The 57,671-nt window shown below is 65.2% G+C and carries 45 protein-coding genes and 1 pseudogene (1 of these 46 running past the window's edge); 15 read left to right on the top strand and 31 right to left on the bottom strand.

What is annotated here, in order from left to right; all coding sequences use genetic code 11:
• The 3 genes from Q9293_RS04980 to Q9293_RS04990 all read left to right on the top strand — a co-directional run.
• Positions 1–278, top strand: the 3' portion of a protein-coding gene (locus Q9293_RS04980) for a nitroreductase (RefSeq protein ID WP_306250660.1). The gene continues 436 nt to the left of window position 1, outside the view; only the last 278 of its 714 coding nucleotides appear in the window; the start codon falls outside the window, past its left edge; the stop codon is at positions 276–278.
• Between the two features lie 86 nt (positions 279–364).
• A complete protein-coding gene (gene glgC, locus Q9293_RS04985) occupies positions 365–1,585 on the top strand; it encodes a glucose-1-phosphate adenylyltransferase (protein ID WP_306250662.1) in 1,221 nt (406 codons plus the stop codon).
• A 250-nt stretch (positions 1,586–1,835) separates the two neighbouring features.
• Complete coding sequence (locus Q9293_RS04990; RefSeq protein ID WP_306250664.1) at positions 1,836–3,896, top strand: TonB-dependent siderophore receptor; 2,061 nt, start codon at positions 1,836–1,838, stop codon at positions 3,894–3,896.
• Between the two features lie 33 nt (positions 3,897–3,929).
• Here the strand turns inward: Q9293_RS04990 and Q9293_RS04995 are convergent, their stop codons facing one another.
• The 7 genes from Q9293_RS04995 to Q9293_RS05025 all read right to left on the bottom strand — a co-directional run bounded on the left by Q9293_RS04995 (position 3,930) and on the right by Q9293_RS05025 (position 9,373).
• Complete coding sequence (locus tag Q9293_RS04995; protein WP_306250666.1) at positions 3,930–5,351, bottom strand: NAD(P)(+) transhydrogenase (Re/Si-specific) subunit beta; 1,422 nt, start codon at positions 5,349–5,351, stop codon at positions 3,930–3,932.
• Positions 5,348–5,632, bottom strand: coding sequence for an NAD(P) transhydrogenase subunit alpha (locus tag Q9293_RS05000; protein WP_372342195.1), 285 nt, complete (start codon positions 5,630–5,632; stop codon positions 5,348–5,350). The genes Q9293_RS04995 and Q9293_RS05000 overlap by 4 nt, the downstream gene beginning before the upstream one ends.
• A gap of 68 nt (positions 5,633–5,700) precedes the next feature.
• A complete protein-coding gene (locus tag Q9293_RS05005) occupies positions 5,701–6,870 on the bottom strand; it encodes a Re/Si-specific NAD(P)(+) transhydrogenase subunit alpha (protein ID WP_306250670.1) in 1,170 nt (389 codons plus the stop codon).
• Positions 6,871–6,955: 85 nt separating this feature from the next.
• Positions 6,956–7,498 carry a hypothetical protein gene (locus Q9293_RS05010; protein WP_306250671.1) on the bottom strand — a complete coding sequence of 181 codons (543 nt, stop codon included), beginning with the start codon at positions 7,496–7,498 and terminating at the stop codon, positions 6,956–6,958.
• Positions 7,488–8,027, bottom strand: a complete 540-nt coding sequence (locus Q9293_RS05015) for a glycoside hydrolase family 108 protein (RefSeq protein ID WP_306250672.1) — start codon at positions 8,025–8,027, stop codon at positions 7,488–7,490. The genes Q9293_RS05010 and Q9293_RS05015 overlap by 11 nt, the downstream gene beginning before the upstream one ends.
• Positions 8,024–8,311: a hypothetical protein gene (locus Q9293_RS05020; RefSeq protein ID WP_306250673.1), complete on the bottom strand. Its 288-nt coding sequence runs from the start codon at positions 8,309–8,311 to the stop codon at positions 8,024–8,026. The genes Q9293_RS05015 and Q9293_RS05020 overlap by 4 nt, the downstream gene beginning before the upstream one ends.
• A 171-nt stretch (positions 8,312–8,482) precedes the next feature.
• A complete protein-coding gene (locus Q9293_RS05025) occupies positions 8,483–9,373 on the bottom strand; it encodes an IS481 family transposase (RefSeq protein ID WP_306248254.1) in 891 nt (296 codons plus the stop codon).
• A gap of 360 nt (positions 9,374–9,733) precedes the next feature.
• Between Q9293_RS05025 and Q9293_RS05030 the strand changes: the two genes are divergently transcribed.
• The 4 genes from Q9293_RS05030 to Q9293_RS05045 all read left to right on the top strand — a co-directional run bounded on the left by Q9293_RS05030 (position 9,734) and on the right by Q9293_RS05045 (position 15,250).
• Positions 9,734–10,723 (top strand): sigma-54-dependent Fis family transcriptional regulator, encoded by a 990-nt coding sequence (locus tag Q9293_RS05030; protein WP_306250675.1) that lies wholly within the window; start codon positions 9,734–9,736, stop codon positions 10,721–10,723.
• 164 nt (positions 10,724–10,887) lie between these two features.
• The gene (locus Q9293_RS05035; RefSeq protein WP_306250677.1) at positions 10,888–11,595 is read left to right on the top strand and encodes a hypothetical protein; all 708 of its coding nucleotides are present in this window, start codon (positions 10,888–10,890) and stop codon (positions 11,593–11,595) included.
• 18 nt (positions 11,596–11,613) lie between these two features.
• Positions 11,614–14,793, top strand: a complete 3,180-nt coding sequence (locus Q9293_RS05040; protein WP_306250679.1) for a hypothetical protein — start codon at positions 11,614–11,616, stop codon at positions 14,791–14,793.
• Positions 14,794–14,854: 61 nt separating this feature from the next.
• Positions 14,855–15,250 (top strand): nuclear transport factor 2 family protein, encoded by a 396-nt coding sequence (locus tag Q9293_RS05045; protein ID WP_306250681.1) that lies wholly within the window; start codon positions 14,855–14,857, stop codon positions 15,248–15,250.
• Positions 15,251–15,256: 6 nt separating this feature from the next.
• Here the strand turns inward: Q9293_RS05045 and Q9293_RS05050 are convergent, their stop codons facing one another.
• Positions 15,257–16,129 carry a radical SAM protein gene (locus Q9293_RS05050; protein WP_306250683.1) on the bottom strand — a complete coding sequence of 291 codons (873 nt, stop codon included), beginning with the start codon at positions 16,127–16,129 and terminating at the stop codon, positions 15,257–15,259.
• 96 nt (positions 16,130–16,225) lie between these two features.
• On the opposite strand from Q9293_RS05050, the gene Q9293_RS05055 reads away from it, so the two are divergent.
• Positions 16,226–17,380, top strand: a complete 1,155-nt coding sequence (locus Q9293_RS05055; protein ID WP_306250685.1) for a pyridoxal phosphate-dependent aminotransferase — start codon at positions 16,226–16,228, stop codon at positions 17,378–17,380.
• Positions 17,381–17,386: 6 nt separating this feature from the next.
• Here Q9293_RS05055 and Q9293_RS05060 read toward each other — a convergent pair whose 3' ends face one another.
• The 9 genes from Q9293_RS05060 to Q9293_RS05100 form a co-directional block, all read right to left on the bottom strand.
• Entirely contained in the window at positions 17,387–18,364 is a 978-nt protein-coding gene (locus Q9293_RS05060) for a serine O-acetyltransferase (RefSeq protein ID WP_306250687.1), read from the bottom strand.
• Positions 18,365–18,426: 62 nt separating this feature from the next.
• Positions 18,427–19,716: an O-acetylhomoserine aminocarboxypropyltransferase/cysteine synthase family protein gene (locus Q9293_RS05065; protein ID WP_306250689.1), complete on the bottom strand. Its 1,290-nt coding sequence runs from the start codon at positions 19,714–19,716 to the stop codon at positions 18,427–18,429.
• A 132-nt stretch (positions 19,717–19,848) separates the two neighbouring features.
• A complete protein-coding gene (locus Q9293_RS05070; RefSeq protein WP_306250691.1) occupies positions 19,849–20,349 on the bottom strand; it encodes a DUF4395 domain-containing protein in 501 nt (166 codons plus the stop codon).
• The gene (gene dapA / locus Q9293_RS05075; protein WP_306250693.1) at positions 20,349–21,251 is read right to left on the bottom strand and encodes a 4-hydroxy-tetrahydrodipicolinate synthase; all 903 of its coding nucleotides are present in this window, start codon (positions 21,249–21,251) and stop codon (positions 20,349–20,351) included. The genes Q9293_RS05070 and dapA overlap by 1 nt, the downstream gene beginning before the upstream one ends.
• 520 nt (positions 21,252–21,771) lie before the next feature.
• Complete coding sequence (locus Q9293_RS05080) at positions 21,772–23,466, bottom strand: fused response regulator/phosphatase (RefSeq protein ID WP_306250695.1); 1,695 nt, start codon at positions 23,464–23,466, stop codon at positions 21,772–21,774.
• 101 nt (positions 23,467–23,567) lie between these two features.
• A complete protein-coding gene (locus tag Q9293_RS05085; RefSeq protein WP_306250696.1) occupies positions 23,568–24,362 on the bottom strand; it encodes a cytochrome c oxidase assembly factor Coa1 family protein in 795 nt (264 codons plus the stop codon).
• A 119-nt stretch (positions 24,363–24,481) separates the two neighbouring features.
• Positions 24,482–25,069 (bottom strand): hypothetical protein, encoded by a 588-nt coding sequence (locus Q9293_RS05090; protein ID WP_306250698.1) that lies wholly within the window; start codon positions 25,067–25,069, stop codon positions 24,482–24,484.
• Between the two features lie 104 nt (positions 25,070–25,173).
• Entirely contained in the window at positions 25,174–25,860 is a 687-nt protein-coding gene (locus Q9293_RS05095) for a zf-HC2 domain-containing protein (protein WP_306250700.1), read from the bottom strand.
• Position 25,861: 1 nt separating this feature from the next.
• The gene (locus Q9293_RS05100) at positions 25,862–26,416 is read right to left on the bottom strand and encodes an RNA polymerase sigma factor (RefSeq protein WP_306250702.1); all 555 of its coding nucleotides are present in this window, start codon (positions 26,414–26,416) and stop codon (positions 25,862–25,864) included.
• Positions 26,417–26,526: 110 nt separating this feature from the next.
• Here Q9293_RS05100 and Q9293_RS05105 point away from each other — a divergent pair, with 110 nt between their 5' ends.
• Together Q9293_RS05105 and Q9293_RS05110 are read left to right on the top strand one after the other, a co-directional pair.
• On the top strand, positions 26,527–31,464 hold the full coding sequence (locus Q9293_RS05105) for an ATP-binding cassette domain-containing protein (protein ID WP_306250704.1): 4,938 nt from the start codon (positions 26,527–26,529) through the stop codon (positions 31,462–31,464).
• 52 nt (positions 31,465–31,516) lie between these two features.
• Positions 31,517–33,292 (top strand): amidohydrolase family protein, encoded by a 1,776-nt coding sequence (locus tag Q9293_RS05110; protein ID WP_306250706.1) that lies wholly within the window; start codon positions 31,517–31,519, stop codon positions 33,290–33,292.
• 122 nt (positions 33,293–33,414) lie between these two features.
• Here Q9293_RS05110 and Q9293_RS05115 read toward each other — a convergent pair whose 3' ends face one another.
• The 5 genes from Q9293_RS05115 to Q9293_RS05135 form a co-directional block, all read right to left on the bottom strand.
• The gene (locus Q9293_RS05115; RefSeq protein WP_306250708.1) at positions 33,415–35,130 is read right to left on the bottom strand and encodes a sodium:solute symporter; all 1,716 of its coding nucleotides are present in this window, start codon (positions 35,128–35,130) and stop codon (positions 33,415–33,417) included.
• Positions 35,127–35,264 carry a hypothetical protein gene (locus Q9293_RS05120; RefSeq protein ID WP_306250710.1) on the bottom strand — a complete coding sequence of 46 codons (138 nt, stop codon included), beginning with the start codon at positions 35,262–35,264 and terminating at the stop codon, positions 35,127–35,129. The genes Q9293_RS05115 and Q9293_RS05120 overlap by 4 nt, the downstream gene beginning before the upstream one ends.
• On the bottom strand, positions 35,257–37,800 hold the full coding sequence (locus Q9293_RS05125) for a PIG-L family deacetylase (protein WP_306250711.1): 2,544 nt from the start codon (positions 37,798–37,800) through the stop codon (positions 35,257–35,259). The genes Q9293_RS05120 and Q9293_RS05125 overlap by 8 nt, the downstream gene beginning before the upstream one ends.
• A 4-nt stretch (positions 37,801–37,804) precedes the next feature.
• The gene (locus tag Q9293_RS05130) at positions 37,805–38,380 is read right to left on the bottom strand and encodes a DinB family protein (RefSeq protein ID WP_306250713.1); all 576 of its coding nucleotides are present in this window, start codon (positions 38,378–38,380) and stop codon (positions 37,805–37,807) included.
• Positions 38,381–38,475: 95 nt separating this feature from the next.
• Complete coding sequence (locus tag Q9293_RS05135) at positions 38,476–40,122, bottom strand: M28 family peptidase (protein ID WP_306250715.1); 1,647 nt, start codon at positions 40,120–40,122, stop codon at positions 38,476–38,478.
• 137 nt (positions 40,123–40,259) lie between these two features.
• Between Q9293_RS05135 and Q9293_RS05140 the strand changes: the two genes are divergently transcribed.
• Positions 40,260–43,145, top strand: coding sequence for a pitrilysin family protein (locus Q9293_RS05140; protein WP_306250717.1), 2,886 nt, complete (start codon positions 40,260–40,262; stop codon positions 43,143–43,145).
• Positions 43,146–43,204: 59 nt separating this feature from the next.
• On the opposite strand, the gene Q9293_RS05145 is transcribed toward Q9293_RS05140, so the two are convergent.
• Positions 43,205–46,246: an efflux RND transporter permease subunit gene (locus tag Q9293_RS05145; protein ID WP_306250720.1), complete on the bottom strand. Its 3,042-nt coding sequence runs from the start codon at positions 46,244–46,246 to the stop codon at positions 43,205–43,207.
• 7 nt (positions 46,247–46,253) lie between these two features.
• Positions 46,254–47,420, bottom strand: a complete 1,167-nt coding sequence (locus tag Q9293_RS05150) for an efflux RND transporter periplasmic adaptor subunit (protein WP_306250722.1) — start codon at positions 47,418–47,420, stop codon at positions 46,254–46,256.
• Positions 47,421–47,533: 113 nt separating this feature from the next.
• Here Q9293_RS05150 and Q9293_RS05155 point away from each other — a divergent pair, with 113 nt between their 5' ends.
• Positions 47,534–49,387, top strand: coding sequence for a U32 family peptidase (locus Q9293_RS05155; protein WP_306250724.1), 1,854 nt, complete (start codon positions 47,534–47,536; stop codon positions 49,385–49,387).
• Positions 49,384–50,688: an NAD(P)/FAD-dependent oxidoreductase gene (locus Q9293_RS05160; protein WP_306250726.1), complete on the top strand. Its 1,305-nt coding sequence runs from the start codon at positions 49,384–49,386 to the stop codon at positions 50,686–50,688. Before Q9293_RS05155 ends, Q9293_RS05160 begins: the two co-directional genes overlap by 4 nt.
• A gap of 10 nt (positions 50,689–50,698) precedes the next feature.
• Here the strand turns inward: Q9293_RS05160 and Q9293_RS05165 are convergent, their stop codons facing one another.
• From Q9293_RS05165 to Q9293_RS05175, 3 genes are all read right to left on the bottom strand, one after another.
• Positions 50,699–50,968: a chorismate mutase gene (locus Q9293_RS05165; RefSeq protein WP_306250728.1), complete on the bottom strand. Its 270-nt coding sequence runs from the start codon at positions 50,966–50,968 to the stop codon at positions 50,699–50,701.
• Between the two features lie 32 nt (positions 50,969–51,000).
• A complete protein-coding gene (locus Q9293_RS05170) occupies positions 51,001–51,699 on the bottom strand; it encodes a methyltransferase (protein WP_306250730.1) in 699 nt (232 codons plus the stop codon).
• A gap of 98 nt (positions 51,700–51,797) precedes the next feature.
• Positions 51,798–53,702, bottom strand: a complete 1,905-nt coding sequence (locus tag Q9293_RS05175; RefSeq protein ID WP_372342196.1) for a transglycosylase domain-containing protein — start codon at positions 53,700–53,702, stop codon at positions 51,798–51,800.
• A gap of 725 nt (positions 53,703–54,427) precedes the next feature.
• Between Q9293_RS05175 and Q9293_RS18635 the strand changes: the two are divergent.
• Both Q9293_RS18635 and Q9293_RS05180 read left to right on the top strand, forming a co-directional pair.
• Positions 54,428–54,706, top strand: a pseudogene (locus Q9293_RS18635) (helix-turn-helix domain-containing protein); the annotation flags it as partial.
• A gap of 177 nt (positions 54,707–54,883) precedes the next feature.
• Positions 54,884–55,459, top strand: coding sequence for a hypothetical protein (locus Q9293_RS05180; protein ID WP_306250732.1), 576 nt, complete (start codon positions 54,884–54,886; stop codon positions 55,457–55,459).
• A 278-nt stretch (positions 55,460–55,737) separates the two neighbouring features.
• Here the strand turns inward: Q9293_RS05180 and Q9293_RS05185 are convergent, their stop codons facing one another.
• The 4 genes from Q9293_RS05185 to Q9293_RS05200 form a co-directional block, all read right to left on the bottom strand.
• Positions 55,738–56,160 (bottom strand): hypothetical protein, encoded by a 423-nt coding sequence (locus Q9293_RS05185; RefSeq protein ID WP_306250734.1) that lies wholly within the window; start codon positions 56,158–56,160, stop codon positions 55,738–55,740.
• A 133-nt stretch (positions 56,161–56,293) separates the two neighbouring features.
• Entirely contained in the window at positions 56,294–56,710 is a 417-nt protein-coding gene (locus tag Q9293_RS05190) for a hypothetical protein (protein WP_306250736.1), read from the bottom strand.
• Positions 56,711–56,901: 191 nt separating this feature from the next.
• Positions 56,902–57,186, bottom strand: a complete 285-nt coding sequence (locus Q9293_RS05195; RefSeq protein ID WP_306250739.1) for an addiction module antidote protein — start codon at positions 57,184–57,186, stop codon at positions 56,902–56,904.
• A gap of 3 nt (positions 57,187–57,189) precedes the next feature.
• Positions 57,190–57,489 (bottom strand): type II toxin-antitoxin system RelE/ParE family toxin, encoded by a 300-nt coding sequence (locus Q9293_RS05200; RefSeq protein ID WP_306250741.1) that lies wholly within the window; start codon positions 57,487–57,489, stop codon positions 57,190–57,192.
• Positions 57,490–57,671 lie beyond the last annotated feature (182 nt).

The raw sequence follows: 57,671 nt of genomic DNA on the forward strand, positions 1-57,671 counted from the left end.
TCAGCATCGACCGCATTCTGGAACAGGGCAGCTGGCTGGACTACGGCATGTTCCTGCAGACCCTCATGATCGCGGCGCGGGCGCGAGGCCTGCACACCTGCCCCCAGGCGGCCTTCACCCAGTTCCACCGCGTCATTGCGGAAGAGCTGTCCCTGCGCCCCGACCAGGCCATCGTCTGCGGCATGGCTCTGGGCTATGCCGATCCCGAAGCGGCGGAGAACCAGCTGCTGACGGAACGCGCCGATCTGGGCGAGTTCGTCACATTCCACGGAGGCTGACGGGTTCTGATTGATCTGGCGCCCATTCGGGCTCATGGTGGGTCCCAAACCGATCCGTCCGTGAACCCCCCATCAAAGGCGCCCCCATGGCCGAACACACGTTGACCATCCTCCTTGCCGGCGGAAGTGGGACGCGACTGCTGCCCCTTACGGCGGACCGCGCGAAACCGGCGGTGCCCTTCGGCGGCAAGTACCGCGTCATCGATTTCACCCTGTCCAACTGCCTACACTCCGGCCTGCGCCGCGTGCTGGTGCTGACTCAATACAAATCGCATTCCCTGCACAAGCACTTGCGGGACGGCTGGTCCATCTTCAACCCCGAATGTGGCGAGTACATTACGGTGGTGCCGCCCCAAATGCGGACCGGTGCCTCCTGGTACTCTGGCACGGCGGACGCCATCCACCAGAACCTCTTCCTCCTGGAGCGCAGCTCCGCGAAAAAAGTGCTGATCCTCGCCGCGGATCACATTTACCGCATGGACTACGCGGCCCTTATCAAGGCCCATGACGAGGCGTGCGCCGATCTGACCATCGCCTGCATGAAGGTTCCCCTGGAAGAGGCCAGCGCCTTCGGAGTCATGGCCATCGACTCAGACAACCGCATCGTGGAATTCCAGGAAAAGCCGGAGCGGCCCAAGCCCCTGCCCAGTGACCCGGAGACAGCCCTGGTGTCCATGGGCATCTACGTCTTCCCGAAAGATCAGTTGATCGAGGCGCTTCGCAGCGACAGCCTCCGAGACGATTCCAGCCATGATTTCGGCAAGGATCTGATCCCCCGCATGATTCGCACCCACAAGGTCTGCGCCTATGAATTCGGCGGCACGCGGGGCCGGGTCACACCGGACCGCTACTGGCGCGACGTGGGCAGCCTCGATGCCTACTACGAAGCGAACATGGACCTGCTCAAGCCCGTGCCGCCCCTGGATCTGTACCAGCGGGACTGGGCCATCCGCACCTACCATGGCCAGAATCCTCCGGCCCGCATGGTGCCTGGCGCCAGCGGCAAGGACGGCATGATGACCAACTCCATCATGGGCGCGGGCACCGTGATCATCGGTGGCGTTGTGCGCCATTCCATCCTGGCCTCGCGGGTGTATGTCCACGAGGAGGCACTGGTGGAGGATTCGATCCTGTTCGATCACGTCGTGGTCGGGGCAGGGGCCCGGTTGCGCCGCTGCATCGTGGACAAGCACGTGACCATCCCGCCTGGCGAAAGCATCGGCTATGACTTGGAGAAGGACCTTCAGCGCTTCACTGTCTCTGACAAGGGCATCATCGTGGTGCCGGAGGATTACCGGTTCACGTGATACGCCGCCGCCCTGGAGCTGGTCCGGGTCGCCAAAAATGGCCAAACCCCTGCCATGACAATTAGGCGGGAAACTTGTGATTTCCGGCCATCGGTCCGAATAAGCTCATTGTCAATCCGGATATCCAAGGGGGGGTCTCATGGTCCGTTCTCTCCAGCAGCGCGGCAGACCGGGGTCCCCCTTCGCAGCCCAGGGGCGGGTTTTTCTCTGGCGGGAACCCGAGGTGGTGCGAGGCAGGCCCGGATCATGTTTGCCGGTTCGCCTGGGGGCCCTTGGCCTGGCCTCCCTGCTGGGGTCCCCCCTGGTGGCCCAGGAAACCGAACCGTTGGGGGTTCTCGAAGACCTTCTGAGAACGCGGGTCGTCGTGGCGACCAAGCGGCCCCAGGCGGAGGAATCCGCCCCGAGCATTGTGTCCGTGGTGACTCGCGCGGACATCGAACGGTACGGCTGGCGCGACCTGGCGGACATCCTGCGCGCCCTGCCGGGTTTCGATTTCGCCCTGGACGGCACTGGGCTCATCGGCCTTTCAGAGCGCGGCATCTGGGCCCACGAGGGCAAGGCCCTGGTGATGGTCGATGGCCTGGCCGTCAGTCCCATCCACAACGGAAACGTGAACTACTACGGGTTCATCCCTTCGGAGATGGTGGAGCGGGTGGAGGTCATCCGCGGGCCCGGCAGCGCTGTCTATGGCCAGTTCGCAGGGGTGGCTGTCATCAATGTCATCACCCACAACGCCCAGATGGGCGATCAAGGCCGGTTCGCCTTGAGGGGCAGCACCCTTGGCGCCGGCAATCAGGGAGGCGGCGCCTTTCTCTCGGTCAGCGACCACCTGTCGGACGCGGCCTATTTCTCCCTCCGCGCCGGTTACCAGGCGGACCCCTTCAGCAATCAGCCCTACGTGGACACCTTCTTCACCCAGCAGGCGTTCCCGCAGGACAAGGGGAATGCGCGGCGGGAGAACACCTTCGTGGCGGGCGAGGTCCAGGCCCTCGGAATGGAGGTGCGCTTCCTCCGAACAGCCTTTCAGATCGCCCAGGTGGATGGTGCGGGGAGCGGGCCCCTGGATCCGGTCATTCCAGGGCTTCCACCTGGGGTTCCAGGCGCGGGCCAGCGCGTCGTCCAAGGGTTTCGCTTGCAGCGCACGTTCCAGGTGAGGAAGGACCTCTCGCTTGAGGCAGCCGCAGAACAGCTCACCAATGACATGGGGGTGCTCTACGCCCAGAGCCGGGTGGGCAGCGGCGTTTTCACCTCAGGCAGCACCCGTGGCCGTTTCACGGGCGATGCCACCTTGAAGTGGGCGCCATCGTCAAAGGCCACGCTGTTGCTGGGTGGAGGCGGCATCCAGGATTGGGAACGCAGCGTGAACCTCCAGAATCAAGGGGGACTGCGGGATCCCTCCAATCCCGCCCAGTTGACGCCCCAGATCACGCTCAACACCCAGTTTGCCTACGCCCAATATGATCAGGAGGTGAGCGCCTTCGGCATCACCGTGGGCGGCCGGTACGAGAGCAATTCCGTGGGCCACGCCTTTGCACCGCGCTTGGGCCTCACCTACGCGGACGGCCCCTTCAATGCCAAGCTGCTGTATGGTGAGGCCTTCCGGGAGCCCTCGATCTTTCAGGAATACAGCACCCTGTTCGCCTATACAGGGCTCCGCCTGCAGCCTGAGTTGATCCGCAGCAATGAATTGCAGGTGGGCTGGCGATTCTCCCACCACGCGATGATGCGGCTCAACCTCTACCGGACGGCCGTCAGCCGCGTCATCGAGGGTTTTCTCACCAGCAACAGCCTCTACTCCATCCAGAATGCCGGCTCTGTGCATGCCAAGGGCCTCGAAGCCCAATTCGAGACGCAGTACGGCGCCTGGGGCGCCTTTGGGAACCTGAGCATCACCCGTCCTGATGGAGAGGTGGTGCCCTTCTACCTGGCCTCCAATGGCAAGAGCTTCTTGGGGGTTTCCCCGGTGAAGATCAACGTGGGCATCCACTTCGAGGTGGGGGCCTGTCTGGTGGCTCCGAGCCTCCTGTATGTTTCCTCGCGAGAGGCCCAGACCCCGGCCTCCGCCAGGTCGGGGTACCAGCCGGGCACGGTGCTTCCGACCCTTCTGCAAAGCGCGCCCTTTCCGGCCCGCCTGATCGCGAACCTGGCCCTCACCTGGGACCACATTCTGGGGCCTGATACCAAACTCCGATTCACCTTCAAGAACCTCGGCAACGCGGCCTATCCGATCCTGCAACCCTATTACGGCGGCCATGCCCCGTTGGCGGCCAATGACCGCAGCTTCACAGCGGATCTGGTCTGGACTTTCTAGGGGATGGTTCCAAACCCGCTGTGACGGACGGGTTCAGTGTCCGCCTTCCCCCGCCAGTTTCCGGGCCAGTTCCCCCACCACCGCCTTGGCATCCCCGAAGAGCATGAAGGTCTTGTCGAGGAAGTAGAGCTCGTTGTCGATGCCCGCGAAGCCCGGCGCCTTGGAGCGCTTGATGGCATACACCGTCTTCGCCTTGTCGGCATCAATGATGGGCATGCCGTAGATGGGGCTGTTCTTGTCCGAGCGCGCGGCAGGATTCACCACGTCGTTGGCGCCGATGACCAGCACCACATCTGCCTGGGGCATGTCGCCGTTGATCTCATCCATCTCCACCAAGTCGTCGTAGGGGATCTCAGCTTCGGCCAGCAGCACGTTCATGTGGCCCGGCATGCGGCCCGCCACGGGATGGATGGCGAACTTCACGGTGACGCCCTTCTTCTTCAGCAGGTCGTAGACCTCGCGCACCTTGTGCTGGGCCTGGGCCACGGCCATGCCGTAGCCGGGCACGATGACCACGAGATCCGCCTGTTCCATGACCTGGGCGGCGCTTTCCACGGTGTCGGACTTGTAGGCCTTTTGTTCGCCCTCGGCGCTGGCGCTGGTGGTCTGGCCGAAGGCGCCGAACAGCACGTTGAAGAAGGAGCGGTTCATGGCTTTGCACATGATCACGGAGAGGATGAGGCCCGAACTGCCATCCAGGGCACCCGCCGTGATGAGCAGCTTGTTGTTCAGCACGAAGCCCATGGCCACCGCCGACAAGCCTGCGTACGCATTGAGGATGGAGATCACGGTGGGCATGTCGGCGCCGCCGATGGGGATGATCAGCAGCACACCGAAGGCCAGCGAGAGCAGGATGATGCCGCCGAAGGCCCAGGGCGCCCAGGGGGCCAGCGGATGCAGTACCAGCGCCACGCCCAGGCCCAGGGCCAGGGCGAAGAGGGCGAGGTTGCTGACGTTCTGCAGCGGGTAGGTGACCGGCCGCTGGGGGATCCACTTCACTTCCTGCAGCTTGCCCGCCGCCAGAATCGATCCAGTAAAGGTGAGGAAGCCCAGGAGGATTTCCGCCACCAGGGCGATGACGATGAAGGGCGCCAGGGCCGCCTCGTTCTTCTGGCCGTAGTAGAGGAAGAACTTGGCCGTGCCCACCAGGCCCGCGGCCAGGCCGCCGAAGGCATGGGAAAGCGCCGTCCGTTGCGGCACCGCCGTGAGGGGCACCTGGGCCAGAGGGTAGCCGATGGCGGCGCCCGCAGCGAAGGCGCCGAGGATCCACCAGTAGTGGGTGCCGCCGGTGGCCATGACGCCGGTCAGGGTGCCCAGCACGGCCAGGGTCATGGCCGCCACGCCCGAGAACACGCCTTTGCGGGCCGTTTCGGGATCGGCCATCCACCGGAGGGAGAGGATGAACAGGGCCGTGGAGACGAGATACAGAAGCTGGACGAGGGTCTCGGCGCTCACTTGGCCCCCTTTTCGTGCTTCTTGAACATCTTCAGCATGCGGTCCGTGATGAGGAAGCCACTGACGATGTTGGTGGTGGAGCAGAAGATGGCCACCAGGCCCAAGAGGGTGATGTACCCCGGCGAATCCTTGCCGGCGGACACGATGAGGGCGCCCACCACGGCGATGGCGGAAATGGCGTTGGTGAGGCTCATGAGCGGCGTGTGCAGCAGGCGCGACACCCGCTGGATGACCATGAGGCCGATGAAGGTGGCCAGCATGAAGACGAAGAGGGCGCCCATGAAATCGAGCTGCCCGTGGCCGCCGCCTGCCGCGTGGCCCGGCGTTTCGGTGCGTGCGAGGAGCATCATCACGCCTTCCCTCCCTCGTTTTGGCCCAGTGCCTTGAGCGTGGGCCCGTGGACCACCTTCCCCTCATGGGTGACGGCGCAGCCCTTGAGGATGTCGTCCGCCCAGTCCAGGTTGAAGCGCTTGGCCTCCTTGTCCCAGAAGGCGGTCATGAAGTTCAGCAGGTTCCGCGAGAAGAGCATGCTGGCGTGGGTCGCCACGGTGGCAGGCAGGTTGAGCGGGGCGATGATCTTCACGCCGTTCACGTCGGTGGTGCCGCCCAGCTTCGACAGGGTGCAGTTCCCGCCGCCGTCGGCGCCCAGATCCACGATGACGGAGCCGGGCTTCATGGAGCGGACGATGGTTTCATCGATGAGCTTGGGCGCGAACACGCCGCCGATGAGGGCCGTGGTGATGACCACATCCACCGTGGCGCAGTGATCCGCCAGCAGCTTCGCCTGCAGGGCCTTGTCCTCGGCGGAGAGCTCGGTGGCGTAGCCGCCTCCAGCGGACGCACCCTGCTTCAGATCGATGCCCACGTACTTGCCGCCCACGGATTCGATCTGCTCTTTCACCTCGGGCCGGACATCCGTGGCGGTGACGCTGGCGCCCAGGCGCTTGGCCGTGGCGATGGCCTGCAGGCCCGCCACCCCCGCGCCGATGACGAAGACCTTGGCGGGCAGGGTGGTGCCCGCGGCGGTCATGAACATGGGGTAGTACTTGGGCAGCTCCATGGCGCCGATGAGCACGCCCTTGTAGCCGACGATGTTGGCCTGGCTCGACAGCGTGTCCATGGCCTGGGCGCGGGTGGTGCGGGGGATGCAGTCCGTGGAGAAGGCGGTGATGTTCCGCTCCGCCAGCCGCTGGACAGCCTCGAGATTCCGCGTGGGGAAGAGTGAAGCCAACAGCATGGCCCCGGGCTTCAGAAGGTCTGCTTCATGGCCGCCCTCGGGGCGGGCCTGGGGGGCGTTCACCTTCAGCAGGAAGTCGGCGTTTCCCCACAGCGACGCCGCATCTGCCATCATCGTGGCCCCCGCCGATTCGTAGGCGGAATCGGGGTAGTGGGCGGCGGCCCCGGCCCCGGCCTGCACAGCCACCTCGATGCCGAGCTGGATGAGTTTCTTGCAGGATTCGGGGTCCAACGCGACGCGGGTCTCGTCCGCCCTGATCTCTCTGGGTACGGCAATTCTCATGGGGGGCCTCGGCGTGATCATCCGCAGTAATGCGGACACCTTACCATTGGTTGGCCCCAAAGGTTCAATGCGGATTATTTATGACTCATCCCTGCGACTTGGCTGACATCAGTTCGGTCTTGCGGGCCGACCCGGCGCTGGAGCCGAAGTAGTAGCTCACCACGCCGATCCAGGCGGAGCCGAGGCTGCCTAGCATCACGTTGAGCACCTGGCTGTTGTTCAGGGCCGCGTTCGCGCTGTTGTGGATCAGGTAGCCCAGCAGGGAGAAGAAGCCGATGGTGATGAGGAAGGCCAGGACTTTGGGGGTCCAGTCCTGGGTTTTGATCTCCCGCTCCCGGGCGTTGGCGCGGTCCCCGGCCGCGATGGCCTCCAGGGCCTCGATGTTCTCGAAGCCCAGTTTCTGCATCTGCACGGCGAAATCCTGATCGGCCTTTTTGAGGGCGAGCAGTTGATCTGGATTGGCACCTTGGATGGCGGCCGAAAGGCTGTTGTCATCCTTCGCGGCGTCATCGGGCATGCCCAGGGCCTTGGTGAGCGCCAGGCCCGCGATGCCGCCCAGGGGGCCGCCCAACGCGGTGCCGATGGTGGGGGCGATGCTCTTGACGAGCGCTTTCCAATCAAACGACATGGGGGGCCTCCGGAATGCGATCCGCCCGCCTCAGCCAGCCCTTCAGGAACACGGACTGACTGGGATTGCGATCGACGATGGACTGGTAGTAGTTCTTCTGCGCCTGACAAAGGGCCTGCATGAGCGCCGAGGGGGATTGGGCGTTGGCGGCGCCGAGGGTCGCGGGCCCGGGTTGCCCATCCACGGAAATGGGTGCGGTGATCAGGGTGTTGAGGGCCTTCTGGAGCAGTTTGACGGCGACTTCCAGGCTGCAGTTCACCCCGATGTCGAACAGCTTGATGGCGATGGCGGCATCGGAAAGGCCATCCCAGCGCCAGTAATCGGTCCGGTAGATGGTGCTGGCCTGATCCTTGGTCAGATCCTTCACATCGCCAGGAAAGCCCAGCTCCGGGTGGGCGCCGTTCCACTTGTCGAGGTTGCGCTGGATGATGCCGAAGTTGGTGGCGCCGCCGGGATCGGCCGGATGGTTCACATAGCCGCCTTCATTGCCGAGGGTGAAGGCGAGGGCGTTATCAAGGGGACTGTTCAATGGGAGCTCCTGGGGGTGGGGGGACGCCAAGCTGGGTGGGAGCCTGAAACCTTCTCAACGCTCTGGTACAAGATCCGACCGTCTGCCAGGTCGAGGCGGGCGATGCGCTGATCGGCCACCAGGAGGGCCAAGGCCTCTTGCACGGCCTCGACCGTGACCGAGTAGGCAGGGGCGGGAAGCCACCAGTTGGCGATGCCCTCCAGGCTGTCGGCGGCCTCGGGATGATCGTGAAGGTACGCCAGGATGCCCTGACACAGGCTGTTGGAATGAGAGGCGGAGGGCATGGAGCACCCGGGGTGGTGCGGAACCCGTGCAAGTGGTGGGCCAAAGGGGTAAATGTGGTTTTGGTGCCAATTAGGAATTGAACCTTCCGATCGCAAACCCACCGGGCTGGCGGGTTGGCCGGTGCTGGCATACCTAAGTTGAAGGATTTCGACAGGCTTACCGTAGTGGCACTAGGTGTCGGTGCCAACGAGGTTGACCAGCCGGGTAACCGGGGGCTGACCACCTAAGGCCTTGTGGGGCCTGTGGTGATTGTAGAAGTGGAGCCAGGCGCCGAGCGCCTGGTTTCTTTCGTCTGAGCTCTGCCAGGTGGGACCGTAGGCCCACTCTCGCAGGGCCGTCTGGATGAGGCGCTCGGCCTTGCCGTTGGTCCGTGGGCGGTAGGGGCGGGTGCGGCTGTGCGTGAGGCCGAAGGCTTCGCGCATGGCCTTGAACGCCTTGGACCGGTAGGGCGAGCCGTTGTCGGTCAGCAGCTTGCGGGCGGTGACGCCCCGGGCCTGGAAGTGCAACAGCGCCCTCTGGAGGAATGAGGCAGTGGTCTCCTTCTTCTCGTCCGGGAGCACTTCCATGTAGCAGGCCCGCGAGTGGTCGTCCGAGCAGACATGGAGCACCTGGTAGCCCGCATCGCGGTTCTTGTGGTGGCGGATGCCTGTGGCGCGGTGGCCCACTTCGTGGAAGTTGGCGAGCTTCTTGGTGTCCAGGTGGAGGAGGTCGCCGGGGGCCGCGTGTTCGTAGCGGTTGTCGGGTTCCTTGGGCTGGAGGTCCGAAGCCTTGGAGATGCGCGCCTTGCGGAGCCAGAAGCCCACGGTGGAACGGGGCACGCCCAGTTCCGAGGCAATCCGGATCGCCGCCTGGCCCCGCCGCCTTCGACCTACGGCCTCGACGACGAGGCCAAGCTCGTGGCTTCGCGCCAGGCGATGCGGCTGGCTGGAGCGATCCAGGAGTCCGGCCGGACCCTCTGTTTTGAACCGAGCGAGCCATCGGTAGGCCCTGCGCGTGCTGATTCCTATGGATTCAGCCGCATCCCGGACCGTCCAGTCCTCCTCCAGAACGCGCTTCACCATTAATGCTCGACTGGCGGGGCAAGACTTTGCTGAACTGTGGAGGTTCACCCGAGGCTCCGAGAAAGCTGTTTGTTGGCGCTTTCAGCTTCCCAGATCTCGGGTGAACAACCTGATTGGCACTTACAACTAGGGTGGGTTGATCTTGACCCAGGCCTTTCGGCAGGGGGCTGCGGGAAGGGTGCCGAGGTCGATTTCCTAATGAATGTCCGCAATGCATATGCAAAACATGACATTGGACTTCTTAGGTGTAATGGTTAAAAAAAGGCATTGAATGTTTATTGTGATTCTATGTGTTGGGCCTATAGTGCCTCATCGATCCATTTGTGGCCAACGACCTTCCCGCCGATCCAAGGAGGCCCCTTGATTGGGCAATCGCCAGCCTTTCAAGCCACCGTTCGCCTCATGGCCCGCATGGCGGCCTGCGATGCGCCGGTGTTGATCGAAGGCGAAACGGGCACCGGCAAAGAACTGGCCGCCCGCGCCATCCACTACCAGAGCGCCCGTCGGGATGGGCCCTTCATCCCGGTGAACTGCGGCGCCATCCCGGATTCCCTCATCGAAAGCGAACTGTTCGGCCACCGCAAGGGCGCCTTCACGGATGCCAAGGATCATCAGCCGGGCCTGGTGGTCCTCGCAGAGGGAGGCACGCTCTTTCTGGATGAAGTGGATGCCCTCTCCGCGAAGGGGCAGGTGACCCTGCTGCGTTTCCTGCAGGATCAGGAGTTCAGGCCGCTGGGGGCGCGCCGGGTGGAGCACGGGAATGTCCGCATCCTGGCCGCCAGCAATGCCAGCTTGCCCCTGCTGGCGGAGAAGGGCGCCTTCCGCTCCGACCTGCTCTACCGTCTGCGGATCCTCTGCCTGGAACTGGCGCCACTGAGGCATCGGCGGGGGGATGTGGAACTGCTGGCCGGTTGGTTTCTGGAGGCCTGCGATAAGCGCTTCGGCCTCGGGCTGAAAACCATCCATCCCGATTCCCTGCGATGGATGAACGAGTATCACTGGCCCGGAAACATCCGTGAACTCGAGAACCTCCTCTACCGGGAGTATCTGCTTTCCGAAGGTGTCCTGATGCGCATCGACGCGCCCAAGAGCCTGCATGCACCTAAGCCTGGAGCGCGCAGCAGGACGGGAGGGGATCTCCTGTTCCATCGTGCCAAGGCCCAGGCTGTGGAGGCCTTCGAGCGCGACTACCTGGTGGGCTTGCTGGGCCGGGCCGGGGGCAACGTGAGTCTGGCGGCCAAGCTGGCTGGCAAGGAGCGGCGCAGCCTGGGCAAGCTGCTGAAGAAGTACGGGCTGGGCCAAGCTCCCAGGGGGAATGCCCGCTTCCTGGACGACCCCCTTTCCGCCTGAACAGTGGGTGTGTTTCGACCCAGGGCGGGGCGCATGGTGACCCTGGGCTTGGGCATCCATACCATCCAAATCACGTTTTGAGACAGCTTCGAGTGCCCATCCCAACTGGTGCGCAGGTTGCACACGAGAAAACATCCGACCCAATCCATCCCCGGAGGTTCAACATGGCGAATCAACCGCATCCTCAGCGCATCGGACTCATCCCCGAGCACGACTCGAAACACGGCGGGCGCCTGGGGCGGCACCTCCATTTTGACGACCGCAGTTGGAACTTCCCGGTGCGTCTTCTCAAAGGGGCCGCCATCCAGACCCACACCTGGGATCGGCCGACCAAGCCCTTCAATCAAGGCGAACTGGGCTCCTGCACCGGCAATGGCGCCGTGGGCGTGGCCTGCACCAAGCCCTATCGGCAGGCCGGTGTCCGCTACACCGAGGCCTTGGCCAAGAAGGTCTACAGCCACGCGACTCACGATGACACCATCGTGGGCGCCTGGCCGCCGAAGGATACCGGTTCCACCGTGCTGGGCGCCATGAAGGCGCTGAAGCAACTGGGCCTGGCCAAGGGCTACCACTGGTGCTTCAGCCTGGATGATGTGCTCAAGACGCTCTCGACCCTGGGCCCCGTCGAGGTGGGGGTGAACTGGTACGAAGGCTTCGACAAGCCGGATGCCAAGGGATTGGTGAAGGTGGGCGGCTCCGTGCGCGGGGGGCATGCCTTTGAACTGCTGGGTGTGGATGTGGAGAAGAAATTGGTCTGGGCCATCAATTCCTGGGGTTCGGATTGGGGACTGGAAGGCCGCTTCGCCTTTTCCTGGAAGGATCTGGACCGCCTCCTCCACGAGGATGGCGAAGCCTCCACCCTCACGCTCTAGGCCTGACCAGGGTTTCCTTTGAGCAAGGTCTTTTCTCCCCTGACCCTCGGCGTGGGATTCACGGCCCTGCTTGCGCTGGTGCCGGGCCTGGGCCTGGGTTCCACCAGTCCCAAGCCCGTGATGGCGGCGGTTGCCAAAACCGCTGAGACCCAGGAAAGCCCTGGTAGGGGCGGGGTGGGAACCCTCTTGGAACAGTGCCTGCGGGACCGGGCCCGGGCTGGCATCGCGCCCGTGGACGTGACGATCCTGACCCTTCCGGACCCTCAGCGGACGAACATGGGCTTGTGGTTCGACCTGCGCCTGAACGCCGTGCAGCGGGCCTTTCGCACCTTCGATTTCCTGCCCCGGAGCTTCTACCTGCCCTGGGGCGCCAAAGCGAAAGAAGGGGGAGATGCCGGTGTTTCGTCGGCCTTCCCCGAACCGGGGTTGGGCCTCATCTGGTTCGCCCGGGAGGGGGCCGCTCCGGCCTACCACGCGCTGTTCATCGTGGGGGAAAGCCAGGCCCTGGGCGTGAACCGCGAGGCCCTCCGCCAGGCCCTGCAGCTGGCGGCCAGGGTGGTTCCCGCCGACGCGGGCCGTCGAGTCTCGATTCTGGGCCCCCAATTCTCCGGGAGCCTGACCTCCCTGGGCGCTGGGCTGGAGGCCCACTTCAAGGATCCTTCTGCCTTGAATGTGCGCGTCCAGGGCACCACCACCCTCGATGCCAGTGGCACCAAGCTGCTGCGAGAGGCCCTCGGTCCCGTGGAGCCCAGGCGGCTGGAGATCTCCACCTGGCTCTGCAACCTTTCGGGAACCGCCAAGGAGAGCCTGCTGAGCTGGTACATGAAGGAGGCTGGCTGGCCCCGGGATGCTTCCAAAGTGGCGCTGTTTACAGAAGCGAACACGGCCTATCGGCGGGAGGTGCAGGCCGGTGAAGCGATGACGCAGATCCTCTTTCCCATGGGGCTGTCGCGGCTCCGCTCCGAGCGGCAGGCCATGGAGCGCAGCCTGGGGAAGGATGGCGCCTCGGAGCTGGTGCTTCCCTCCAGCCTCCTGGGACCGGCCCAGGAAGAGACGCAGCGGGGGCTGGATACGGTGCCTCAGTTTGCTGGCGACACCATCCGGAACACGGAGCTCACCCTCGCGGGAACGATCCTGAGTCTGGCCCGGCGGGGCTATACCCACGTGGGCATTTCCGCCAGTGATCCCCAGGATCTGATGTTCCTGGCCGAGCGGATCCGCGCCTACCATCCTTCGTGCACACTCTTCACCACCAGCGGGAACCACAGCCTGTTCGCCCACCCCAACGTCAGTCAGGCCATGGATGGCATGGTGATGTTCGGCGGGTATCCCGTGACAGACTCTGTGCGCGCCCTTTCCCTGCAGAAAGGAGAGCTGGAATCCCCGGTGCGGTTCACCTCCGAGGGTGAATACGCCACCTACTACGCGACCCTGCTCCTGCTGGACCCGGCCCGTGCCAAGGATCCCGAGCGGGCCTTCTGGGGGCGCCAGGGCTACGTGTCCATCGTGAAGGGCGGCAGTGTGTGGCCCCTGCGGCATGGTGGGTTGGCAGTGGCCCGTGAGGGCGGGTTGGTGTGGGATCACGATGTCGAAGGGCGGTATCGCGAGGTGGCCACCCAGAGCAAAGACCTCGTCCAGTACGTGCATTCCCGTTTGCGGCAGCTGGCGTTGTTGCTGGTGGGCCTGGGACTGGCGATGGTGTGGGTGTTCCTGGGCCCGCTCCTGGGGGTGGCCAAGGTGCCCAGCCATGAGCCCGGCCTGAGCCCCTATCGCAACCTCCTGGCGGGTGCGGTGCTCGCCCTGGGCACCCTCAGCTTCCTGGCCATGGGCTATGTCCTGCCGCTGGCGGTGCTGAGAGGATCGCCCTGGCGGGATCCCTTTCTGGGGATGAGCCTGCTGGTGTGGGCCGCACTCGTGGGGCTGACGTTCTGGGCCCTCTCCGGTCGCCTGGGCGCCATGCGGGCCCTCCTGCTGTCGCTTTTGGCGCTGGTGCCAGCCGCCCTCATGGCCCTCTGGGGACCGAAGCATTTCCTGGACTACATGCCGAACTATCTGCGGTTCTCGTCGCCCGGGCGGGGCATTTCGATGCTGCCGACCATGGTCCTTCTGGCGGCGGGCCTCGCCCTTTTGCTGCGCACCTGGTTCGCGGTGCGGCGCCAGGGGCACGAGGCCTTCTGGCCTGCGCCGCTGGGCCTCAGCGATCCGCAGATCCTTCGACTCTGCCATCTCCGAGGACTCCAGTTCCAGCCCTGGACCTTTGCCATCGTGGCCATTCTCGCAGGCTTTCAATGGTTCCTGCCGGGCGGCATCATCCGGCCGCTGATGGAGGGGCAGGGGGCCACCCTGGTCGTGGTGGCCGTGGCCAGCGGGTTGTTCACGGCGAGCCTGTTCCTGTTCTGGCAGTTTCACCGGGGCTGGCAGGACCTGCGCCGGGTGCTGGAGGTGCTCGATTTCAGCTCGTATCGCGCGGCCTTCGCCGAGGTGGGTGGGCTGGTGGAGTGGAACGCCATGCGGGCCATGGGCCGGGGGCTGTGGATGCATCGGTCCAGCCTCCGCGGGCGGGAGATCCTGAACGAGCAGAGGGACTGGGTGGCGGAGGTGGAGCCGGATTTCCCGGCCCACCTTGAAGCGCTGGATGCCATCGAGGAGGGCACTTCCAAGACGCGGCTGGGCCTGGGCGAGTATCAGAAGTGGCGGGTCCGCCTGGCGGTGGCCCTCGAAATGACGGCCTGCGGAGACGCTGTGGCGGCCGCCTGCGGGAAAAACCCCGCTGGGGCCATGGCCCATCAAGCAGAAGTGGATCTCTTCAAGGCCCTGCGGGCGGTTCACTTCATCCGTCAGGCCTTCCTGGTCATGCGCCATCTGCTCATCGGTTCCGTGGGCACGCTGATCCTGCTCGTGCTGGGCGTGGCGGCTTTCGACTTTCAACCGAAGAATGATGTGCTGATCCTGCTTTGCGGCGCGCTGCTGATCATGGCCGCCTGGGCGGGCATGGCCATCCTGAACATGGAGCGGGATCCCCTGCTCAGCCTCATGGAAGGCACCCAGGCCGGGGAAGTGAAGCTGAGCCTGGGGCTGGTGGAGAACGGCTTCCGCTTCGTGCTGGTGCCCCTTCTGCTCCTGCTGGCGACCCTCAATCCTTCCTTCGGTGGTCTCCTGGTGCAGGTGTTCAACCCGCTCATGCATCTTCTGAAGTGATCCGACGCCACAGGGCCTGGCCGTGCTTCAATCAGCTGTCTGCCTGTTGGAGGGAGCCCGCATGATCCCATCGCTCATCCTGGCCGCTGCCCTTGTCCTGGGCGCCGCACCGGCCCCTGATGCCACCCCGGAAGTCGTGGTGCAGAAGCAGGTGGAGGCCTACAACGCCCACAACCTGGATGCCTTTGTCGCCTGCTATGACGCGACCATTGAATTCCGCACCATGGACGGCAGGGTGGGCCCGGAAAAGGGCGTGGCGGCGCTTCGCAAGGGCTACGACGATCTCTTCAAACGCTTTCCCGCCTTGAAGGTGACGATCCTCAAGCGCATCACCCAGGGTGCCTTCGTCATCGACCAGGAGCAGGCCGAAGGCATGGGGCCCAATCCGGTGACCGTCACGGCCATCTACGAAGTGACGAAGGGCAGGATCGTCCACGTGTGGTTCATAGAGGGCTAAAACGCGTTAGAGCCCCCGCGACCACTCGGGCCGCAGGGCCACGCGTCCCGCCAGGGCTTCATCGATGGCGGCCAGGATGGAATCCCGGTCCCGCGGCAGGCGACCGCCGATGGGCAGGTAGCTGGAGGCATGGTTGGAGCGGAAGATGGCGCCGCTGGGCTGGGCCTCCTCCACGAACCAGCGCTGCTCTTGCAGCAGCTCATGCACGTCGGGCAGCTCGAAACGCCCCTGATCCTCCAGCCTTGAGATGGGGGTTCCCGGCACCACCGTGAGCGTGAGCGTCGACAGGAACTTGGGATCCATGGCTGTGGCCAGGCGCCCGGAGGCCCGCGCGTGCTCCTCGCTGCGTTCGCGACCTCCGGCGCCCAACAGGAAGATGAGGGACTGGTCCATGCCGGCTTCCCGGGCCTTGCGGGCGGCTTCGGCGTGCTCGGCGGCGGTGGCGCCCTTGGCGATGCGCCGCAGGGTGACGTCATCGCCGGATTCGGGGCCGATGTAGAGCAGCGACAGGCCCAGCTCCCGCAAGCGCTGAAGCTCCTCGGGCGTTTTCTCCAGCAGGTTGCGGGCCGTGGCGTAGGTGCTCACCCGGCGCAGGCGCGGGAAGGCCTGGGCCAGGGCCCGCAGGATGGGTTCCCAATGGCCCATGTCCATGCCCAGCGGATCGCCGTCGGCCACGAAGACATGGCGAACCAGGTCCGCGAAGCGGCCGCCGGCCTCGGTGATGTCGGCCAACACATCGTCAAGGGGGCGCACCCGGTACTGCTTGTCCCGGTACATGGCGCAGTAGGTGCAGGCGTTCCAGGAACACCCGAGGGTGGCCTGGAGGATGAAGGAATCGGCCTCACTGGGCGGGCGGAAGAGGGGTTCGTCGTAGCGCACGGGTTCATTCTCTCGCAAACGGGACCCGTGCGGGATTCTTGGCGCAGTGAGAGTGTGTGCGCCACAATCACAACAGGCCTGATCCCTTGGAGCACCATGCGCACCGCCCAACGCACCCACGGCTTCACCGAATCGGTCATTCGCGGCATGACGCGGCTGGCCAACGAGCATGGGGCCATCAACCTGGCCCAGGGCTTTCCCAATTTCCCGGCGCCGGGCATCATCAAGCAGGCTGCGGTGGCGGCCATCCGGGCCGACGTGAATCAGTACGCCATCACCTGGGGCTCGAAGCGCCTGCGGGAAGCGCTGTCGCGGAAGATGCAGGCCTTCTACGGTCTGGCGGTGGATCCGGAAACGGAAATCACGGTGACTTGCGGTGCCACCGAAGCCATGGCCTCCGTGCTGCTGGCCCTGGTGGACCCCCGCGAAGAAGTGGTGGTCTTCGAGCCCTGGTACGAGAACTACGGCCCCGACGCGGTGCTCTGCGGCGCGAAGCCCGTGAACGTGCCGCTGCCCGTGGGCCAGCCCCTGGACCTTGACCGGTTGGCCCGTGCCTTCGGGCCGCAGACCCGCGCCATCATCCTGAACACGCCCAACAACCCCACGGGCAAGGTCTTCACGGCCGAGGAGTTGGCGGGCATCGCGGCGCTGTGCCAACGGCATGACGCCTATGTCATCACCGATGAGATCTACGAACACATCGTCTACGACGGCGTGCACATCCCCATGGCCACGCTGCCGGGCATGGCGGAGCGCACCATCACCATTTCGGGTGCCTCGAAAACCTACGCCATCACGGGCTGGCGCATCGGCACCATCATCGCCCCGCGGGAGCTGACGGCCGCCATCCGCAAGGTGCACGACTTCCTCACGGTGGGCGCGCCCGCGCCCCTGCAGGACGCCGTCGCGGTGGCCATGGATGAACTGCCCCGCGGCTACTACACCGAAATGGCCGAGGCCTACCGTCAGCGCCGCGACCTGCTCTGCGGCGCGCTGACCCGTGCGGGCTTCCAGCTGCAACCGCCCCAGGGCGCCTACTACGTGCTGGCGGACTACTCGGCACTGAGCCAGGAGGATGATGTGGCCTTTGCCACCCGCCTGGTGAAAGAGGCCGGCGTGGCCACGGTGCCGCTCTCGAGCTTCATCTCCGATCCGGCCTCGTCGCGCATGGTGCGCTTCGCCTTCTGCAAGACCGATGACCTGCTGGAGACTGCAGCACAGCGCCTGCTGGCCTTCGCCTCCAGCCGGTGATCATCCTCAAATCATCCAGTCATCGGGCAGCGCCTGCTTGAATTCCTGGGGCTTGCGGTCCTTGTATTGCAGTTCGGGGTTCTTCACGCTGACGCGCGTTTGCGGCGGCACGGACTGGGTGACGAACACGTTGCTGCTGATGATCGCTTCTTCGCCGATGACGGTTTCGCCGCCCAGGATGGAGGCGCCGGAGTAGACGGTGACGCGATCTTTCAAGGTGGGATGGCGCTTCACACCGCGAAGGGATTGGCCGCCCCGCGTGGAGAGCGCTCCCAGGGTGACGCCCTGATAGATCTTCACGTACTGGCCGATGGTGGTGGTTTCGCCGATGACCACGCCGGTGCCGTGGTCGATGAAGAAATAGTCGCCGATGGTGGCGCCCGGGTGGATGTCCACGCCCGTGAGGGCGTGGGCATACTCGCTCATGATGCGGGGAATGAGGGGCACGTTCAGGCCGTGCAGTTCGTGGGCGATGCGGTGCACGGTGATGGCGAACACGCCAGGGTAGGAGAAGATCACTTCGTCGGTGTCGCCGGCGGCGGGATCACCGTCGAAGGCCGCCTGCACGTCCGTGGCGAGGGTGGCGCGCAGCCTGGGGATGGCGGCGAGGAAGGTCTGCACGATGGATTCGGCGGTGGCCTCCACATCCTGGCAGGGACTTCCGTGACGCGTGGCCTGGTGGCGCAGCACGTTGAGGATCTGCTCAAGGAGCAGGCCCCGGATCTCGCCCAGCAGCTCGCCCACGTAGTACTCGAGGGTCTGAGTGGTCAGGTTCTGCTTGCCGAAGTATCCGGGGAAGAGCAGCTCGCGCAGCTTCTTCACCAGATCGATCACCGCGTCCCGGTTTGGCAGGGAGCCTGCATCGATGTGGCGGGTGAGGGGTTCCGCCAGATCGCTGGCCACGATGGCCGCCACCAGCGCGGTGAAATCGCTGGAGGAACGGTCAACCCGCTTCAGAGGGCGGATGGGGGACGCCTGGGGCATGGGGACTCCGGATCGAGGGGTGCGTGCGGGCCTGGATGATTGTAAGGACAAGTGCGAGGGAATCAGGCCTTGGAAAGCCCGTCCTCCAGCGCTTCCAGAAGGTCATCGATGTGCTCGAGGCCGATGGAGAGGCGGATCAGGTCGGGCGTCAGACCTCCTTCGCGCTGCTGTGCCTCACTGAGCTGAGAATGCGAGGTGCTGGCAGGGTGGAGGATGAGGCTCTTGGCGTCGCCCACGTTGGCCAGGTGGGAGAAGAGGGATATGCCGTCGATGAGCTTCACGGCGGCGTCATAGCCGCCCTTGATGCCGAAGACCACCACGCCGCCGAAACCCTTCTTGAGATACCGGCTCACGAGGGAGTGGCTGGGATCGCCGGTCAGGCCGGGATACCGGACCCAGGCCACCTTGGGGTGCTTCTGGAGGAACTGGGCCACGGCCAGCGCGTTCTCGCTGTGGCGCACGATGCGCAGGGGCAGCGTCTCCAGGCCCTGGAGGAACAGCCAGGCATTGTCGGGGGAGATGGCGGCGCCCAGGTTGCGCAGGGGCACGGTGCGGGCCCGCAGGATGTAGGCGAGGGGGGACAGCGAATCGGGCAGGTCAAAGGCCCAGTGCAGGCCGTGGTAGTTGGGATCGGGTTCCGTGAAGAGGGGATGGCGTCCACTGGTCCAGTCGAACGTTCCGGAATCGGTGATGATGCCGCCGATGCCCGTGCCGTGGCCGCCGATCCACTTGGTCAGCGAGTTCACCACGATGTCGGCGCCGTGCTTGATGCTCTGGAGCAGGTAGGGCGTGGTGAAGGTGGCATCCACGATCAGGGGCAGGCCGTTGCGGTGGGCCACTGCGGCGATCTTCTCGATGTCGGCCACTTCCAGGGCGGGGTTGCCGATGCTCTCGATGAAGATGGCGCGGGTGTTCTCGGTGATGGCTTTCTGGAAGTTCTCCGGGTCTTTGGGATCCACGAAGGTGGTCTTGATGCCGAAGGTGGGGAGGATGGAATCGAATTGGGTGTAGGTGCCGCCGTAGAGGTTGTTGGCGCTGACGATTTCATCGCCCACCCGGGCCAGGGTGATGATGGCGTAGAAGATGGCAGACGTGCCTGAGGCCACGGCCAGGGAGGCCGCGCCGCCCTCAAGCTGGGTGATGCGCTGCTCCAGCACATCCTGGGTGGGGTTGCCGATGCGGGTGTAGATGTTCCCCAGCTCCTTCAGGGCGAACAGATTGGCGGCGTGTTCGGTGCTCTTGAACACGTACGAGCTGGTTCGGTGCACGGGCACGCCTCGGCTGAGGGTGATCGGATCGGGGGTTTGGCCGCCGTGCAGGGCGATGGTCTCGGGGCGGTAGGACTGGCTCATGGGAGTCTCCAAGGGGAAGGTTGGCGCTGGGGTGGGAAAAGGTGTTCCATGGCTCTCGTGGGTGCCTCGTGGGGGATTTCGTTCGACCTCGCTCGACAGCGTCCGACATGGCGCGGCAAGGGGTGGGCACGCTTAGTCCGCTGCATGGGCGGCATCCTTCCGGGCGAGCAGGGACTGGAGAAGGCTGTGGGCCTTGCAGCCCACGCAGTAGCCGAAGAAGGCCTCCAGCGCGGCGCAGAGCAGCAGAAGCGATGCGATCACCAGGGCTGTCGTGCCGTGCTGGCGCCACAGGGCGAGGGCGAAGCCCAGGGAGAAGAGCGCGCCGAGGAGCGCCGCAAATCGTTTGGGGCCCGCATTGATGGGCTGAGGGGCCCAGCCCACGGCCGCGCGAAGGGCCTTTGCGACCTGGGCGATGAGGCTGAAGGTCGTCCATCCGCGGCTTCGCAGGGCGAAATCCGCGGCCAGAAGCAGGGGGATCCACCACCGACCGAGCCAGAGGCCTGACAGGGCGATAGCCAGCACAAGGCCAGCGCCGATGCGCGTGGCGCGTTCATCGACCAGGTCGGGGGAGATGGGGCAGTTCTCAGGCATGGCGGCTTCCAGGGGGGGACGGGATGAAAGGGGAGCGGACATCAGGCCACCAGGGCCCTCTGCATGGCGGCGGCCAGAACCTTGCGTGTCTCCAGCGAGGCGGCCATCAAGGGCACCCGCAGGTGATTGCCGCACACGCCCAGATGTTTGAGCAGGGCCTTGAGGGGGATGGGATTGCTTTCGTGGAAGAGGGCCTCGATGAGCGGGGCAAGCTGCTCCTGCAGGCGCGCGGCTTCCTCCGTGCGCCCCGCCAGGGCCGTGCGCACCAGTTCCGCCACCCATTCGGGATAGGCGTTCCCCAGGACGCTGACCAGCCCGCGGGCGCCCAGGGCGATGCTCGGCGCGGCCAGGGCGTCATCTCCCGCCAGCAGCAGTTTGCCCATGGGGAGGTCCCGGGCGATCTGCTCGATCTGGGCCAGGTCCCCGCTGCTCTCCTTCACGCCGATGAGTTCCGGGATGCGCCACAGGGCCCTCAGTGTGGCCGGTTCCAGGTTCACGCCGGTGCGCGAAGGCACGTTATAGGCGAGCAGGGGAAAGCCGGGAACGGCCTCGGCGATGGCCTGGTAGTGGGCCACCAGGCCGTTCTGCGTGGGGCGGTTGTAGTAGGGCGTCACCACGAGGGCAGCGCGGGCGCCCAGCTGCCGTGCGCGGCGGGTCCAGGCGATGGCCTGCCGGGTGGAGTTTGATCCGGTGCCGACGATCACCGGGCGTCCCGCCGCTTCCTCCAGGGCCGCGAGGAGGACCACGTCGCGCTCCACGTCTTCCAGGGCGGAGGCCTCGCCGGTGGATCCCAGCGGCAGGACAGCCTGAGCCCCGCCCTTGAGGGCCCGGCGCACCAGGCGCCGCAGGGCGGGAAGGTCAATGACGTGCTCCTCGGTGAAGGGGGTCGGCAGGGCCACGGTGAGCCCCGACAGCTGCCGGGCGATGACGGAAAGGTGATTCATGAGGCCCACCATTCGGAGAGGCGGTCGAGGGAACCGCCGTGGGGGGTGTTTGACAGGCCGGTTTGGGGCGGGGCGGTGGACAGGACATCAACCTTCCCCACCGGCATGCTCAGCGGAATGAGGAGGGCTTCCTCGTTGGGAAGGAGGCCTGTAAAGGGAACAGCTCCTTCCCGGAAACCCAGACCACCCCGATCCACCTCCAGCAGGATGACTGCCCGTTGGGGATGTCCAAAAGCGGGACCAGGGCCCCTTCCGGCTTCAGCTGAACCAGATGGGTTGGTTAGGGGAGGACCCTCGAACCTGGTTCCGCGGCGAAAAAGCCCGGGGGTACGGTCTTGAAGATGGATATGGCTGTCCTTGCCCATGGTCGCTTCCCTGTGTGTGTGGACTGCGGCTTTCCATGGGACCGTCAGGTCCCAGAAGCATCAGCAACAACACAGACAGCGCATAGTCCTCCCAAGGATCGGAAAGCCTAGCACATCCTTTTCTGAGGGCGCAAGTCGACCGTAGAGGGCGGCCATCAGGTGTCCGCGGCGTAGAGGCTGAAGCTCACCTCATTGCCGATGTCGTTGAAGGCCAGGTCTCGGCCCAGGGCGTTCAGCAGGATGAGGCCCCGGCCATGGGGTTTTCCGGGTGCATCTTCGGTCGCGGACAAAGCCCGCCGCCAATCGAAGCCCCGCCCGGGATCGGACACCTGCACGAACAGGTGGGAGAATTCGCCGTCCGGGGTGCGGTTGACGAGGATCTCCACGCCCACGAACTTCGCGTGCGCCACCGACAGCTGGGCGATGCGGGCAGCCTCGTAGATCTCGAATTCGGATTCCTTGAGGGCCGAATCCAGGTCGAGCACACCATGATCCACGGCGTTCACGATGGCCTCGGAGAGCAGCAGGGCCAGGATCTGGGAGACCTCCTCGGGCACGCCCTGGCGTCCCAGGAAGCTCACGAGGTTGGAACCCAGGTCACGGTAGTTCAGCGCCCGCGGATCGAAGGTGAATCGCAGGGTGATGCCGGTTTCCGTTTCGCGCGCAGGGGCCGCCAGATCCAGCGACCGAGCGGGCCTGGCCTGCTCGGGGTGGAAGGGCCAAAGACACCAGCTCACGTCATCGGCCAACTCCCGGTCCCGGATGCGCTCATCCATGAGGTCCTGCAGCAGGTCCGTGAAGCGGGCTTCACCGCCTTTCTGAAACAGGCCCAGGCACTCACCTTCCTCGACGATTTCGGACAGGCCATCGCTGCACGCAAAGAAGCAGTCGCCCGCCTCCAACCGCAGGCGGTGCACTTCCACCGGACCCAGTTCCCGCTGGATGCCCAGGGGAATGCAGGTGGAGGGGAACCGCACCAGGCTGCCATCGCGGCGGAAGACGTAGGCGTCCGGCATGCCCGCGCTGGCCACGGACAAATCCCCCGTGTGCATGTCCATGCGGAACAGCAGGACGCAGGAGAATCGGCCTCCTGGCAGCAGCTCGCGCAGCTTGCGGTTGATCTCGGACAGGAGGCCGGGCAGGGGGAAATCCCGCGCCGAAAGGGCGTTGAACACATCCATGGTGGGGATCTCGGAAATGCCCGCCATCAGGCCGTGGCCCATGGGATCGCAGATCATGCCGAAGTGGATGCCCGGCGCGCCCACGTGGTAGGCGCAAACATCGCCATTGATGCGGCGAGTGGACATCGTCTCCATGATGAAGCCCTTGGGGAGCGAAGCCTTGCTCTGCTCCACCTGCCGTCCCAGCACGTGCTTGAGCACGGAGATTTCGTAGTGCTCTTCAACCTCGCGCGCCAGCAGGCCCGCATGGGCGGCCGCCATCTGGGCGATGGCCCGGATGCGCGTCCGCAGCTCGGGGCCATTGAAGGGCTTGGTGAGGAATTCCACGGCCCCGGCATCCAGGCATTCCTTCAGCACCTCCAGCTCGCCCAGCACGGTGAACACCACGATGGGCACGAAGAGGGGCAGATCTCCGAAACGCTGTTTGATGGAGGCCCGGATCTGACGGGTGAGTTCGGCTCCGTTGATGCCGGGCATCTTGTAGTCCGTGAGCACCAGGTCGGGCGCTTCTTCGAGGAAGAGCCTCAGGCCCTCCTCGCCGTCCTCGGCCAGCAGCACCTCGAAACCATCCGCCTCCAGCACGCCCTTGGCGAAGCTCCGGGTGACGGAATCATCGTCCACCACAAGGATCTTCAGCGCGGTTTGATCGTTGGGGCGCAGCACGGGCATGGGGCCCCTTCCTGGGAAGGCGTCGGCTCCCCTAGGTTCGGGCCCTTTTCCCCTGGTCATGAGTCCTGGATGCCCCATGCGGCGCGTCCGTGGATGGCGGCCTACCTGGCGAGCAGGTTCATCGGCGAGCCTCCCTGCGGGGGTTCCACCTCCAGCCGGGAGAAACGCCACTGCGCCTCCGTTCGGGTTCCTGTCACGCGGAGGAGGGCGCTGCCCTTGGGGCCGTGGATGGGCACGGCGATGTCCACCTTGGCCCCGGCGGCTCGGGAGAACAGGTGGAAGCCGTGGGGTTCTCCCTTGGCCCAGGACGTGATGGATCCCCTGGGGGTGTCGCCCAGGGCCATGGGGGTTCCCACCAGGCTGGCGACGCGGGGATCGTTCTCGACCGCGCGCAGCAGAGACCGGCCCGTTTCGCTCGTTCCGAATGGCGGTGGGACGGGCGGCGCGGGGGGCGCCGGTGGGGCTGGAGGCGGTTCCGGCGGGGGAGGCGGCGCAGGCGGCTGGGGGACGGCCTGCCGGGCGGCCTGGAGGGTGGCCTGGGCCCAGCCCCGAACGGCCTCGTCCACGGGCTTGGCTGCGCCATTCTCCTGGTAGCTTTCCCTGAAGCGGCCATCAGCCTCCCGCGAGGCGCGGTAGACCCGTTCCGGGAGGCCTCCACCCGCCTCGATGAGGAGGGTGCCCTGGTCATCGGTTTTCAGGATCACGTGGTGGCGGCCCATCCTTTGCCACCAGCGCTTCAAGGCGGAAGAGGCGGGCAGAGGAGCCTGACTGGAGGTTGGAGCGCCTGCCTCCCGCACGCCCTGGGGTTCGGCGCGCAAGGGGAGGCTGCCGGTCAGGGCGAGGCCGAGGGCGCATGCCAGCCAAGCCTGGTGTCCGAAGCCGGTCTTAGCCTTCATGGGGGTCTCCTCGAAGCGGCAGGCGGGCTGCCGGAAAGGGGAACGAGCCAGCGGGGCAGGGGTTCTCCTGCCCCGCTGAGGGAGCTTGCGGTTCAGATCCAGAGGGTTCCTGCGGGCGCTCAGCCCTGGCTGGATTCCGCCTGGGCGGCCCGGTCTTTCACGGCCCGGCCCACCAGATAGACGCCCAGCAGCACCAGACCCGCGGGCCACCAATGCTCCAGCCAGGCCATGGAGATGTTGAAGCGGAGGTTCAGCAGGGCGAGCATGCCGACGAAGATGAGGATCAGGCCCATGGCCAGGCGGCCACCGAAGGAGACGGCGCCGAAGCCATCGGGCAGTTCCGGCGTTTCCATGCGGCTGATGGCTTCATTGAGCAGCAGGGCGCGGCGGTAGGCATCCACCAGGTTGTAGAGCCAGAAGAAGGTCATGAAGATGCCCACGGCCGGTTCCAGCAGGCCCAGGCGGTTCGACGACATCAGGCATACGAGGAGGGCGATGGTGCCCGCGTGGATGAAGCCCAGCCGCGTGTAGCCCAGGAACACCTGGCCCAGGCCGGGCATGAGGGAAAGCACGGCGGCGAGCATGGGGGACTTGTAGCGGGGATCGCGGAAATAGTCGGGCCGCGCCCCCGAAGGAAGGGGGTAGGGCGCTGGCGGCGGAACCGGGACGGATGTCACGTGGGGATCGGATTCGGGCTGGGGGGTCATGGGCTGCTCCCGGTTGAAGGGGGGAATTGAGAACGGGTGGGGAAAGGAGACTTGTTGAAAAGGACTGTGAGGATGGCGCCCAAAGAGAAGAACGCAGCTGCGCCTCAGGGGTTCGGGGGGCCGGTTGGATTTCCCTGGGCCGGAGCGGCGGGCGGATTCCCGCGGAGCGCCTGGAACTGGGCGCGCATCCAGGCCGAGCCGCGCTGCCAATGGGATGGACGAGGTGCGGCGGGCGATGCCGGTGCGGGGCGAAGGCCCTGCTGGACCGTCAGGGCACTGCGGCGTTCGACCTGGATCACCTGGGCTTTCACCCGCTGGGCGGAGGCGCCCAGGGGCTGCACAAAGGCGGGAACCCGCAGGGGAATTGAAGGCGCAGGGATGGGCAGGGTGATGCCCATGAGGCCTGCGGCGGCGCCCAGGTAGGCGGCCTCCAGGGCGATGCGGGGCCGGTGCATCAGTTTCCACCAGAGGCTGCGCAGGTCCGTCCTGGCCGCAACCGGACGGTGGACCGTGGCCCGCAGCACTCGCTGGGTGAACCAGGGTCCGGGGTTCGCCTGGGCCAGGGCGGGCAGCGCCGTCTGCGCGGCGCGCAGGGCCGCGACAAGCCTCGCGCAGCCGGGGCAGCCGTCCAGGTGGGCCTGGGCCAGCTGGCTCCGGGTGGCATCCAGCGTTTCATCCACGAGGTCGCAGGCCAGCTCCTGCAGGCGTTCGCAGGACGATCCAGACGTACGGGCCAGGATGGCCCGGGTGAGATCCAAGGCGGCCTGGGGCGGGAGCAGGGAGTCGTTCATGTCAGCCTCCCATGCCCGCGGCGCAGAGCTTCTGGGCCAATTCCAGCCGGGCGCGGTTGGAGCGGGATTTCACCGTGCCCACGGGCACTTCCAGAATGGCGGCGATCTCCTCCAGACCCAGGCCCTGGATCTCCTTGAGGAGGATGACCTCTCGGTTCAGATCCGTCAGCTCCTGGAGCGCGCGGTGGACCATCGTCTTCCGCACCGCCGCCAGGTGGGCCTCCTCGGGGTTCTGGTCGGTGGATCGCAGATCGAACAGCTCGTCGGCAGGCAGATCCCACAGAGGCGGTCGGGCCTTCCGCCGCCGCAGGTGGTCGATGCAGGCGTTGCGGGTGATGCGGATGATCCAAGGCAGGCAGCCGGATTCATCCGGCACCAGGGCCAGGTTCTGATAGATGCGCACGAAGACATCCTGGGTGAGGTCCCGGGCATCCTCGGCCTGGGCCGTGTAGTGGTAGGCCAGCCCGAAGACCCGGCCCTGGAAGGTGCGGACAAAGAACTCCCAGGCCAGCTCATCGCCACGTCGAACCAGGGGCAGCGCTTGGGAGAGTTCCATCGATCCTTTCAGGGTTGGGGCCGGTGGCCTCATGAACAAGAACGCAGGGGGCGCGAAAAGGTTCGGTGGCGAAATCCACCGGTAGAATCCAGGAATGGAAAGGTGCCCCCTTGTTGGAAACGAGACCGGTTGCAGCGGGAAGTGAAGACATCGTCATCCGGGGGGCCGCCGAGCACAACCTCAAGGGCTTCGACCTGCGCATTCCGAGGCGCAGCCTCACGGTGATCACGGGGGTGTCAGGTTCGGGCAAATCCTCCCTGGCCTTCGACACCTTATTCCGGGAAGGACAGCGCCGCTTCCTGGAAACCTTGCCTGCCTTCAGCCGCCAGTTCGTGGGGGGGCTATCCCGCCCGGCCCTGCGCAGCATCGAAGGGCTGGGACCGGCGGTGGCCCTGGGGCAGCGTGTGAACCACGCCAACCTCCGCTCCACCGTGGGCACCCTCACAGAGGGCTGGGACCTCCTCCGGCTGCTCTTTGCCCGTTTGGGCAAGGCGCCGGAGGGGATCCATCCCACCCGCGGCCTGTTTTCCTTCAATGGCGAAGCGGGCGCCTGTCCCCAATGCCAGGGCCTGGGCGTGGAGGACCGCCTGGACCTGGACCTGCTGGTGGCCGATCCGGCCAAGTCCCTGCGCGAGGGGGCGCTGCGCGTCAGCACGCCCAACGGCTACCTCATGTATTCGCAAGTCACGCTGGCCGTGCTGGACGAGGTGCTGCGCGCCCACGGCGGATCCGTGGATACGCCGTGGAGAGATCTCAGCGATGAGGTGCGCCAGGTGGTGCTGCAGGGCTCTGAGCGGTTGAAGGTGCCCTATGGCAAGCACCCCTTGGAATCCCGCCTGAAATGGGCGGGCATCACCGCCAGGCCGCGGCCCGAGGGCTTCTACCGCGGGCTTGTGCCGGTGATGGAGGAGATCCTCCGCAGCAAGCGCAACGATTCGATTTTGCGCTTCGTGCGCAGCTCGCCCTGCGGCGCCTGTGGGGGAACGCGGCTGCGTCCGGAGGCCTTGGCTGTGAGCTGGCAGGGCTGGCGCATCGTGGATCTGGCGGCGATGCCGGTGAAGGCCCTCGGCCCCTGCCTGGCGGCGATCCAGGCCCCCGCCGACGAGGCGGCCATTCTGGATCCCATCCGCCAGGAGCTGCTGGAACGCTGCGAACTCATGGAGGATCTGGGCCTGGGTTACCTCTCCCTGGATCGCCCGGCGCCCAGTCTGTCCCGTGGCGAAGCCCAACGCCTGCGCCTTCTCGGCCTGGCCCTGGGGGAACTGCGGGGCCTCCTGCTGGTGCTGGATGAGCCCTCCGCAGGCCTGCATCCCAGCGAGGTGGCCCGCCTGATCCAGGTGCTGCAGCGCCTCCGCGACCAGGGCCAGACCGTGGTGGTGGTCGAACACGAGGCGCAGATCGCCCGAGCCGCGGACTGGCTCGTGGACCTCGGCCCGGGGCCCGGAAAGGCCGGAGGGGAACTGCTCTGGAGCGGCCCGCCTGCGCAGCTCCTGGAGGCACCGGAAGGCCGTGCCGCCGCGACCCGGCGCTGGCTTCAGGGGGATGACCCGGAGCCGATCCGCCCGGCGCGGATCGACAAGGGCGGCCTGAAACTGGATGGGCTGAATCGCAACAACCTGCAGAACCTTGCCATCGAGCTGGCCTTGGGCGCTCTGAACGTTGTCAGCGGTGTGTCCGGGGCGGGCAAGTCCTCGCTGCTGGAGGAGGTGGTTCAGCGCCTTGGAGCGGGCGGCGCCATCCAGGACTCCTTCCAGCGTATCGTCCGGGTGGATGCTGAGCCCATCGGCCGCACGCCCCGTTCCAATGCGGCCACCTATACGGGCGCTTCCGACCTCCTTCGCGATCTCTTCGCAGCCACCCCTGAGGCGAAGGCGCGGGGTTTCGGCAGGGGGCACTTTTCCTTCAACACCGCCGGGGGGCGCTGCGAGGCCTGTGAAGGGGCGGGTGTTCAGGAGGTGGGGTTGCGGCACTTCGGCACCGTGGAGCTGCCTTGCGAGGCCTGCGGCGGGCGACGCTTCCACCCGGAGGTGCTGACGGTGCAGGTGCGCGGCCGCAGCATGGCCGACCTGCTGGAGGGCAGCATCGCCGAGACCGCGGAGCTGTTCGCCGATCAGCCGAAACTCCGGCGCATCCTGAAGGCGCTGCTGGAAGTGGGCCTGGGCTACCTGCCCCTGGGCCAGCCCGCCACCACCCTGTCTGGCGGGGAAGCTCAGCGCGTGAAGCTGGCCGCAGAACTCGCCAAGGCGGGACGCGGCGCCGCGCTGATCGTTCTGGACGAGCCCAGCACCGGGCTGCACTCGGCGGATGTCCATGTCCTGCTGGAGAGCTGGGATCGTCTGCTGGATGCTGGCCACACCCTGCTGGTGGCGGACAATCACCGAGCGGTCTTGCGGCATGCGGACCAGGTGTTGGACCTGGGGCCTGGCAGCGGTCCCGAGGGCGGGCGGCTGGTGTGTGGGGGCAGGCCAGAGGCACTGATGGCGTGCGAGGCGTCGCTGACGGGGGCGGCCCTGCGGGCCCGGCCTTCCCAGCCAATGCCAACCCCCATGGCCTCGGAAGCGACGGCCATCGAGTTGCGGGGCGTGCGCACCCACAACCTGCAGGGCATCGAGGTGGCCATCCCCGCCCGGGGGCTGACGGTGGTGACGGGGCCTTCAGGCAGCGGGAAGTCCTCCCTGGTGTTCGACACCTTGCTGGCTGAGGCCCAGAACCGCTTTGCGGATCTGGTGTCACCCTGGGCGAGGCGCCTGCTGCCGCGCCGAGGCGGTGCGGACCTGGAGAGCGCCCACGGCCTCCAGGCCGCCATCGCCGTCCCCCAGCGGGCGGGGCGGCGCAATCCCCGTTCCACGGTGGGTTCTGTCACCGAGCTGGATGAGTTGCTGCGGCTGATCTTCTCCCGCGCGGGGGAGCGCCCCTGCCCAGTCTGCGGGGCGACCACGTTGGGCGAACGGTGCGCCTGCGGCGAAAGCCTTCCCGTGCTGTGGGCGTCGGATTTCTCACCGCATTCCGAGCGGGGCGCCTGCCCCCGTTGCAAGGGGCTGGGCTTGCTGCAGCGCTGCGATCCTGAGCGGCTGGTGAGTCACCCCGACCTGCCACTGGATGGGGGCGCCCTGGGGGGCACACGCTTCGGCGCCTACCTGGGCGAACCCGACGGCCAGTTCATGGCGACGCTTCGCCACGCGGCTGGCCAGGCTGGCCTCAGCGTCGAGGGGCCCTGGCGCGGGCTGGCGCCCGAAGCCCAACAGCTCGCCTTGTACGGAACCGGGGATCGGATTCATGAGGTGAGCTGGTGGTACCGCCGTGGCAAATCGGAGGGTGTGCATCACCTGAAGACCGCGTGGGCGGGCCTCCTCGACCTGGTGGACCGCGAGTACGAGCGGACCCATGCCGAGGCCAAGGGGGCCGAGTTGGAGGTTCTTCTGGCCGATGTCCCCTGCGAAGCCTGCGACGGCGAACGCCTGAAGGAGCAAGCGCGCAGGGTCAGGTTCGGTCCGCACCGTTTGGGGCCGTGGCTGGAGCGACCGCTCCAGGAAATGCTCGATTGGTTTGCCACGGCGGAGGAACAGGGATTGTCCGCCAGGGCGATCAAGCTCACGGAGGATCTTCGTGAAGATGTCGTGCGCAAGCTTCGGGCCCTCGCTGAAGCAGGGCTGGGCTACCTCTCCCTGCGTCGCGAGATGGCGAGCCTCTCCGGTGGCGAAGCTCAGCGCGTCCGTCTCGCCGCCTCCCTCAGCGGCGGACTGGTGGGCGTGACCTACGTGTTGGATGAACCCAGTCAGGGGCTGCATTCGCGGGATGTCCGGAGGCTCGGCGGCGTGCTCCGCGGGCTGGCGGAGGCCGGCAACGCGGTGGTGCTGGTGGAGCATGACCGCTCCCTGATTGCAGCCGCGGACCACGTGATCGAACTGGGACCGGGCGCAGGCCCTGCGGGCGGACGCCTCGTGGCCGCAGGGCCGCCCAGGCCGATGAAGGAAGGAGCGTCCCGCGCACGAAAGGAAGGGCGCCAGGACGGGAAATTGGACACCGCTTCGGGCGGAGTTGCTGTGTTGCCTCCGCTGCCTGCGGTGGGCCTGCGTGGAGCCAGCCTTCACAACCTCCAAAGCCTCGATGTGGCCTTTCCCGTGGGGGCGCTGGTGGCTGTCAGCGGGGTCTCCGGCAGCGGGAAATCCAGCCTGGTCATGGGCGTGCTGGCCCCTTCCCTGCAGCATCACCTGGAGGGGCGCGACCCAGTGGGCTGCGAAGGCCTTGAGACACCCTTGACCTTCGAGTCGGTGCTCTGCGCCCAGCAGGGCAGCCTGGAGCTTTCCCCCCAAAGCACGGTGTCGAGCCTGGCAGGGTTCAGCGAGGCGCTGCGGAAGCGCTTCGCTGCGACGCCGCGGGCCAAGGCCCTGAAGCTGGGGGCCAAGCACTTCTCCACAGCCAGGCCCGGCGGCCGCTGCGAGGCCTGTGAGGGCCGCGGCGTGATCACGATCGCCATGGACCTGCTCCCGGATGTCGCCCTGGGCTGTGATGTCTGCGGTGGACAGCGCTTCCAGCCGCAGGTGCTGGAGTGCCTTGTCGAGGGGAAGACCATCACCGATGTCCTGGAAGCCAGTGTGGCGGAGGCCGCTTTGTTCTTCACCGGTCTGGCCCCTCTCGCCAAGCCCATGCAGGCCCTCTGCGACATGGGGTTGGGCTACCTGAAGCTGGGGCAGGAGGGCTCCACCCTGTCGGAGGGTGAACGGCAGCGCCTGCGCCTGGCTACCCTGCTCGCGGAGATGGGGCCGGGACGCAGGGCCATCCTGCTGGATGAACCCACGCGCGGCCTGGGCTTCGAGGATGTGACGCGCCTGGTGGATTCGTTGCGGCAGGTCGCGGGACAGGGCCATCTCGTGGTCGCCGTGGAGCATGATCTGGTTTTCCTTCGCGCCAGCGATTGGGTCATCGATCTGGGGCCAGAAGCTGGTGCGGCCGGGGGCCGGGTGGTGGCCCAGGGGCCGCCGGAGGCGCTGACCACCCACCCCGAATCCCATACGGGACAGGCCCTGGCGGCGCCCGGGAATTCCTAGGCCCTGTCAGAAGCTCCGCGCCCTATCATGGGCCCTTCCCCCGGAGCCAATCATGTCCTTGAGACGCAAGATGGGAACTGCCACGTGGCTGATCGCGCTGCCGGGGCTCCCCCTGCTGGCCCAGGCCACGCCGCGCGCCTATGTGGGGGCGACCCTGGTGAATCCTGGCGCTGCCTCCATCCCCAACGCGGTGGTGGTGCTGAAGGATGGCCGCATTCTGGCCGCCGGGCCCGCGGCCAAGGTGAAGATCCCCGCGGATGCAGAGCGGGTGGATGTCTCCGGAAAGTGGATCATGCCCGGCCTGGTGGATTCCCACATCCACTTCTTCCAGTCGGGGGGACTCTACACACGCCCCGATGGCCGGGATCTGCGGGCCTACCGCAGCTACGAAGAGGAACAGGCCCTCATCCGCAAGAACCTGCCCGACACCTTCGCACGCTACCTCCGCTGCGGCATCACCGGTGCCATCGACATGGGCGGTCCCAACTGGAACTACGAGGTGCGGGCTCAGGCCAACCAGACGGAACTGGCGCCCCATGTCTGGGTGGCCGGTCCGCTGCTCACGCCGGGGCCATTGCAGGGACGCAACGGCGGTCCGCACTTCCTCACCACGGGCAATGATCCACCGGTGATCGCGGGCACCACCGAGGAAGCCGCGCGGGCCGAGGTGCGCCGCCAGGCGGCCCTGCGTGGGGATGTCTTCAAGATGTGGGTGTCCGAGGGCCCCACCACCGCGGTGCAGAAGGCCGCCTACGACGAGGCGAAGAAACTGGGCATGCGGATGGCGGTCCATTCCACGTCGTTGGCCGGAGCCACGGAGGCCGTGGCATCTGGTGCCAGCATCCTGGTGCACAGCGTCCTCGACCAGCCCATCCCGGACACGCTGCTGGCCGAGATGAAGCGCCGGGGCGTGATCCTCATCCCCACCCTGGTGGTGTTCCGGGGCGGGCCCCTGTTGCGGTCCCGCCGTTACGCCTTCGATCCCTGGGAGTACGAGCTGGCGAACCCCCAGGTCATGGGCACCCTCTTTGATCTCATGCACCTGCCCCTGAAGCTCGACGAGGCCGCCACCAAGGCCATCCAGGAGGGCAAGGTCTGGGAGGCACCAACCGTGGCCCTGGACAACCTGCGCCGCCTGGTGGCCGCGGGTGTCACGGTGGCCACCGGCACGGATGCGGGCAATCCCGGCACCTTCCATGGCGCCTCCTATTACACGGAGCTGAAGCTCATGGCCCAGGCGGGCCTCTCGCCAAAAGAAATCTTGGCCTGTTCCACCCTGAACGGCGCCAAGGTGCTGGGGAGGGAAAAGGAATTCGGATCCGTGGAAGCAGGGAAGGGGGCGGATCTGCTGGTGCTGGACGCGGATCCCCTGCAGGACATGCTGAACACCCGCCGCCTCCACCTGGTGGTGAAGAGCGGGCAGGCCCACCTTCCCGCAGACATCCTGAAACCCTCCGCCGAAGAGGTGGTGCAGCGGCAGCTGAATGCCTACAACGCGCGGGATGCCGTGGCCTTCGCGGCCACCTACGCGCCAGACGTGGCCATCCGCACCTTGCCGGAAACCACGGATCTCATGAAGGGCCGCGAAACCCTGCAGGCCAAGTACGCCGAGATGTTCAAGCAGCGCCCCGATCAGGCCGTGCACATCACCAACCACGCGATCCAGGGCCCCTTCGTCATCGACCAGGAGCAGTTCGTCCACCGTTGGGATGCGACCAAAACCGCCTTCGCGGGGACGGCCATTTATGAAGTGAAGGATGGCCTCATCCAGACCGTGTGGTTCCTAAAACCGCGGGTGGCTGAAGCGGACTTGCACTCAAAGAAATAAAGATCACCACGAAGACACCAAGACACGAAGCGTGCTGGAATCGCGCCCCGTCTCCTTCTGGCGCAGGACGGTATGCACCCTTCGTGGTTTCGTGCCTTCGTGGTGGATCTTTTGTGTGACCGCTAGGAAGCAGGTTCCGGGTGTGTGCCCGTGGGCAGGATCAGGCTGAAGCACCAGGCCAGGGCCACCACGGCCACGCAGCCGATGAGGTTGTACCAGAGGAAGGAGATGCGGGTGAAGGTGAAGCAGAGCAGCACCCCGGCCTCGGCCACCAGGGCTGCGTAGAAGGCGGCCCCGCCGTGCACCCGCTTCACATAAAAGGCCGTGATGAAGATGCCGAGGATGGTGCCGTAGAAGAGGGAGCCCAGGATGTTCACGGCCTCGATGAGCGAACCCAGCCGCGCGGCGTATTCCGCGAAGCCCATGGCGAAGCAGCCCCAGGCGAAGGTGGCGAGGCGGCCCACCCAGACTTCCCGTGAGCCCTCGTGTTGGCCTCGACTGCCGCCGATGAGGCGCCTCCAGAGGTCCACCACGGTGGTGGCGCCCAAGGCACTGATCTCGCCCGACATGGAGGACATGGAGCCTGAGAATACGGCCGCGATGACCAGGCCGACCAGACCCACCGGCAGGCTGCTCAGCACATAGGCCAGGAAGATGTAGTTGGTGTCGCTGGGATTGGTGCCGGGGTTGGCCTTTTCGATGAGCTTCACGGCTTGTCGGCGCACGGTCTCGCTGGTCGCGTGGGCCTGCTGCAATTGCACCTTGGCCGCTTCGATCTGTGTGGCATCTCCGCCATGGCGCGCCAACACGTAGGCTTCGGCCTTCTGGCTTTGCAGGCCCCGCGCTTGCGCGAAATCGGCTTCCAGAGCCTGGTAGGCGGCGGCATCCGGTCCGGCCATCACCTGCTTCACGGGGCCCGGGTTAAAGAAGACGGGCGGCGTGTGGAACTGGTAGAACACGAAGACCAGGGCGCCCAGCAACAGGATGAGGAACTGCATGGGCACTTTGATCATGCCGTTGAGCAACAGGCCCAGGCGGCTTTGCGTAAGATCGCTTCCGGCCAGGTACCGCTGCACCTGGGACTGGTCTGTGCCGAAGTAGGACAGCATGAGGAAGAAGCCGCCGATGAGTCCCGACCACAGGTTGTAGCGGTTGTTGGGATCGAAGTGGGTGTCGATGACGTTCAGCCGGCCCAGGCCGCCGGCGACATGCAGCGCATCGCTGAAGCTCACATGGGCGGGCAGGCGGTGGGCGGTCATGATGCCCGCCAGCAGCATGCCGCAGGCGATGATGACCATCTGCGAGCTGTGGGCCCAGGCCACGGCCTTGGTGCCGCCGGTGACGGTGTAGATCATCACGAGCGTGCCCACCAGCAGGATGTTGACGTGGATGCTCCAGCCCAGCAGCACCGACAGCACCAGGGCCGGGGCGAAGATGGTGATGCCCACGGCCAGGCCCCGCTGCAACAGGAACAGGCAGGCCGCCAGCAGGCGCGTCTTCAGATCAAAACGGGCCTCCAGGATCTCGTAGGCCGTGGAGACCTTCAGCCGGTGGTAGAGCGGGATGAGGGTGACGGAGAGCACCACCGCGGCCAGGGGCAGGCCGAAGTAGAACTGCACGAAGCGCATGCCATCCACATAGGCCAGCCCGGGCGTCGAGAGGAAGGTGATGGCGCTGGTCTGCGTGGCAATGATGGAGAGGCCAATGAGCCACCAGCGATGGTCGCGGCCTCCACCGATGTAGCTGTCGCCAGTCTTGGCGCCGCGGCCCTTGTAGAGGCCCCAGAGGACGACGAAGAGCAGCGCGCCGCCCAGGACCAACCAGTCGATGCGACTCACGAGAACGTCCAGGAGAAGAGGCGGAAGAGCAGGATGCAGAGCAGGAGTTCACCCAGCACGGCGGCGTAGAGGCGCTTCCAGGTGCCCAGGAGGGGCGGGGCCTCTTCGATCTCGTCTGTTCCCGGTTCAATCATGGGCCAGGGCCTTGGCATGGGCATGGCCCAGGGCCAGGAGGTTGGCGAAGAGGCGCGTGGCCCCGGGCACACCATCCGGCAGCTGGCGGAAGAAGGCGAGGCCCGTGTAGACGTAGGTGCCCTTGCCGTGTTGGGCCACGATGAGGGCGCCGTTGTCCGCGGCCTCACCGGGATCGGCCATGCCCAGCAGGGGCGTATAGTGGGCGTCCCAGCCTTCGGCGTGGTAGAGGCTGCGCTCCTGGATCCAGCCGTCGAAATCCCCGGCCGTGAGTTCGTTGGGCCAGTGGAAGACAGGATGGTCGGGTTGCAGGAATCGGACGGGCACCGTTTCGTCGGTGATGCGCTTGCGGCCCACCTTGAAGGGATAGGGACCGATGGCATCGGTGACCATGGCGGCATTGATGCCGGGGAAGCCCGTGTTCACGGTGTAGAGCACCACCTCAGTGCCGCCCGCGGCCACATAGGCATGGAGGCGGTCCTTGAGGGAGAGCAGGGCGGGGCGCGTGTTGTAGGCGCGGATGCCCAGCACGATGGCGTCGAAGCGGGCCAGATCTTCTCGCGCCAGGGCCTCGTCCGACAACAGCTCCACCTCGTAACCAATGCGGCGCAGGGCCTGGGGAATCTCATCGCCCGCGCCCATGACATAGCCGATGCGGTGGCCGTTGTGCTTCAGGTCGAAGCGCTCAAGGCGGACCTTGGCCTCGGGCAGGAGGGTCTGCAGGGGGATGTGGGGGTGATCGAGCTTCAGGCGGCTGTGGGCGGGGGTGAATCCCGAACCGGCATCCACCTCGGGCCTCAGCTCCGCTGAGGCCGTGGCCGCCGGTGGTGTCACCCGGAAGACCAGCTCCTGTTCCTCGCCCATCTGGCGCAGCTGGAAGGGCTGCTCGGCAGGTTCCACTCGCCAGCCCTTGGGGGCGGGAAGGCGCACGCGACCGGTGGCACCTGCGGCTCCGGCCAGCACCTTGAGGCGCAGTTCCTTGGTGGCGCCGCCTTCAAACACGAGCACCGGATCCGTCAGGGTCACCAGGGCGGGCGGCACCACGGCCAGGGGTTGGTAGCGTTCCCCCAGCACGGGGTCGCGGAAGCGGTATTGCACCGGTACGCTGACTTCGAAGGTCTCGGCGGGTGTGGAGGGACTGGCCAGGCGGACGCGCAGGCGGAAGGGCGCAGGGGATTCGGGCAGGCCCGCCCAGGCCGCGGCACCGGGTCCTCCCAGCCAGTGAGGCTGGGTGAGTCGTGTGTCCTTGGGCAGCGTGACCGTGAAGACCGCTTTCTTCGGCACATTGTCGGTCAGGGACTGACCGTCCGAGCGGTCCTCTAGGGGCTGGACGCCTTGGGGACCCACCGCCTCCAAGCGAAGGGATTGCAAGGTGAGTGGTTCGCCGCTGCGGGGCAGCACGGCGACGCTGACCGTGAGCGGGCTGCCTGGAGACACCTGCTGGCGATCTGCGATGGCCTCCACCCACAGTCCCAGCGCCATGCGGAGGGCTTCTTCCACTTCCGCCGTCTTGGCCTGGATCAGCGGCTCGCGTTGCAGGTCGGCGGGCAGGGCGCGCAGTTCCCGCAGGGCGCGCAGCAACCAGGGGCGGATGGCCCCAGGGCGGTCGACCGGGTAGGCGTTACGGGTTTCCTTCAGGGCCTCGGCCACTTTCTCCGTTCCCTTGAAGCGCGACCAGGTGAGGTCGACACCCTCAAAGAGATCCCGTTGGGCGGGCATTCCAGCCAACAGCTCGAAGCTTTCTTCCCGCCCCCCGCGCTGGGCCAGCACGCCGAAGCCCTGGCTGCGGTGCTGGCTGCGGCTTTCGGCGGCGAGTTCGCCGTAGGACCGGCCCAGCAGCGGATCGTAGGCACCCACCTCGAAGGTGAGGCTGCCGGGAGCGGGCTTGGGCGCATCGTCGCTGAAGCGGAAGTGGTTCCAGAGCAGGCGCGTGGCCTGCCAGGGGCGGAGGCCGGCCTTGAGCTGTTCGGGGTAGCGGGTGGGATCCGCCGCGGCCTTGAAGGCCTCGATGGCCAGCAGGGCGGATGCGGTGTGGTGGCCATGGCCAGCGCGCTCATCCGGCGGGAAGCGGGTGATGATCACGTCGGGACGGAAGGTGCGGATGGTGCGCACCACCTCGCCCAGCACCAGGTCGTGGTTCCAGATCTGCAGCGATTCCTTGGCGGTCTTGGAAAAGCCGAAGTCCACGGCGGAGGTGAAGAACTGTTCGGCGCCATCGATGCGCCGGGCCGCCAGGAGTTCCTGCGTCCGGATGGCCGCGAGGCCATCGCCCAGTTCGGGGCCGATGAGGTTCTGACCGCCACCGCCACGGGTGATGGCGAGGTAGGCCGTGCGCAGGTTGCGGCCCTTGGAGAGGGCGGCCAGCAGGCCGGTGTTTTCGTCATCGGGGTGGGCTGCGATGTAGAGGACGCTGCCTACCACCTGGAGGCGGTCCAGCTGCTTGTGCAGCTCTGCCGCATCCCTCACGGGCACCTGGGCCTGCAGGCAGGGCAGGGCCCCGACCAGAAGGGCGATGGAGGCGTGGCGCAGCTTCAGCACGGAGCTACTGCCGACTGGCGGGCGGGATGATGCCGTTCAAACGCAGATAGACCACCAGCTGGCCGTAGTGATCGTAGCCGTGATCCACGGTGTGAACGGCCAGGGCGAGGCGAGTGGTGGTGCCGGATCCCCAGGGGCTGGGAATGGGCTCGGCGAGGGCCTCGGCCTTCAGGCTGGCGAAGGCCTTGTGCGCGTAGGCGAAGGACGCCTTCAGATACGTCACGATCTCGGCCTTCGTTTTGAGCGCTTCGGGGCCGTCATCTCCACCAAGATCCACAGGGGCTTTCTCGCCCAGAATGCCTGCGGCGAACTGGAAATTGGCCGACGCAACGTGGCGCACCTGGCGGGCGAAGGTCTTCACGCCCTTGAACTCGCCGGCCGTGGGGGCGAAACCGTAGTGGGCCTCGTCCAGGGCCTCGGCGGCCGGGACGAATTCCCGCTCCAGCCGAGCCAATTGCCGATCCAGCACCTCGCCGGCGCTGAGCGCCTTGGCAGGTGCCGCGGCGGCAGGTGTGGGTGCCTGGGCATGGGCCAGGGTTCCGGCCAGGAGGGCGGCCAGGGCAAGGCGGGCGAATGGCATGATTGCTCCTGTGGGGGTTGGCCAGCATACCCTCTTGCCGGGCCACCCATCGAGGGAAGTGGGGTGGATGCTGAAGGCCCGGGGGTGATCGCTACTCAGGATTTGATCGCGGGCGTGGGCGAGGCTGGGGCGGTCGGAGCCGGTGTCGCGGGGGCCGGAGGTGGTGGCACAGGCGGCAGGGTTTCCTTGGTGAAGAAGGGCAGCCGCTCCTCCCGGGTGGCCAGGTGCCAGGCCACGGAGGCCAGCACGGCGGCGGTGCGCTTGGTATCTTCGGGAGGCACGCGCTCCAGGGTGTCGAGGGTGGTGTGCCAGGTGTACTCGAAATACTCGAGGCCGTCCTGGGCCACGTTGATGGTGGGCAATCCGGCGGCGCTGAAGGAGGCGGAGTCGGAAGAAGGGCCCGAGCGCAGCCGGCTGGGGCGGTTGGCGCTGGTGCTGGCGCCCTTGACGGCGAGGTCGTTGAAGGGCGCCACGAGCTCGCGCAGCACCTGTCCCCCCGCCGCGGGGCCGAAGAGCGACAGGCCGCGAACTTGGCCCGCGCCTGCATCCGTGTTGAAGCAGGCCACCAATTCGCCGAAGGCGGGCTTGGGCGCCTCGGCGCTGCCATAGTGGGCCTCCACGTAGGCGGCCGAGCCCAGCAGGCCGTGTTCTTCGCCATCCCAGAGGGCGATGCGGATGGTGCGGCGGGGCTTGCCGAGTTTCTGCAGAATGCGGCCAACCTCCATCATGATGGCGGCGTTCACGCCGTTGTCTGTGGCGCCCGTGGCGGTGTGCCAGGAATCCAGGTGGGCGCCCAGCATCACCACGTCGCCGGCCTTGTCGGTGCCCGGGACTTCGGCGATGACGTTGTAGCCCTGGGTGTTCTCGGGATAGAGGCGGTTGGCGATTTCCAGGGCCAGCTGCACCTCCTTGCCATCCTGCAGCACGCGGCAGATGCGGCCGTAGTCTTCGTGGCGCATGGCCAGGGTGGGCACCACTTTGGCGAGGTCGTAGCTGCGGTTGCTGAAGGCTCTGATCTGACCGTTGCGCAGGGCGCTGTCATTAATGCGGGCCAGGGCCTTGTGGGTCACCAGGAAGGCATCCACCTGTTCGTTGATGGCCCGGGGCTCCAGCGCCCCAGGGCGGCGGGCGGGTGGCGCTGGCATGCGCGGCGGATTCGGATTCGCAGGGTCGAAGCGCTTGGCGAGGCTTTCATCGGAAAGGCGGGGCGACGAAGGGTTGGGATTCAGCGCAGGGACCTCCTTGAGCACCCCGGCCAAGACGATTCTCCCCGCCACTTTGTCTGCGGCAGCCTGAAGCACGGCGTTGAGCTCCTCCTGGGTGGGCTCGTCGGGGACTGGCAGGTGGAAGGCGGCGCCGCGGGCGGTGCCCTGGGTGGAGGGCGTCCAGGCCAGCACTTCCACGGCCAGATGGCCCTTCCAGGGGGCCTCCACATGGGCGGCACAGCGCTCATTGGCCCAGCCCGGATGGCCCCAGTTCCAGGCTTCCAGATGGGCGTTGCTGAGGCCCCAGGCCTTCATCTGATCGCGCGACCATTCCGCCGCGGCTTTGTAGGTGGGTGAACCCGTGAGCCGGGGGCTGAACACATCGGTGAGTTGGTGCAGGGTGGCCATGACCTGCGAATGCTGAAGGGCCTCCTCCCGGATGCGGGCATTCATGGCCGCATCGATGGGCTCCTGGGCCGAGGCTGACACCACGGCCAGGGCGAACAAGGTGAGGAAGGATCGTTTTGAGATGAGCATCACATTATGATGCAGCTAGTTCGTCCCCTGTCCAGGGGGTCTTTCGATCCTTCGGAGGCTCTGATTCACCTCACCTCTCGGGTGTCTGTGATGAAGGCCCGTTCAAGGCAGACTGATCCCTCTCCCCCGGAGTTCCCATGAAACCCGCCATCCTGGCCCTCGTTCCCACCCTGATCCCCAGCCTGATATCTGGCGCCCAGACCCCTGCGGCCGCACCCAAGCCACCGGCCAAAGCCCCGCGCAGCCTGGCCCAGAGCACCAAGGCCTTCCCCTTCACCATCCATCAGAAGACCCTGCCCAACGGTCTCAAGGTGGCGGTCATTCCCACGGGCATGCCGGGTCTGGTGGCCATCCAGATTCCCGTGAGCACGGGGTCGCGCAACGAAGTGGAACCGGGGAAGTCGGGTTTCGCCCACTTCTTCGAGCACATGATGTTCCGGGGCACCAAGACGGTGTCGCCCGAGGCCTGGAACGAAACCCTCAAGCGTACGGGCGCGGCCCAGAACGCCTACACCAGCGATGACCTCACCAACTACCACACCACCTGCGGCAAGGAGGATCTGGAGACCTGGCTGAAGCTGGAGGCGGACCGCTTCCAGAATCTGGAGTATGAAGAGAGCGCCTTCAAGGATGAAAGCCGCGCGGTGCTCGGCGAGTACAACAAGAATTCAGCCAACCCCATTTCCAAACTCTTTGAAGTCATGCGCGAGGCGGCCTTCACCACGCACACCTACAAGCACACCACCATGGGCTTCCTCAAGGACATCGAGGACATGCCCAACCAGTTCAAGTACTCGCGCGAGTTCTTCAACCGCTGGTACAAGCCCGAGAACGTCACCGTCATCATCGCGGGTGATGTCAGTCCCGAGCAGACATTCCCGCTCGTGGAGAAATACTTCGGTGCCTGGAAGCGCGGCACGGTGAAGCCCCCCGTGGTGCCGCAGGAGCCTGAGGCCAAGGGCCCGGTGACGGCCCACGTGCCCTGGGCGACGCCGACCATCCCCTGGATGACGGTGTCTTTCCACACCCCCGCCAAGTTCAGCACCGTCAAAAACGACAGCGCGGCTCTGGAACTGGTGGGCAAGCTGCTCTTCGGCCAGCAGTCCGAGGTGTACCAGCGGTTGGTGGTGCAGGAGCAGAAGGTGGATCAGCTCTTCGCGGGCGGCGGCAGCAACAAGGATCCTGAGCTCTTCACCATCGGGGCCCGCGTGAAGAAGCTGGAGGATCTGGCCTACGTGCGGGAGGTCATCCTCGATACCTGCGCCAGGGCCCTGGCCGTGCCCTTCTCGCCCGCCAAGCTGGAAGAGGCGAAGACCGAGGATCGGCTGGGCTTCGCCCGCGCCCTGGAATCCACCGAGCGGGTGGCGGGCGCCGTGGCGCGCTTCACAGCCTACGACCGTGATCCCGAAGCCATCGTCAAGACCATGGCCCTGGGCGAGACGGTTCAGACCACCGACCTGAGCCGCATGGCCAAGGCCACCTTCCAGGACCGGAACCGCGTTATCACCACCCTCAGCCACGAGGCTCTGCCAGAAAACCTCAAGGCCGACTTCCCCGGCGTGGAGGCCAGGGCCGCCAAGCTGGCCGAGCTGCCGAAGCTGGCCCTTCTGGAAGAGCCTTCGGCCTCGCCCCTGGTGAACCTCCGCGTCGTCTTCCGCACCGGTTCGGTGGATGATCCGGTCGGCAAGGAAGGGCTCGCCTCCTTGGCGGCGGCCATGATCGAAGATGCGGGCACCCGCGCCAAGGGTTTTGCCGAGATCACCAAGGCCTTCGCGGCCACGGGCAGCGGCATGGGCAGCCTGGTGGACAAGGAGCGTACCTCTTTCAGCCTCACCGCGGCCAAGCTGAAGGCCACCGAGGCCCTGGACCTGGCCCTGGAGCAGCTCACCGAGCCCGGCTTCCGCGACGAGGATTTCTCTCGTCTCAAGTCGCAGCAGGTGAACGCCCTCAAGGTGGGGCTCAAGGCCAACAACGACGAGGAGCTGGGCAAGCTCGCGCTGGAGAGCCGCCTGTACGCCGAGCCCTTCGCCCATCCGGTGCTGGGCACCGAGGCAGGTCTCGCCGCCATCACCCTGGAGGATGTGAAGGCCTTCGTGAAGGCCCACTACACCCGCAAGAATCTGCGAATCGGCCTGGCCGGTGGCTATGGCCCTGAGCACAAGGGACAGGTGCTCCGCACCCTGGCGGCCCTGCCTGCGGAGGGCGCCGCCGCGCCCGCGTTGAAGGTGGCCGCCACGGGCACCGCGAGCCACGTTCAGATCGTGGCCAAGGACACCCGGGCCACGGCCATCTCCTTCGGCTTCCCCATCGCTGTGGATCGCAACCATCCCGATTTCGCGGCGCTGTGGGTGGTGGCCAGCTACCTGGGCCAGCACCGCAACAGCACGGCCCTCCTCTACCAGCGCCTCCGTGAGGTGCGGGGCCTGAACTACGGCGATTACGCCTACATCGAGCCCTTCCCCGGCGGCATGTTCCGCTTCCAGCCCGATCCGGGCCTCACCCGCAGCCTCAACCACTTCCAGATCTGGATCCGCCCCGTGGCGCCCCAGAACGGAGCTTTTGCGCTGAAGGGCGCCCTCTACGAGCTGGACAAGGTGGTCAAGCAGGGGCTCAGCGAAAAAGATTTTGAAGCCAGCCGCACCTTCCTCGCCAAGTTCGTGCCCCACCTCACGGACACCGGCTCCAAGCGCCTGGGCCACGACCTCGACATGGCAGGCCTGGGCTTCGACAAGGGTTATGCCGAAACCTTCAAGGCCCGCCTGCTGGCCCTCAAGGCGGCGGATGTGAACGCCGCCATCAAGCGCCACTTGCGCACCACCGGGTTGGAGGTGGTGATGGTCGCCAAGGATGCCGACAGCCTGAAGAAGGATCTGCTCGCGGAGGCCTCGCCCATCCCGGCCTACCAGTCGCCCAAGCCGGAACTGAAGGACGAGGATGCCGCCATCTCGCGCCTCAAGCTCGACCTCAAACCCGAGGATGTCACCGTCATCGCATTGGATGAGATCTTCAAGACCGCCCAGTAGGCCGCGGCTTCACACAAAAAGGCGGGTGGCATGCCACCCGCCTTTTTGTGTGTGAAGGATCAGGCTTCAGCCGGAGGGCGTTCTCCGCTGTGCCGGTCCGTGCCCAGCAGCAGGTAGAAGGCCGGCACCACGAACAGGGTGAACAGCGTGCCGATGGACAGCCCGGTGAAAATCACCAGGCCCATGGCCTTGCGGCCCGCGGCGCCCGCTCCGCCGGCGATCACCAACGGGAAGACGCCCAGCACCATGGCGGCCGTGGTCATGAGGATGGGCCGCAGGCGGATGGCGGCGGCCTCCGTGATGGCATCCAGCTTGGACTTCCCTTCGGCCTGCAGCTCGTTGGCGAACTGCACGATGAGGATGCCGTGCTTGCTGATGAGGCCCATGAGCGTCACCAGACCCACCTGGGTGTAGATGTTGAGCGTGGCCAGGCCCAGGTTGATGAAGATCATGGCGCCGAAGAGGGCCATGGGCACGGACACCAGGATGATGATGGGATCGCGCATGCTGTTGAACTGCGCGGCCAGGGCCAGGAACACGATGAGGATGGCGAAGCCCAGCGTGACGAAGAAGCCGCCGGACTCCTGCATGAACTGGCGGGAGACGCCGGAATAGTCGGATTCATAGCCCGTGGGGGCCGCCTCCCGGAGGGCGTTCCGCATGAAGGCGAGCACCTCCTCCTGGCTGAAGGAGGGGGCGAACACGCCGGAGATGGTGGCGGAGTTCAGCTGCTGGAACCGCTTGATGGACTGGGGCACCACCTCGTGTTTCAGCGAGGCCACGGTGGAAGCGGTCAGCACCGAACCATCCGGGGCCTTGATGTGATAGTCCAGCACCTGGTCCGGGTTCAACCGGGAGGTCTGGAGCACCTGGGGAATCACGCGGTAGGAGCGGCCTGCGATGGAGAAGTAGTTCACGTAGCCACCGCCCAGCGCGCCGCCCAGCGCATCACCCACATCCTGCTGCGTGAGGCCCAGGGAGGCGATCATGTCGCGGTCCAGCACGAGGGTGGACTGGGGCTTGTCGATCTTCAGATCCGAGTCCACGAAGAAGAACATGCCGCTGGCCTGGGCCTTGTCCACCACGGCCTGGGCCACCTGGTTGAGGCGGGCGAAGGGCTCGGTGGTCTTGATGACGAATTCCACAGGAAGCCCCGTTGCTCCAGGCAGAGAGGGTGGCTGGAACACCGCCACCCGCGCGCCGGCGATGGCGCCCCAGGTGCCCTGCAGCTCCTCGGCAATCTGATCGGCGCTGCGCTTGCGCTGATCCCAGGGCACCGTGATCACACCGGCGAAGGCCGAGCCCGCATTGGTGAACTGGAACATCTGGCCGAATTCCGGCAGCTTCTTGCCGCCCTCGAACACCTGGTCCGCATAGGTCTGCATCTGCTGCACGGTGGCGGTGGGCGGGCCCTGGATCTGGCACATGATGAAGCCCTGGTCTTCCTGGGGCGCCAGTTCGGACTTGGAGGAGCGGAACAGGTAGACCGTTCCCCCCAGGAGCAGGAGGCCCATGGCGACGATGACCAGGTGGGTCCGGAGCGCGCTCTTGAGGATCCGCTGGTAATGCCCGTGGAACCACTCGAACTGGCCGTCGATGAACTGCACGAAGGCGCCGCTGTCCTGCTCCTTCTTGAAGAACTTCCCGCACATCATGGGTGAAAGAGTCAAAGCCACCACGCCGGATACGGCGACGGCGCCGGCCAGGGTGAAGGCGAACTCGGTGAAGAGGCTGCCCGTGAGCCCGCCCTGGAAGCCGATGGGCACGTAGACCGCCACCAGCACCACGGTCATGGCGAGGATGGGGCCGCCCAGTTCGCGGGCGGCCTGGATGGCGGCGTCGATGGGTGTCTTGCCTTCCCGCATGTGGCGGTCGGCGTTCTCCACCACGATGATGGCGTCGTCCACCACCAGGCCGATGGCCAGCACCAGGGCCAGCAGGGTGAGCAGGTTGATGGAGTAGCCCAGGGCCAGCATCACGAAGAAGGTGCCGACCAGCGAGAGCGGCATGGCGATCACGGGCACCGCCACGGCGCGGAAGGTGCCGAGGAAGAGGAAGATCACCACTGTGACGATGACCAGCGCTTCCAGCAGGGTCATCACCACTTCCGAGATGGAGGTATTGATGAAGTTGGTGGCGTCATAGACGATGTCGCCCGTGAGGCCCGTGGGCAACTGCTTCTGGATCTCGGGGAAGCCCTGGCGCACCCGCTTGGCCACCTCGAGAATGTTGGCTTCGGGAGCCACCTTGATGCCGATGAAGACGGACTTCCGGCCATTGAAGGAGACCTGGAACGAATAGTCGTCCGCCCCCAGCACCACCGTGGCCACGTCCTCCAGACGCACGATGGCGCCACCACTTTGCCGAATGGCCAGACGCCGGAATTCATCGACGGTGTGCAGGCCCGTGGAGGCGGTGAGATCCACCGCCACCATCTGGCCCTTGGTCGATCCCAGAGCGGAGAGGAAATTGTTGTTCTGGAGGGCCTGGGTCACGTCGGTGGCGGTGACGCCATGGGCGGCCATGCGGCGGGGATCCAGCCAGGCGCGCAGGGCGAACTGGCGGGCGCCGAGAATCTCCGCGGTCTGCACACCGGGTACCGAATCGAGCCGGGGTTTCACCACCCGCTCCAGGTAGTCCGTGATGTTGTTGGTGGGCAGCACGTCGCTGTAGAAGCCCATGTACATCGCGTCGGTATTGTCGCCCATCTGCACCGTGATCACCGGCTGTTGCGCCTGGGGCGGCAACTGGTTCTTCACGGCGTTGACGCGGGTGGTGATCTCTGTGAGGGCCTTGTTGGAGCTGTAGTTGAGGCGCAGCGTGGCCGTGATGGTGGACAGGCTGTTCTGGCTGGACGACGAAAGGTAGTCGATGCCCTGGGCCTGGGCGATGGACGACTCCAGGGGCTGGGTGATGAAGCCGCCCACGGTGTCGGCATCCGCTCCGTAATAGGCGGTGGTGATGGTCACCACTGCGTGTTCGGTCTTCGGATATTGATTCACCGGCAGGTTGAAGATGGAGCGCAGGCCCAGCACCAGGATGAACAGGCTCACCACCGTGGCGACGACGGGCTTGCGAATGAAGACATCCGTGAACGTCATGCCTGCCTCACTGTTCCTGGGGCGTGGGGTGCGGATCGTTGGCCGGCTGCACCCGGTTGTCCACCTTCAAGGGCGTGCCGTTGCGCAGCTTCAGGGCGCCGCTGGTGACCACCTGGTCCCCGGCCTTCAGACCCTTGAGGATGGCGACTTGATCACCGCGCGTGCCGCCGGTGGTCACGAACACCTGCTGGGCCTTGAGACCAGAAGCGCCCTCGGATTTGGCCACGAACACGACCGCGCCGTAGGGGTTGTAGGTGACGGCGGTCTGAGGCAGGGTGAGCGCCTTGGTGGCGCCGCCCACGCTCAAGCTCGCATTGCCGAACATGCCCGGCAGCAGCGTCCGGCTCGGATTGGCGAAGATGGCCTCCACCTGCACGTTCCGGGTGTTCAGATCCACCTTGGGGTTCACGGTGGACACCTTGCCGACGAAGGTCTTGCCGGGGAAGGCATCCAGGGTGAGGTCCACCCGCTGGCCGGCGCGCACGGTACCGGCCTCCCGTTGAGGCAGGAAGAAGTCCAGGTAGACCTGGTCGAGCTTCTGCAGGGTGACCACCCCCACACCCGCGTTGAGGTAGGCGCCGGGGCTGGTGTTCACGATGCCCACACGGCCTGCGAAGGGCGCGACCAGGTGCTTCTTGGCCACGAGGGCCTGCTGGGATTGCGCGGCGGCTTCCTTGGCCTTGAAGTCCGCCTCGGCGGCCTCGAAATCCGCGGGGCTGATGGTCTTGGCTTCGAATTGGTCCTTGGCGCGGCGCAGGGTGGCCTTGGCCAGGACGGCGGCGGCCTGGAGCTGCCGGAGCTGCGCCATTTCGGTTTCGTCGCTGAGGCTCACCAGCGGCTGGCCTTCATGCACTTCCGCGCCGGGCGTGACTTCGATGCGGGTAACCACGCCCGGCACCTCGAAAGCGAGGTCGGCGCCCTGCCGGGCCCTCAGGGTGCCCACCGCCTGGAGGTTGGGCTCCCAGGTCTCCTCCTTGGCGGGAGCGAGCGTGACGGTCTGGGGCGGTTCACCTCCACCGGCCAGCGCCCGGCTGATCATGATGCCTTTGAAGACGTTGAAGCCGATCAGCAGCCCGAGGAACAGCCCCACAGCCACGATCATGATGATCATGCGCCGACGGGTGCTGGGCGGTGCCGCGTTGGTTTCATCCATTGGGTGTTCTCTGTCAATCATCCGGATCTCCTGCCCGAACCCCGATCACGGCGGTCCGACCAAGGTAGTCGGTTCCACCCGTCGACGGAATGGATTCATCGCGAGGTTTGCCCGTGACTGGTACCCTGGTGCCCATGACACTCGAACTTCTTGCTCCCGCCAAGAATGCGGACCAGGGGATCCTGGCGCTGCGCTGTGGCGCCGACGCCGTGTACATGGGCGGCCCGCAGTTCGGCGCCCGGCAGGCGGCGGGCAACGAGCTGAAGGACTTTGAGCTGCTCACGGCCGAGGCCCGCCTTTGGGGGGCCAAGGTCTTTGCAACCCTCAACACCATCCTGTTCGATGGCGAACTTGACGCTGCGCGGCGCCAGGCCTGGGAGCTGTATGAAGCGGGCGTCGACGCCCTCATCCTCCAGGACATGGCCTTCCTGGAGATGGACCTCCCGCCCATTCCCATCCACGCGAGTACCCAGGCGGTTTGCGACAGCCCGGAGAAGGTGGCCTTCCTGGCCAGCGCGGGGTTCAGCCGGGCGATCCTCGCCCGGGAAGTGAGCCTGGACGACATCCGCGCGATCCACGGCGCCGCAGACATCGAGTTGGAGGCCTTCGTGTTCGGGGCCCTCTGCGTGGGTGAGAGCGGGCAGTGCTACCTGAGCGGCGCCATCTGCGAGCGCAGCGGCAACCGCGGCGAATGCGCCCAGCCCTGCCGCGCGCCCTGGAACCTCATCGATGCCTCCAACCACGTGCTGGTGCGGGAGAAGCACCTGCTGAACATCCGCGATCTGGACCTGTCCGATCACCTGGAAGCCATGGCCGATGCGGGCATCCAGAGCTTCAAGATCGAGGGGCGGCTCAAGGATGCAGACTATGTGAAGAACATCGTCAGCCAGGTGCGCCGCAAGCTGGATTTGCTCCTGCACCGCCGCCCCGAGCTGGGCCGCGCCTCCCTCGGTGCGGTCAGCCACGCCTTCACGCCCGATCCGACCAAGACGTTCCAACGCGGCCTGTCCTCCTACCGCATCGACGGCGAGCGCCAGCGCATGGGCAACCTGGAATCCGGCAAGCACCTGGGCGAGTTCATCGGCCAGGTGCGATCCATCCAGGGCGACCGCCTCGTGCTGGATACGACCGAGGGCCTGCATCCGGGGGATGGCCTCGCCTTCGTGGAGGGCGCTGAGGTGGCGGGCACGGTGATCAATGCCGTGGAGCCCCGCCAGCTGTTCGTGCAGGATCCCTCGCGCATCAAGGTGGGCACCCGCCTGCATCGGAACCTGGACCTCCATTGGCTGAAAGCCCTGCGCAGCGCCAAGGTGGAGCGCCGCATCGCGGTGAAGGCGGCCCTGGATTTCCCGGAGGGGGCCGTGCGTCTGCGCCTGGAGGATTCCGGCGGCTTTGCTGGTGTAGCTCAAGCCGCGGGGGAATTTGCTGCCCCCCGGGATGTCGATGCCTCGGCCAAGGCCATCCATGAAGCCCTGGGCCGCCTGGGGAACACTCCCTTTGAATTGGCGGATCTGCAGGTGGCCGAGCCGCGCTTCGTGCCCCTCAGCGTGCTCAACAGCCTGCGCCGTGACGCGGCCGCGGCCCTGGAAGCCCTGCGCCGGGCCCCCCGGGCGCGGGAGCCGCGCCGGAGGCCCGCTTTGAAGCTGAACCCCCTGCCGGTGCGAGGTCTGGATTTCTCCTGGAACATCGCCAACCGAGCTGCGCGGGCCTTCTACGAGCGGGCCGGTGGCGAAGTGTTGGAACCGGCTGCGGAGCTGCACGACAGCCTCGATGGCCGCGTGGTGATGACCACACGCCACTGCGTCAAATACGAGCTGGGCTGGTGCCACGTGCACGACAACCCCGAACCCTGGGCGCGCATCCCGGAACCCCAGGGGCCCCTCTTCCTGGAGAACGGATCCACCCGGCTGGAATGCCGCTTCGACTGCGCCCGCTGTCGCATGGAGTTGGTGCTCCATGAGCAAGGGCACGCGAGGGTACAGGGGTGAAGGCAGCTGAAGGCGGCTCGATAAGGGGCCCCTGGGATGTCGTGGTGGTGGGCGCTGGACCGGCGGGGCTGCTGGCTGCGGGCAGGGCAGCCATGCTGGGGGCCCGCGTGCTGCTGCTGGAGAAGATGGGACAGCCGGCCCGCAAGCTGCGCATCACGGGAAAGGGGCGGGCCAACCTCACCAACATGAAACCCCTGGAAGCCCACCTTCAGGAGATCTACCCGGAGCCGAGGTTCCTGCGCCAGGCCTTTGGCGCCTTCTTCCATCACGACCTCGTGGCCCTGCTGCAGACGCAGGGGGTGGCCACCAAGGTCGAGCGCGATGACCGCGTGTTTCCCGCCAGCGATCAGGCTTGGGATGTGGCGGATGCCCTGATCGCCTGGGCCAAGGGCCAGGGGGTTGAGCTGGTCCAGCACGCGCGCGTGGAAGGCCTGGTGATCGCAGACGGCATCTTCTCGGGCCTGAGGGTTGTGCGGAAGGCCGCGGGACCTTCGCAGACCATCGAGGCGCGCTGTGGCATCCTCGCCACCGGCGGGCAGTCCTACCCGGGCACGGGCTCCACCGGCGACGGTTTCCGGTTTGCCGAGGCCACGGGCCATCGGGTTGAAACCCCGCGGCCTTCTCTGGTGAGGATCGAGACGAATCCAGTCCTTGCCAGCGCCCAGGGCCTGGTGCTCAAGAACGTACGGTTGACCCTCTGGATCGACGGGAAGAAGCAGGCCAGCGAATTCGGAGAGGCCGAATTCACCGCCAAGGGGCTCGCCGGAGCCACGGTGCTTCGTCTGAGCCGGCGAATTGTCGAGGCTCGGCTTGCGGGCCGGAAGGTCGCAGTGAGCCTCGATCTGAAGCCCGCCCTGGACCCGGCGAAACTGGAGGCGCGGCTGCTGCGGGACATGGAAGCCCATCGCGACGGTCGTTGCCAGAACCTGCTGAGATCACTCCTGCCGCCCCAGCTCATTCCAGGGTTTTGCGAACAGCTTGGGCTCGGGGTGGCGGATCCCATCGCGCGGATTCAGGGGCCCATGCGGAAGAAACTCCTGGGCCTGCTCAAGGAGATGCGCTTCGAGGTGAGTGGTCATGGGGGCTGGGAGGAGGCCATCATAACCGCCGGTGGCGTATCGGTGCGGGACCTGGATCCCAGAACCATGGCTTCGAGGAAAATCGAGAACCTCTACTTCGCCGGCGAAGTGATTGATCTGGATGCGAACACGGGCGGCTACAACCTCCAGATTGCATTTTCCACCGGCTGGCTGGCGGGAGAATCGGCGGCCCGAAAAGCGACGGAGCCTTCGCCATCCTGAAAGGGAATCCTCAATCGCCTTGAGGCCCTTCGGGAACAGCCCCCCGCTTGGTCCAGGCCAGGATGAGGCTGAAGATCTCGCGCAGGCCTTCGTCCGGCAAGGGGCCCTGGTTGGCCTGCCGCAGGTGGCCCATGAGGCGATCCTCCTGGGCTGCATCGTGGAAACCAAGGCCCTGGGCCGTTTTGTGGTCCCTGAGCTGCCTGACCAGATGGATCCGCTGGTTGAGCGCTTCCAAGATGGCGCGGTCAAGACCCGCGATCTGTTCCCGATACTTCTGCATGACTGGATCCTGACTCACCTCGACACCTCCCCTCAGGCTTCGCTGGTTTTCATCCTAAGAGCAGGCGGGAGCTCGCGCTCTGGTTCACCCAGCAGCAGCCGGTTTTTCGGTGTGATATCGCCAGGAATCTGTTGCGTGAACACGCGGTACCCGCGCGCTCGCAGATGGGCCACCCGGGTCGCATCCATGGCCAGAGGGCCCTCCATCCAACCTTCCAGCCCACCAAGGTCCCCACGGGCGAGGTCGTGACAGCAGGGCAGCACCGCGACGCGGGCCCCGGCTTCGGCGGCCCTGGCCAGAATCACGTCGGTCAATCCGCCGCAGGCATGGGCCGAGACCACCACGTCCTGGGCTTCCAGGGGCACGTTCTGGAGATCGGTTTCCACAAACTGGACCCTGCCCCGAAGGCGTGGCCAGGCATCGCACAGCGCAGCGTGCAGGGTGGCGGCGCTTGGCGGAAGGCGGCGGTCCGCGGCCACGGCCCCCGGCGAACGGTCATCCAGCAGCAGGAGAACCTGGGCCAGCAAGCCATGGCCACAGGCAAGGTCGATGATGCGCCCGCCCCGGAAGCGGCGCCGCACCCTGCGGGCCATCTCCCAGGCTTCAAAGAGTTCCTTGCGGGGAAGACACCCTGCCCGGCAGACGGCCCTCGCGATGGCATCAAAGAGGGAAGGGCCCGCAAAGAGGGCGAGGCTGTGTTCTGTGAGCCGGTTGCGGGAAGCGCGATCCATCGGACCATCCATGTCTCTTCGTGCAGGGCGAGCAGGAAATGCAGGGCGTCACCACCAGCTGATCGGCGCTGCCCCGGGGGGGAGGCTCGGACAGCCGCCTATCTGGGGATGGTCTCTTCCTGTGGCAACGGTTCAAGCCCGTGAGTGGCGCAAGGTTCGACTGGCTCCGTTCCGGAGACGAAAAATTCATCCTGCTTCTGCGGACAGGCCTCCTGGGCCAGCAGCCCCGTGGTGGGGTCGATGCTGCGAACCACCACGGTTTCCGGCATGGGGAAATCCAGGGTGGGGCGCGATGACACTGCCTTGGTCATGAAGCGTTCCCAGATGGGGGCGGCGACGCCCCCGCCCGTGAAGCCCTTCCCTCCGGGCCGGGGCTGGTCGTAGCCGATCCAGACGCCCGTCAGCAGGTTCGGGGTGTAACCGACGAACCAGGCATCCATGCCATTGTCCGTCGTACCGGTCTTCCCCGCGGAAGGGCGGCCCTGGCTGAAGGGGCGCAGGGATTTGGCGGTGCCGTAGGTGAGCACGTCTTTCAGCATCTGGGTGGTGATGAACGCAGCCGCCGGAGACATGGCCTGGGAGATGGCTGGTGGATTCTCGATCCAGGTCTGACGCCTGCGGTCATAGATCCGGAGGATGGTTCGGGCCTCGGCCTTCATGCCCGCATTGGCCAGGGGGGTGTAGGCCTGCACCAGGTCCTTGAGGGTGACTTCGGCGGTGCCCAGGGCCAGCGAGAGGCCGTTCTGGGCAGGCAGGGTGAGTCCCGCCTTCCCTGCGAAATTCACGAAGGAAGGCACACCCACGGTCTCCAGCACCTTCACGGTGATGATGTTGCCGGAATGGGCCAGAGCTTGGCGGAGGGAGAGCTCCCCGAACTCTTCCCGGCCGTAGTTCTGGGGTTTCCAGGTTTGGCCAGGACCGGCCTCATAGGCCACGGCCTCATCGCTCCAGAGGCTGGCGGCCGTCAGGCCTTTCTCCAGGGCATTCGCGTAGATGAGAGGCTTGATGGCCGAACCTGGTTGTCGTCTGGAGACGAAGGCGCGGTTGATGGCGCTGGCGGTTCCCTCAGCATCACCGACAGCCGCAAGCACATCGCCCGTGGTGGGATCGAGGCAGACCAGGGCGCCCTGCAATCCGGGAGAGAGGCGTTTGACGCCCTCTTTCAGGGTTTGTTCAGCCAGGCGCTGCAGATCCAGATCCATGGCGGCGATCACCTCCAGGCCACCCTGTTCCACGGCCGCAGCTCCGAGGCGTCCGATGAGCTGCGCGCGGATCTGCGCGAGGTACTGAGGGGCCTGCCCCAACGGCCGAGTGGCTGCCCCGTGGGCCTGGAGGGCCAGCCGCCGCTGAGGGGTAATGAGCTGGAGATCCTCCATGCGCTTGAGGACGACATCCCTGCGCCCGGCCACATCGGAGGGCTTTCCGAAGGGGTTGTAGCGGCTCGGATTCTTGGGCACACCCGCCAGCAACAGGCATTCGCCCTCGTTCAGTTCCTCCGGCCTCTTGTCGAAGTAGAGGCGCGCAGCCTGGACGATGCCTTGGGCCCCATTTCCGTAGTAGATCTCGTTGAAGTACATCTCCAGGATCTGCTGCTTGGAATAGGTCTTCTCGAACTCCATGGCCAGTTTGGCCTCTTCGATCTTCCGGTCGAGGGTGCGGGCCGAGCTCAGGAATTTGTTCTTGATGAGCTGCTGGGTGATGGTGGAGCCGCCTTCGGCCATCCGCCCCTTGAGCACATCCTTCATCGCGGCACGGGCGATGCTCCGGTAGTCGAGCCCGCTGTGCTCGTAGAACCGGGAATCCTCCACCGCCAACAGCGCCTGTTGCAGGAAGCCGGGGATGCGGTCGAGGGTGGCCCAGTAGCGGTTCTGGGGTGGAATGCGGCCCACGTAGCGGCCCTGGCTGTCGAGCACCGTGACCGACGTGACCCCCGTTGGAAGGGGCGGGCAGGTGGCGATGATGCTCGAGGGTTGTTGGCCCCAGGCGCCCAAGCCCTGAACCAGACCTAGCGCCAGAATCGCCGGGTGACGCCACCTGCTTTGGATCGGCTGCTTCAGCTGGGGCACTGTCAAAACCGCTCCTTCGTCTGAGCCCTGCGCTTCCCCAGGGCCATCCACCCATTCTGAAGCCGGACCGCGCCGTGTCCATGGTGGGTTGCGAACCCGCGAGGGTCGGCCGAGCATCCAACCCAGGGCCCCGGTGTTGTTCGATGGATTGCGGGGTAGGAGGTGGCTCACACAAGGCCGCCCCTTCAACCTTCGGCCCAGAGTCCCCCAGAGGGCCCTCGTGATTCCACGCGCAGGCCCAAACCCTGCCGCCTGCGAGGGACGTACGCGAAAACCGGAGCACTCGGCTCCGGTCATCGGTTTGGTTGGTAGGAGTTCAGATATAGACACCATCAGAGCGAGAGATAGACCCTCTTGAACCTACTTAACGCCGACCGTAATCCTGGGGCAAGGAAAGTGAACATTTTGTTAAGCCTATGTATAATTTAAATTACGCTTGAAGCGATCTCGCCGAGTAGATCAATGGTAGGCACTGGCTTGGAAATGGGGAAGATTTTCCGAGACCCGAGAATAAAGACAGCATAGGCCTCTCTGATTTATAAAATGACTTGAATCAATCCTTAAATCATGGATGGTGTAAACAATGTCCGGGTACGATAGTCTTTGGGAAGTCCCGATTTCCAACTGATTTACTTACAAGCGATACACTCGTCGAGCCCTCCATGGTCACCAGGCGAAGGAAATTGAAACCCGAAGAACGACTCGCACTTCTAGAGCGAGTGAAGACTACAGGCAACGTGGCAGAAGCTTGCCTTGCTTTCGGTGTCAGTCGACCATGTTTTTATAAATGGCGGGCCCGGTATGAGAGAGATGGGCTTCGAGGGCTCCAGGACCAGTCTAGGGCTCCTCGACATCATCCAAGACGGCTGGATCCTGGTGCTCGAGACGCGATCGTACGTTTTGCTATATTGCGGCCCTGGTTGGGATGCCATGCGCTCTCAAGCGCCTTGTTTACTGAGGTCGGCCGTGTAGTCTCTGGCGTAGCGATCCATAGGGTTCTCAAGGAGCGAAACCTTGAAACATGCGACCAGAGAGTCAAAGAGTCCACGAAGTGGTTAGTGAGACATCCGCACCTGAGGACGTCGGAAGCATGGGATTATCTTTGTCAGAGGAACCCCTTGCTCGGCTTGATTGGAACCAGGCAAGGAGGGCGTGGGTACGTTTTTCAATGTGCTTTCCTTCCCTATCCAAAGGCGCACCCTGCTACAGCTCGAACCATTCCGGTCGGTGATGATCCTTGGGCATTCGTTATGATCGATGGGAGTTCTGGGTATGTGATTGGCAGGATTTGGATCAGTGGCCAAGTGCCATTCTGGGATGTGGTTATCGATGAGGTTCGATATGTCTGCGAGCACTTGCAACTGGCCCCAAAACTCATCCAATTACATCCGAATTTTCTTTTCCATGTAAATGCTGCACAATTTCGAATTAGGAATATATTCAAGCATGCGATCCTTCAAATATTAAATAAACAAAATAATAATGTAGAAGATTGGGTACAAACTTTTATAAAATACGTTGATAGTCACTGGAAAATATTTTCTATAAAAGAGGCATCATTTATTAATTTACAGACTCATTTTTTGGACATTATTAAGCAATTTAATGCAGATAAGGTTAATGATGGCTTTCCCAATTTTGGTGAAGCACCAGAGGATATTTTCTGGAATAGTTTAACCAAAATATTGCACTGATATTTCCGAGAGGTCTTCTCAGCCCAATCAGATGTTGTGGCCAAGCAGATGGTTCAGCTTATGGCTTGATGTGTATTAGCCGGGCAAGCATCCGGTATTGGTACCGCCGGGACCCGCGAATCCCGTTGTGGATGGGGCTGAGAGTGCTGGACGCAGCCCGGATGCGCTTCAGCTAACCGGCCCTATTGCTGCGGGGACACGGACGCTGAATTGTTTGAGGACACTAGCGCGCAGCGATAGGGTCCGAGTTGAGCGGAAGGTTAGGCCGACCATGACCATTACTCTACAGATACGGAGCCAGACTTAACTCGGTAGTACAAGGCTTTGTGTAGGGCCACACCACTAGATTTAGACCAACCTGGGTACGGGTGGATCATTTCATCCATTGCTGGGCTATCTGAAGTCTTAGCACGGAACCAAGTCGAAACTGCCATGTCGTGACCGGGCGATCGTTTGATGGCACTTGCGAGATAGGTTCGACTGGCCTTATCAGCCATTGCATCTGTAGGACGCTTGCCGATGAAAGTGACAAGAAGAGTGAAAGCCCCACCCATACTCCGAATCTCTGCCTTGGTCTTGATACCAGGACAGGCCTCAGGGATATTGAATTTCACTCCGTTGATTGGCTGCGAAGCATTGACCGAATGGCAGCAAATAGCACTCAAAAACAATAGCATCATGGCTTGAATGTTCGATCTCATGATGGTTCCTACAACGAGGGTTTGTTGAGAGGCCTAACGAGAGAAGCTAACCGGCCCTATTGCTGCGGGACACGGACGCTGAATTGTTTGAGGACACTAGCGCGCAGCGATAGGGTCCGAGTTGAGCGAGAGGTTAGGCGTCTGCATTTGAATCGCCAACCTGGCTTGAAGTGTGGAATGCCAAGGTGATAATTGTCGGAAAAATGAGGCCCTTGATATAGGAGAGCGGATGCCTACCCAGGGTGAAATCGACGGGCAGGTTCCCGAAATGCGCCCAATAGTGCGTTGCAATAAGCCCGGTGATGCCGACCCACATCCCGCACAAGGCCCAGCGTTTGCCAAAGACGACGAGCAGCAAACTGAGAGTAATCACCACTCGAAGGATCGATTGTACGTATTCGAATGTTGTATGAGCACTGGTGCCAGCGCCTAGATACAGATCGCACAGTGTAAAGATGTGGTAATAGATCAGCAACCCGGCGAGAACAAAGATGATCAGGCGCCGGAATAACAGAAACCGGCTCATCTGCATTCCAGGCAGTGTGGTCACCTCGGCCCTCCTTTCTACAGACGCCTAACGGTAGAAGCTAAGCGGCCACGCCTGCGCCGAGGTGCTGAACGGAGCCAGGATAGAAAAATGTTGAGAGAGAACGAAAGACAATGCAGGCGGGGTCCGACTTGAGCGAAAGGTTAGACCGCGCCGAAGTATGATCGGTTGGCGAAATCAGTTTATGCCGAGTTTCAGTGAGCAGCCTGAACCTTGAACTGAACGCCTAGAGCGTGCATGAGCTTGAAGACCGTTTCATACCGAGGCTTGGCGCCAGGCGCGAGGGTTTTATAGAGGCTTTCACGCGAAACCCCGGCGTCTTTGGCTAATTGAGTCATGCCTCGTGCGCGGGCAACAGCGGCCACGGCCTGTAGGAAGTGATCCGGATCAGGGTCTTCCATAGCCACAGAAAGGTATTCAGCGATCATTTCCTCGCTGTCGAGGTAGTCAGCAACATCGAAGGGGGTGATTTTGGCCATGGGTTACTCCTTAGGGAGAGACTTGAGAAGGGATTTAGCGTGTTGGATATCTCGGGCCTGAGTCGATTTGTCGCCACCGACAAGCAGCAAGTAAACAATCTCGCCACGTCGGGTGTAGTAGATCCGATAGCCAGGGCCAGAGTCGATGCGCATTTCAGAGATACCGCTTCCCAATGCCTTGGCATCGCCAAAATTCCCTTTGGTGGCACGGTCAAGGCGATTGAAGATGACAGCTTTGGCCCGAAGGTCCTTCAGCTCCCCAAGCCAGGCGCGGAATTCGTCGGTTTGGAGGAGCGTGTTCATGACAACAAGTGTAGCCAATTGGATACGCTTGTCAAGGGACGCAAATGAAGCGGTCTAACGAGAGAAGCTAACCGGCCCTATTGCTGCGGGAACCAGGGAGCTGAATTGTTTGAGGACACTAGCGCGCAGCGATAGGGTCCGAGTTGAGCGAGAGGTTAGGCCGAGTGTGGCCCTATGGGAAA

The sequence above is a fragment of the Geothrix sp. PMB-07 genome, assembly GCF_030758935.1.
Taxonomy (GTDB): Bacteria; Acidobacteriota; Holophagae; order Holophagales; family Holophagaceae; genus Geothrix.

Bases quoted from the DNA above. Each gene is read 5' to 3' on its own strand.
- Q9293_RS05000 (WP_372342195.1), bottom strand. From the start codon at position 5,632: ATGGGCGCCCTCTTCGTCTTCATGCTGGCCACCTTCATCGGCCTCATG.
- Q9293_RS05135 (WP_306250715.1), bottom strand. From the start codon at position 40,122: ATGCTCATCTCAAAACGATCCTTCCTCACCTTGTTCGCCCTGGCCGTG.
- Q9293_RS05145 (WP_306250720.1), bottom strand. From the start codon at position 46,246: ATGACGTTCACGGATGTCTTCATTCGCAAGCCCGTCGTCGCCACGGTG.
- Q9293_RS05140 (WP_306250717.1), top strand. From the start codon at position 40,260: ATGAAACCCGCCATCCTGGCCCTCGTTCCCACCCTGATCCCCAGCCTG.
- Q9293_RS05155 (WP_306250724.1), top strand. From the start codon at position 47,534: ATGACACTCGAACTTCTTGCTCCCGCCAAGAATGCGGACCAGGGGATC.
- Q9293_RS05185 (WP_306250734.1), bottom strand. From the start codon at position 56,160: ATGAGATCGAACATTCAAGCCATGATGCTATTGTTTTTGAGTGCTATT.
- Q9293_RS05020 (WP_306250673.1), bottom strand. From the start codon at position 8,311: ATGCCCTCCGCCTCTCATTCCAACAGCCTGTGTCAGGGCATCCTGGCG.
- Q9293_RS05045 (WP_306250681.1), top strand. From the start codon at position 14,855: ATGATCCCATCGCTCATCCTGGCCGCTGCCCTTGTCCTGGGCGCCGCA.
- Q9293_RS05100 (WP_306250702.1), bottom strand. From the start codon at position 26,416: ATGGAACTCTCCCAAGCGCTGCCCCTGGTTCGACGTGGCGATGAGCTG.
- dapA (WP_306250693.1), bottom strand. From the start codon at position 21,251: ATGAATCACCTTTCCGTCATCGCCCGGCAGCTGTCGGGGCTCACCGTG.
- Q9293_RS05170 (WP_306250730.1), bottom strand. From the start codon at position 51,699: ATGGATCGCGCTTCCCGCAACCGGCTCACAGAACACAGCCTCGCCCTC.
- Q9293_RS05085 (WP_306250696.1), bottom strand. From the start codon at position 24,362: ATGAAGGCTAAGACCGGCTTCGGACACCAGGCTTGGCTGGCATGCGCC.
- Q9293_RS05165 (WP_306250728.1), bottom strand. From the start codon at position 50,968: ATGCAGAAGTATCGGGAACAGATCGCGGGTCTTGACCGCGCCATCTTG.
- Q9293_RS05070 (WP_306250691.1), bottom strand. From the start codon at position 20,349: ATGTCCGCTCCCCTTTCATCCCGTCCCCCCCTGGAAGCCGCCATGCCT.
- Q9293_RS05035 (WP_306250677.1), top strand. From the start codon at position 10,888: ATGGCGAATCAACCGCATCCTCAGCGCATCGGACTCATCCCCGAGCAC.
- Q9293_RS05150 (WP_306250722.1), bottom strand. From the start codon at position 47,420: ATGATTGACAGAGAACACCCAATGGATGAAACCAACGCGGCACCGCCC.
- Q9293_RS05025 (WP_306248254.1), bottom strand. From the start codon at position 9,373: ATGGTGAAGCGCGTTCTGGAGGAGGACTGGACGGTCCGGGATGCGGCT.
- glgC (WP_306250662.1), top strand. From the start codon at position 365: ATGGCCGAACACACGTTGACCATCCTCCTTGCCGGCGGAAGTGGGACG.
- Q9293_RS05110 (WP_306250706.1), top strand. From the start codon at position 31,517: ATGTCCTTGAGACGCAAGATGGGAACTGCCACGTGGCTGATCGCGCTG.
- Q9293_RS05195 (WP_306250739.1), bottom strand. From the start codon at position 57,186: ATGGCCAAAATCACCCCCTTCGATGTTGCTGACTACCTCGACAGCGAG.
- Q9293_RS05120 (WP_306250710.1), bottom strand. From the start codon at position 35,264: ATGATTGAACCGGGAACAGACGAGATCGAAGAGGCCCCGCCCCTCCTG.
- Q9293_RS05060 (WP_306250687.1), bottom strand. From the start codon at position 18,364: ATGCCCCAGGCGTCCCCCATCCGCCCTCTGAAGCGGGTTGACCGTTCC.
- Q9293_RS05065 (WP_306250689.1), bottom strand. From the start codon at position 19,716: ATGAGCCAGTCCTACCGCCCCGAGACCATCGCCCTGCACGGCGGCCAA.
- Q9293_RS05090 (WP_306250698.1), bottom strand. From the start codon at position 25,069: ATGACCCCCCAGCCCGAATCCGATCCCCACGTGACATCCGTCCCGGTT.
- Q9293_RS05005 (WP_306250670.1), bottom strand. From the start codon at position 6,870: ATGAGAATTGCCGTACCCAGAGAGATCAGGGCGGACGAGACCCGCGTC.
- Q9293_RS05055 (WP_306250685.1), top strand. From the start codon at position 16,226: ATGCGCACCGCCCAACGCACCCACGGCTTCACCGAATCGGTCATTCGC.
- Q9293_RS05080 (WP_306250695.1), bottom strand. From the start codon at position 23,466: ATGCCCGTGCTGCGCCCCAACGATCAAACCGCGCTGAAGATCCTTGTG.
- Q9293_RS05200 (WP_306250741.1), bottom strand. From the start codon at position 57,489: ATGAACACGCTCCTCCAAACCGACGAATTCCGCGCCTGGCTTGGGGAG.
- Q9293_RS05010 (WP_306250671.1), bottom strand. From the start codon at position 7,498: ATGTCGTTTGATTGGAAAGCGCTCGTCAAGAGCATCGCCCCCACCATC.
- Q9293_RS05130 (WP_306250713.1), bottom strand. From the start codon at position 38,380: ATGCCATTCGCCCGCCTTGCCCTGGCCGCCCTCCTGGCCGGAACCCTG.
- Q9293_RS05095 (WP_306250700.1), bottom strand. From the start codon at position 25,860: ATGAACGACTCCCTGCTCCCGCCCCAGGCCGCCTTGGATCTCACCCGG.